This is a genomic window from Amphibacillus sediminis NBRC 103570 (genome assembly GCF_001552275.1).
Taxonomy (GTDB): Bacteria; Bacillota; Bacilli; order Bacillales; family Amphibacillaceae; genus Amphibacillus_B; species Amphibacillus_B sediminis.
Genome location: NZ_BCQW01000003.1, coordinates 1 through 57,671 on the forward strand (window position 1 = coordinate 1; position 57,671 = coordinate 57,671).

Consider the following 57,671-nt stretch of genomic DNA (forward strand, 5'->3'; position numbering starts at 1 on the left):
ACTATTTTAATATATTTATACTAATTATTCACTATTAATTTATAATTAATAGAATGCAAGCAATTAGCCCATTTTGAATAAAGTGAAACTTCGTTCAGTGGGGGTTTCGACGCATAGATGTGCTCGTGCAGACGTTGCAACACAACGTCGCGAACTTAGCAGCTTCCTCTCTCCCCCACTGATCTTTAGTTGACTCAATCGGCCGTTATTGGCTGTTGGATCTCTCACTTAGACATGACGTGTTTCCTTATTTCTTGAAGGGAGAGACTTACAAAAACCCTTCGATGGGGTGAGTAATCGCAGCTCCAGCCAGTTACACTGCGATAAAAATTTTAACTTTATTTAATAGAAATCTACCCCTTCTATAAGTGATGGGATGAATCATTTGTTTCAAACCCCGACTGAATAAATGCCTTTAGCTGAGGCGAGATTTTCAGCGGAAATGTATATAACAAAGACCGATGAAAATCTCGCACAAATCCGCCAAAGGCACATTTAATTAACGGACCAAACTATGATCCTTATCAGCCTTTATTAAAACATACTCAGTTTATAATGATTTGATAATAGCTCAAGTAGCTTTAATCCGGCAATGCTGTTCCCTTTCTCATCGAGTGCTGGTCCAAAGATCCCAATGCCGAATCGACCTGGAACCGCCCCCATAATACTGCCAGCCACTCCGCTTTTCGCTGGTATACCAATTTTAATGGCAAACTCTCCTGAAGCATTATACATACCACAAGTAACCATAAAGGTTTTACAAATTCGAGCAACGTCTTTTGGAATGACTTGTTTTGAAGTTACTGGATTTATACCATCCATCGCAAAAACCGTTCCCATCTGCGCTAGTTGAAGACAGTTCATTTCTATCGCACATTGTTTGCTATAAAGACTAATGAGTTGTTCAACGTTCTCATTCATTCGGTTATGTTGTTTTAAAAAGTAACAAAGTGCCCGATTTAAATCTGCTGTTCGGTACTCTGAATCAGCAACTTCTTGGCAATAATTGATTGATTGGTCATTCGCTAATTCACGAACAAATTCCAGTAATCGCTCAAACTTCTGCTCCATCGAGCGCCCTTTGATCATGTGGGTGACGACTAGAGCACCCGCATTAATCATAGGATTAAGGGGCTTTGCTGGAACGTTTGATTCTAATTTTGCAATTGAATTAAATGGATCTCCGGTTGGCTCCATACCGACATACTCAAATACCGTTTCTGCTCCCCAATCCATTATAGCTAAAGCTAGACTAATCACCTTGGAAGTGCTTTGCAAGGTAAACTTTTTTTTGACATCTCCTGCTGAGACACAATGACCATTCGGATATTGAATGGCAATCGATAAATCATTTGGATCTGCCTTACCTAACGCTGGAATATAATCGGCAACCTTTCCATCTTTAGCATAAGCTCTCGCTTTGGTTACGAAAGCAGCTAACTCCTTGTTTGTCTCACACAACATTATCATCACCCATTATAAGTATGAGCCACAAGAAGCAAAACATAAGTCGGAATGACAAATTTTGATAAGATCATAAAGTGAAACTTCGTTAAGTGGGGGCGACGCATAGGATGGCTCGTGCAGACGTTGTGACACGACGTCGCGAACTTAGCCAGCTTCCTCTCTCTATCCTCCATTGAACGTTAGTTGAACCAATCGGATCGTTACTAGCTGTTGGATCCCGATTAGACATGACGTGTTCCCTTATTCGTTGAAGTGAGAGGCTTATAGTTAGTTACACTGCGATAAAATTATAATTATCGTTCTCTTAAAAAAGATCAGCTTAGACGAATCGTCGAGTTAATCATTAAAATAATTCCTTTAATTAGATAATTTTGAACAATTAAGCTCCCGAGTACTTGAATACCAAATTGTGATATAAACACAAGGGGCATGACCAACAATGTGACTTAAATTCAAAAATAAGAATTATTCTTTAAACAAAAATTAAGAAACACAGTCAACCCTCATTGCTCATTTATCTTTCCAAAACTAAAAAAAGATGCCGAAACAGATCTTTTCGGCATCTCGTATTTAGCGAATCGTTTTTAATGCGCCACTCCATTTTATTAGCTGATCAAGCATCTCATTAGCATTGTTGGCATGGTATTCAGCTGGTTTGAAAACTGAGAAGTTTTCAAAGTCACTCATAAGTGAAAAGGTTACAGCTGTACGAACATCCGCAACTTGCAACTCGCCAAGAATAAGTCGGAGATTTTCGTGTGCACGTGTACCTCCTAGACTTCCATAGCCTACAAAGCTTGCTGCCTTATTGTTAAGCTCTGGATTCAAATAATCTAGGGCATTTTTCAATGCACCACCTACAGCATGGTTATATTCCGGTGTCACAAAAATGTAACCATCAAATGATGCCATTTTATCCTTCCATGCTTGAATAATCCCTTCTGTTTTGGCTTGATCGGCTTCAGCTACTGACGCTCCAAGAAGCGGTAAATTATAATCGGCCAAATCAACCAACTCATATTCAGCGTCACCTCTATTTTTAGCAAACTGATACATCCATTGAGCGACGGCTTCTCCATTACGACCTTCTCTAACACTTCCTAAAACAACAGCTAGTTTTAACATTTAAAATCCTCCCTTGATTTATATCTCAGTTTCAAGATAATTGTATTATATCTCGATTTCAAGATAAACGCAAGTCATTAATCTTTTATTTTAAAATGGTGTTCAAAAAAAGCCGAATCAAAAAGCTAGCAAGACAAGGAGCTGACGATTTGAACAATTAAATGTCTGCTATTAAATACGTAAGTGAACTATAAGATAGATGTGGAATAGACGTGCTTACCATTCGGCGATTTTTTGAACACCTATTAAATAATCAAATATCCATAATATTACCTTCATAATCAACAAACTGACAACCTTCTGAAACAGTGATGCGCTGATCGATTAATTGATAAATTCCTTTAGCTGCTTCATTTGGATCAATTGGAGCTTGTTGTCCCCCCATATCCGTGTGCATCCAGCCGGGATGAACGGACAGAACCTGGATATGGTCGTCTCTCAAATAAATGTTAAGCTTTTCAGTTAACATATTTAACGCAAGCTTAGATAGGCCATAAGGATAGTCATGAACATATGTTTTAGTGAGTCGCCCAGAGTCTGAGCTAATATTAATAATTGACGGATTCGTTCCCTTTCTTAATAATGGAAGAAAATGTTTGATCATTCGAATCGGACCAAAAGTATTAATATCAATCGCTTCAAGGCTTGCATTAATATCTAGCTCTTCGATTGTTTTATTTCGTTCATTCAAAAGTGCGGCATTATTTATCATTACATCTAAATGTTTTTCTTTCTGAGTTAATTTTTTTGCAGCTTGTTCAATCGCTGCTTCATCTCTTACATCAAATTGTAAAATGATAAGTTGATCTGAGTAAAGCTGTTGTAAGTCACTTATCTGAGCATTCATCTTTCTAACTGTTGCAAAAACAACTGCTCCCTTAGCCAAAGCTAGCTCTGTCAATGCTAACCCCAATCCACGGCCAGCCCCTGTAATTAATACGTGCTTCATTAATAAATCAACTCCAATTAGTTATATTTTGGTCATGGTAAACTTTGTGTAAAACGCTTTCATTATTAGGTATTTTATAATGCGCTGTCCCTTAAATCAACTCCACTATAGGGATAACTCAAAGACCCTAAATCTTATGCATCCTGACTTAGCACCAAATTGTATTGATCAAAGCTCGATACATTTTCGCTAGATCTGGTAGCATTGTCCAAAGACTTTAACTTTATCGCAGTATAACTGACTGGGGCTACCGATTACTCGCCCCATCGAAGGGCTTTTGTAAGTCTCCGACTTCAAATAAGGGAACACCTCATGTTTAAGTGGGAGATCCAACAGCCAGTTTGGTTCAACTAACGTTCAGTCGGGGAAAGAGGATGCTGACTAAGTCACGATGTCGTATCGCAACGTCTGCACACACATCCTATGCGTGAAAACCCCCACTGAACGAAGTTTTCACTTTATTAAGAAGGACTTGATTCCAAGAATGGAAAACAAATAGGTATTCATTGACCACTTATGCGTGGTCAATGAAGCTAATAAATGATCGTGACGCTAAAAAGATGATCTATTAAATTGATTAGAATCAGAGGTACATCAAGTAAGTGATATCCGGCTCGGCATAAATTAAGCATTAAGAAAATGCATATGAATGCTAGACATTCCAAGTCTGATAACAACATAAATCAATAACAACCTATGATCGCAGTTTTTTTGGGCTGCCAACTGTGGTCATCCATTTGATAGTGTCTAAGGATGTTGAGTAACGATGTCTTTTAAAATTTGATAAGAACGCTTTTGTTTTTTCCGATCAAATATATACGATACAGCCATTATTTCATCTACATCATAAGCTTGTTGAAATTCATACAGTTGCTGACGTATAGAAGCATGTTCCCCCACCAAAGTATAGCTGGTCATGGATTGAACAGTATATTTTTCCTGTGGCGACCAAATATCGTTGATTTGATCGATAGGAGGACTTAACGGTTGATTCGTGCCGCGTATGACATTTAAGAAAAATTGCTGCATCGATGTCATTTCTTTTTTAGCTTCGTCATCTGAGTCTGCAGCAATCACATTTAGACAGATAATGATATACGGTTCAGAAAGGTAATTAGAAGGTTGAAACTGATCACGATAAATTTCGATCGCCTCTGCCATATGCTGTGGAGCAAAATGTGAAGCAAATGCATAGGGTAACCCAAGTTTTGCAGCTAGCTTGGCTGAATCTGTTGATGATCCCAAGATATAAAGCGGAACATGTGTATCGACACCTGGAAACGCCTTAACAAAGTCTTGTTCACTACTTGGTCCAAAGTATTTTAATAAAGCTTGCACATCATCCGGAAAAGTATGGACAGAATCATGGCCTTTTGAACGACGTAAAGCACTGGCTGTAAGCATATCTGTTCCGGGTGCACGTCCAAGTCCTAGGTCCACACGCTCGGGATATAGTGTAGCCATTGTACCAAATTGCTCGGCCACAACCAATGGAGCATGGTTAGGTAACATAATCCCTCCAGAGCCAACCCGAATTGCTTCGGTATGTTCTAGTACGTGTTTAATTAAAATAACTGTCGCCGAGCTTACAAGTGTAGACGTATTATGATGTTCAGCGATCCAGTAGCGTTGGTATCCCATTGCTTCTGCTGCCTTTGCCAAATCAACTGTTGCTTCAATGGCTTGTTTCTGACTCTCACCTTCTCTAATAGGCGCCAAGTTTAAAATTGATACAGGTATATTTAATCGCACCATCACATTCACTTCCTTTGGTTTAGCATACCCCATATCTTATCATGTGATAACATAGTACTCAATTTATTTGACTGGACTGCAACACGCCCCCAACAAAAATAAGTTACAGCAGTTTTGTAGTCGTTAAATAAAGTGAAATTCCGTTTAGTAGGTGTTTCGACGCATAAGATGTGCTTCTGCAGAAGTTACGACACAACGTCGCAAACTTAGTCAGCTTCCTCTCTCCCCCACTGAATGAAATACATTTTCACTAATAGAAGTAGGGAACATCTAATGATTGAAGTTAAATGATTCTAAGCTTGATCATGCCTTCAATCTGATTTAATCTAGCTTTTAGATTATTAAGAACAGGATCATCCACATTATGATCAAGGTCAACGATTGTATATGCATGCTCTTGTCGGCCGCGATTAACCATATCTGCTATGTTTAGGCCAAAGCTTGATAAAACCGTCGTCATTTGACCGACCATATTAGGAATATTATGATGAAAAGCTGTGATTCGTTTTTTTCCAGTAAAGGGTAAACTTGTATCTGGAAAATTAACTGAGTTCTTTACATTCCCTGTTTCGAGAAAGTCTTTTAATTGTCGAGTAGCCATTATCGCACAGTTTTCTTCAGATTCCTTCGAAGAGGCACCAAGATGAGGAATTGGAATAACATTGTCCATGTTCAATACTGCCTCATTTGGAAAATCAGTAATATACTTCCCTACTTCTCTCTGTTCAAGCGCAATAGCCATATCTCGGTCATTAACAAGCTCACCGCGCGAGAAATTTAAAATATGAACATTGGACTTCATTAATTTAAATGTCTTCTCATTAAACATACCTTTAGTTTGGTCGGTTAATGGGACATGGACAGTAATAAAATCTGCTTTAGCATATAGTTCTTCAATGGCCAGCACACGTTTGACATAGCTAGATAAATTCCAAGCCATATCAACGGAAATGAACGGATCATAGCCGATTACATCCATACCAAGATCAAGCGCATCATTTGCCACCCGTGCTCCTATAGCTCCTAAGCCAATCACCCCTAATGTCTTCCCGTTTATTTCCTTACCAACAAATTGTTTCTTTCCTTGTTCTACTAATTTAGGAATGGCATTTCCTTGTCCTTTTAGCTTTCTTGTCCATGCAATGCCATCAAATAGCTGTCTTGAAGCCGCCATTAAAGTTGTTAAAACAAGTTCTTTGACCGCATTGGCGTTAGCTCCCGGGGTATTAAAAACGGCAATGCCACGATTTGTACATTCGTCAACAGGGATATTATTTACTCCAGCTCCTGCTCTAGCTATTGCCAATAAATGCTCTCCTAAAGCCACTTCATGTAGATTATAGCTTCTTAATAAGATCGCACCCGGATCTTCAATTTTATCATCAACAAGATAATCTCCATCTAATAAAGATAAACCCTTTTCTGAAATAACATTAAGTGTTTGTACTGTTTTGCTGCGATCTAAAATGCCTGTGCTCACTGAATCTCCTCCTTTTGATCAAATACGCCTTGTTGTATTACGCTCAGATTTTATCGAGCGAATTCTGAAAATCTGTGATATCTGTCGGATGCTTTAACTTGATTCAGCCGGGGTTTGTCCCCCACTGAACGGAATACAAATTTGCATTCATCTCACCACTTATAGAATTTAGGTGACTTCTGCTAAATGAAGTTAAATGCTATTTGAATTTCATCTTTAACGTATCAATATTCATTCAGTTGGTAAGTGTATATCCCTCCTAAAAAGCACAAAGAGGCAAGGATCATAGATCCTTACCTCTGCCCAGGCGAACGGCTATTTGACACGAAATGCTCCCTCACGGTTAATCCGTGTTCGCCAGTCACATCTCGTATAGTCTATTTAATTTTTCTCATCTTATCATAACAAATAAAAATGCAATAATCAATATTAAAAATGTACATTTATATCATTTCACCCGTTGAACGTTCGGATTTTGCGAATTGATTATATCTCCGAACAGCTGAATGGAAATCGATATTAAGAAAGTGCTAAGGACTGCCTTCCATCTTCGGCCAATAGAATGGACGCTAAAGAAGTCACTACGAGAAGCCATTTACACTGCAATAAAGAAAAGAGATGCTATTCGCATCTCTCTTAAACTGATTATTGTACTTCTACACTACCTGTAACTTCGCCACCAGTAAGGTCAGCAGAATCTTGGTACTCTTCACTTGCAAAGTAAAGATTTCCGTCAATTGTTCCATCTGGAATTGAGAAGCCATTTGCTTCTACGTATACATCACCAGCAAATGTACCACCTTGAATACGAGTATTTTCACTTTGAACCGTTAATTTAGGTGCAGTTAGCGTAAATTGATCAATGATGTTACGATCTTCATCTTGTGTGTAAAGCGCTAATTTACGAGCAGGCTCGCCTTTACTTTCAAATTCACCTGTTAAAACTAATTCATTATCAGTTGAGAAATCATCTTCAAAGATAATAATCCAAGCACCATCTTTAGACACACCTGATAATAAATCATCTTCACCTTGTACAATAACTTGTGTTGCTCCTGTAGTAGCATCAGCTTCAGTAGCATCAGCTTCGGTATCAGTTTCAGGTTCTTTACTTGTGTCTTTATCTTCTCCTCCACATGCAGCTAATAAGCCAATGACTAATACCATCATCAATAAAGTCATCCATTTTTTCATAGTCTTTCTCCTCCTAATCTTTCTATATGTATTGTGACTACTTTCACATACTATATTAACATATTACTAAGAAAAGTCTGTGTACAAATTGTGAAAAATTGATCATTATTATTTAAATTATTTTAGCAATTCGCTTTAACTTTGGTATACTTCTATACTATAATGTTAAGTTATTTTATTAGAGTTTACAGAATATTTAATGGTTTAAGACTGATATTAAGCGATTTTACAGCAGATTGACTAGATCTCCTGATTACAAAGTAATGGATAACCCACATTAAATTCACCTTTATGTATATTGTTTATTTGTTGTTTATTTCACAAATTAATATACATAAAAGTTTGTTATTTCATTCACATTTTTATGTACATTTAAGTTTAACTTCATAAAGTGAACCTTCGTTCAGTGGGGGCGACACATAGGATGTGCTCGTGGCAGACGTTGCACACGACATCGCGAACTTTGTCAGCTTGCTCTCTCCCCCACTGAACGTTAGTTGAACCAATCGGGCTATGACTGGCTGTTGGATCTCCTACTTAGATATGACGTATTTCTCTATTTCTTGAAGTGGGAGTCTTAAAACCAGTTACACTTCGGTAAAAAGACGAATGAAAAACCACTTATCGGTGTATCATTCGTCTTTCCTTCAGTAATATTTACATTTGTCTCGCATCGTTCATCCTAATCAGTCGGTAGCGCCATTTTCTACTTCTTCTAAACAAGGTTAGAATTTAAAATAAGTACGTGCATTTTGATATGAAATACCTTGTATAATATCCCCAAGTCGATCAATTTGCTTCGGATACTCTCCTGCTTCCACCCAATCTGCGATTAAATTGCAAACAATACGGCGAAAGTAGTCATGTCTTGGGTAAGATAAAAAACTGCGTGAATCTGTCAGCATACCAATAAAACTGCTTAACACACCGATATTTGCTAGATTTTCCATCTGATCAAGCATACCACGCTTTGTATCATTAAACCACCAAGCCGTGCCTAATTGCATTTTACCTGGAATACCATTGCCTTGAAAGCTACCAATAATGGTCGCTAGCTTTGCATTATCGTTTGGATTTAATGAATAAACAATCGTTCTTGGCAAAGCCTGTTCTTTCTCTAATTGGTCAAAGAAACTTACCAATGGTTGAGCCACTAAGTGGTCATTCATAGCATCATAACCCGTATCAGGTCCTAAAGTATTTAACATCCTAGTATTATTATTACGTAATGCATTCAGATGTAACTGCATCGCCCAGTTACGCTTAGCGTACTGTTTCGCCAAGAAGGTTAAAGTATAGGACTTATATTTGATGGCTTCAGTTTCAGATATCTGTTCCCCAGCTAATATTCGAGCAAAAATTTCTTCAACTTCAGATAAAGTCGTCGCAATAAACATAAAATGGTCAAGTGCATGATCAGAAATTCGTCCACCAATTTGATGGAAAAACTCGATGCGTTGTTCAAAAGCGCTTAATAAATCCTGATAAGAATGAATGGCTCTATGACTCACATCACTTAATTTCTCTAACCATGTTAAAAAGGTCGGTGAGTGTGGATCAAGTCCTTTATCAGGTCGAAAGCTTGGTAATACTTTAACATTAAAGGTCGTGTCGTTGGCTATTTTTTGATGATAAACTAATGAATCAGTCGGATCATCTGTTGTGCAAATAACCTCTACATTTGCACGACTAATCAAATCTCTTACATTCAACTCGCCACTTACCAGACGCTCGTTCGCTTTCTCCCAAATTATCGGAGCTGTTTCCTCATCTAATAATTCAAAAATTTCAAAGAAGAACTGAAGCTCCATATGTGTCCAATGATACAGAGGATTGCCGATAAGCTTGGGTACTGTTTTTGCCCAAGCAAGAAATTTTTCGTAATCACTGGCATCACCAGTAATGTAGTGCTCATCAATCCCAACCGTTCGCATGGCTCGCCACTTATAATGGTCTCCATAGAGCCAAACTTCAGTGATCGTTTTGTAGGATCGATTTTGATAAATTTCTTTAGGATCAAGGTGGCAATGATAATCAATAATAGGTAAATCCTGAGCAAACTCATGATAAAGTTTTTCAGCAAGCTCCGAATGTAATAAAAAATTCTCATCCATAAACGGTTTCAACGTTGATCTTCCTTTCAAATAGTAGGATAGCTAGCAAGTTCCATATATGAAAAATCTCTAAAATCAAATACGTCTTGGCGTATTTACGCCCAGAATTTATCGAATTTGCTCGATAAATTCCCTCTGAAAATCGATTATAAGGTGAAATATGTTAATAATTATGGTACATTTATAAAAAAATTATTTAGCTGTTGGCAGAGGTGAATCAAAATGAGTATCACAATTAAAGATATTGCCAAACAAGCTGGTGTTAGCTACTCAACTGTATCTAAAGCATTAAATAATAGCCCGCTTGTTAAAGACGATACCAAAACAAAGATTATTGAGGTTGCTGAGCGCTTAGGCTATCAGCCGAATTATGCTGCCCAACGCTTAGTGAAAAAAAGCACTAATATTATTGGCTTAATTTGGCCAACGATTGACCGGACCGTGCCTGCACGTCTTGTCGGATTGGTTCGAGCAGCACTTGAGCAAAAAGGATATGCCATGATTCTATCTGTTGATCCAATAGAAGAAGCTATCAATATGTTTAAGCGCTTTCAAGTCGATGGTGTGATTTTGTTTGAAGGGACAAACTATCAGCTTAATACCACTTTTGACATTCCAATGGTGTCATACGGCATCACACATCCTAACAAGACCTACCCACTTATTGACGCCAATCATCGCTTAGCTATCGAAAAAGCAGTTAAGCACTTGGTCGACCTTGGTCACCAAGACATTCAATTTATGGGTAGCTTAGCCAAAGACGATCCCTTTCAGCTCGAAAAACAACAAGGCTTTATCGATGCTATCACGAAGTACAAGTTACCAACTGAACGCTGTCATTTAATTGATACTAAAGGATTAGATTGGTTCGATGGCTATAAAGCTATTGCCTCCTGCCTAAAAAGCAACAATTTACCAACAGCTATGATTAGTGCCAGCTACGAGCTTAGTGGCGGCATTATTCGCTGTCTGGCTGAACATCACATTCAAATCCCTAAGCAGCTATCACTGATCAGTTATGATAATATACCACAAATGGCACACTTGGAAGTTCCATTAACTGCGGTTGGAATTTCAATGGATAACCTAGCGGCAAGTATTGTTGAGACACTTATGTTAAGCTTAACAACTGAATCATCTATCCCCCTTACACAAAAATTAAACCCTGAATTAGTTATTCGAAAGTCCTGTTCCAAAATAAGCCAAGGTTAAGCTTCAACTTTCGCCATGTAAAAAGTCATAGGACCCAAAGTGATGGTGACATTGACCAGCAATTAAAAGTCACTCGGTAAGCACTTCATTTATCAAGTGCGCCTCGGCGTATTTGTACCCAGATTTTATCGAGCTTCGCTCGAAAAATGTCCTCTGTTGGCATCCACTAAAGGCTTTAACTTTATATAGCCCGGGTTTGCCCCCCACTGAACGTTAATTGAACCCATCGGGCCGTGACTGGCTGTTGAATCTCCCACTTAGAAATAACGTGTTCCCTTATTTTTTAAAGTGATAGGCTTACAAAAGCCCTTCGATGGGGCGAGTAATCGCAGCCTCATCTAGTTACACTGCGATAAACAACACTTTTCCGATATCCATCAAGACCTATCCTTTTGTTCCTATCTACGAAAGTAGAAATATAAACTTAGCTCTATTCTGTCATGACTTGACTCACAGCGTCAAATTTAATCTGATTCGTTTGTTCCAGCTCAAATACATTAGCTTCCTTGATATCTGCTTCGATTCTATTAAAGTAAATAAAATGACTATTTCGACACTCGATACCCCGATCAGAAACAAAACAAATATGGTTTAAGCTGATGTCAGTTATTTGCTTTTCTGGAAGACCTTTAATTACAACAGCATGTTCTGCGCCGTGAATCCTAATAGATTCTAGATAAATGTCCCGTAATAAGGGAAGAGCGGGATCATCGCCTACATCTGTTTCTTTCTCATGTGTATAATCCATTCGAATACTAATTGCCTCTGTTTTAATTCGCTGCATTTGAATGTTATTTATCCAAATATATTCGACGATACCTCCTCTTCCGGGCATGGTTTTAATCCGAACACCTTTATCTGTTCCCGAGAAGATACAGTCTTTTATTTGAACATATCGGACATCACCAGACATTTCACTTCCAATAACGAAGCCACCGTGTCCCTGAAAAACATGACATTGTTCAATTAAAATATGCTCACTTGCTATACTTGGCGAACGATGTCTTTTTCCTGACTTAATACAGATTGCATCATCACCGACGTCAAACCGACAATGCTTAACTGTGACAAATCGGCAAGATTCGATATCTAGACCATCGCCATTTTGAGCATACCAAGGATTTCGAACAAAAAGATTTTCAATCATCACATGCTCACAAATCCATGGGTGAATGTTCCAAGCTGGTGAATTTTGTAACGTTACACCACTTATTTTTACTCGCTTGCACCGTCTTAAGCTGACAAGATTCGGCCTAAAGTATTCATGGTAAGGCTGATAGCCCGATTTATCTAACTCTGAATCAGGTAAGCCGTAGTTAAATTTTTTTGCACCACGAAAGCCACGTTCCGTTGGCCACCAAATTTGCTTATCAGGATCTAACACCCCTCCACCTGCTTCTAAAGCTGACCACATTTGCTCTGTCATTTTCCATTTTTTAACTGGCCGCCAATATTGACCAGACCCATCAATTATTCCGGCACCGGTGATCGCTATGTCTTCAAGGCATTCACCATCAATAGGAGCAATACACCTAAAGGTTTCTGCCCCCTCAAAGCTCGAAGCAATTAAAGGATACTTTTCGTAATCTGGGATAAAGCAAATAGTGGCATCCCTCTTGACATGGAGTTCTATCCTTGACTTTAATTGAATCGGTCCGGTCATCCAAACCCCTGATTCAACAATTATTCTACCACCACCATTCCGGTGACAGGTTTCAATAGCTCGTTTGAATGCCTCTGTGTTGTCGGTACGTCCATCTCCCTTACCACCAAAATCAATTAATCGATAATCTTGATTAGGTATAGTTGGTGGTTTAACAGAAAACGAAACCGGCTTTATTTCTACAGGCGCTTGCTTTAAGTATGCGTTAAGTGGCAATGCTAACTGTTTCAATTCTTTGACGACTATGTGAGCGATTTGCTTCGCACCTTGATGTGAAAAATGGGTATCGTCTTGACTCCCTTCTGGATAATTGATGTACTCATTTGGCTTCAGCCATAAGAAAAGAAGTTTTGATTCTTCTACACCATAGGACTGATATAATGTCATACTCGCTTTAGTTAGATCAATTAAAGGGATTGACTCATTCATAGCTAGCTCTCTTACCGCTTCAGCATAAACGTGATGTGTATCGATTATTTTGCCTTGCTCAGTAAATTTCCGGCGAGCTACTGGGGTAATCAATACAGGCTTAGCTCCTTTTTGCTTAGCTATTGTAATAAAAAACTTCAGATTGGCTTTAAAGCTTCCAAATGGTTCTGTATGTCTAGCCTTATCTTCTTTTTGATCATTATGACCAAATTGAATCATTAAATAATCGCCTTCTGCTAGTAATGACGCAACCTGATCAAAATTTCCATCTGTAATAAAGCTTTTTGTACTTGCTCCGGATTTAGCTGCATTTATAATAGTGATCTGCTCATTAAAATATTGCTTTAAAAGTTGGCCCCAACCCGCTCTTGGATATAAGTTCTTATCGTAAGCGGCCATTGTTGAATCACCGATTAAGTAAAGATTCATTTACCTAGACTCTCCTATTCTCTCAATCAACCAATTGCTGAAGTAAAGCGACTGCTTGATCTTGATAGCGACTGTATACTGGGATGAGAGCAATTAATTCCGTTGTTGTCGACTGTGGTAGAATCAAGCCATAGGCCTCTTCTTCGCCTGTCTCTGGATTAGTAACCATTACTAATTGCTCCCCTCCGTCGATATCTAAAGGAACCAACCCTTCTGGATCTAATACCGTATCATTGATTAGTTCCTGTTGTACGACAAGAACATCGCCATTATGGGCGGCAATTTCGGTAATGAGTCGTTCATAATGAGGAGGCAGTTGTTCAATTTCAATGGATTGTTCACTCGCTAAAGTGGTCTGTATCGTTTCAATAAGGCTGTCTTGACCTTCGTTGGCAAATACACTAATATTTAGCCCATCCTCACTTGAACAACCACTAAGTATAATAACAACCATAGCCATAATATATAAGATGCTCTTCATCCTCTTCCAGTCCTCTCACTAGTCTAATAGATGCATTTGGACACTAGCCAAGATAAAGGCACCTACACCATGGAGATCATTGACACTTGTCTCCCGATTTACATAGTAACTATACTCACCTATTGATGTACCAATACATATATCATGAACGGATAAATAGCCGCTCTTGTCACAAGTGACTTTATGTTGAATTAAGCCCTGATAGCTCTGCTTGATCAAGGTCCGATAAGCTGGTGAAATGTAACCTTTATTAATCGCCTTGGCAATTGTATAAATAAACAAACTCGAACATGACGATTCAAGCCAGTTATCTTCCTCATATGTTTTATCAACGATCTGATACCACAACCCCGTTTCACTATCTCGATATTTGATTAAACTATCGACTAACTCTTGAAGGACTTGACGTAAAGTCGCTTGCTTAACATGATCTTCTGGTAAAAGATCGATAAATAGTGTCAATACCATGGCATACCAGCCAAGTGCACGTCCCCAAATTTCAGGTGCATGCCCTTTTTCTGTTGCCCATGGAGCTGATTTGCTTTCATCATAGCCATGAAAGTAGAGTCCAGTTCGTTCATCTTTAGTATATTTTCGCATCAATTCTTCTTGGAGTAACACTAAGTCAACTAAGTCAGGATCTTTAAATAACTGACTATACTTAATCGCAAATGGTCCAGCCATGTATAGTCCGTCTAACCACATTTGATAAGGGTAATGATCCTTGTGCCAAAACCCACCTTGTTTGGTACGATTCAATGTTCTTAATAGGTTGCGTAAGCGTGTTGCGGCAATCGCATAACGTTTATCACTTGTTTGTTCATATAAAGGAAATAGTAATAAGCCTGCTTGGATCGCATCTAATTCTCCCCGCGCAAATAGGAAATTTCCTTCTTCATCAACAAGCCCGTCAACGTACTTCTTAACATAATCGAAATAATCTTGATTCCCTGTTATTTGCCAAACATCAAGCATGCTCCAGAGAAAGACACCTTGATGATAGTGCCAGCGTTCACGAGGTGGTAAATCTATTGGCTCATAATCATGCATCAAGCTTTGACAAGCTAGTTCTGCCCATTCTAATGCTGATTTTCCTTGAAAGTTCTCCATATTATGACCTCCATTTCTAATCCCAACCATTGTATTCAAACCAATCAAAGTCAGCGAAGCTATCACTGTCGTGACCATTACCGCTAATATACAATCCCATATAGGCACCAACAAAACCATCTGCTTTATCAGTGCTTAGTATCGTGCCATCTATATCTTTGACAAGATACTGCCATTGTTCAGATTCAACCGCAAAAGCAAAGGAATAAGCCTGTTTTCGCGCTTCAACCTTCAAATAAAGCTCAGCAGAATTCAGATTTACCGATGCTACGACCTGCTCTTCTCCATCTTCTCGTTTGACCAGTTTGAGCAGCTTTTGCTGATCGACCTGAGCATATTCAAACCGAAAATGATATTGATTGCTTTGCAGTAAAACGATACCTGCCGCTGTGTGTTGTTCTGGCGTAAACTTCATCTTTGTTCGTGCATCAAAATTAAAATGCTGCTGTCTTCTACCAATGAAGGCAGGATTGTCAACGTCTGATAGCATTGTTTTCTTTGCCTTTAGTCTCAAACAGCCTGGTTTTTCTGTTAATGACCAGAATTGGCCGCGTGGTGTACGAATGAAATTCCATTGTTGAGCTAACGTTTGACCTTCAAAATGATCGCAGCTCGGTTGTTTCGGCCAACGATGCTCTGGCAAATTAGGAAAAGGCATTTCCGTTTCAATTACACCTTTACTTGGATTGACAACGGGCCATCCCTCTTCCCAGCTCACTGGAACTAAAAAGGATTCTCGGCCTAGATTTCGATAGTAACCTCCATATGGTCGTGAAGCTAAGCAAACCATCCACCAATCTCCATTCTGGGTCTGAACAAGATCAGCGTGACCGACATTAACGATGGGATGATTGCGCCCTAAATGACGATGGGTAAGTATTGGATTGATTTTGGCAGATTCGTATGGACCCGTTACGGACTTACTCCGAGCAATTGTGACAGCATGGGTAAAGCCCGTTCCTCCCTCTGCAATCATAAGATAATAATAATCATTAATCTTATAAAGATGTGGGGCTTCTTGTGCATGGGCATTCTTTAATGCACCATCCCATAATCCATAAACCGGTCCCACTAATTTTTGAGATTCTAAATCCAATTCTTGAAGCCAAATTTGATTATGCTTTGGATGATCTTGCCCTTCAGGTGGTACACGATTACCTGTATAGTAAACCTTTCCATCTTGATCAAAAAATAACGAAGGGTCAATCCCAGGTGCATGATCTAACCAAATTGGATCTGACCAATCCCCAGCTGGATCCGTAGCAGTCACATAAAAATTACGACGTTCACCTGTTTGACTGACGACAAAGGTCGTAATCATATAAAAAAGCCCATTATGATAACGAATAGTAGGGGCATAAATCCCTTTTGAGCAAGGGGTAAAATCCAAGTTAAGCTGTGATGGACGATCAAGGACATGCCCTATTTGCCTCCAGTTTACTAAATCTCGACTATGAAAGATTGGAACACCAGGGAAATATTCAAAAGTTGACGTAACTAAATAATAATCTTCATCTACTCGACAAATAGAAGGATCAGGATAAAATCCCGGTAAAATTGGATTTTTAAATGTTTTCATTATACTTCCTTTCCGTTTTTCAGGAGATCAAATGCACCTTCGCGTATTTGGATTTTATTGATTGAAGCTCGATAACTTTCTGCTGAAAATCCGCAGCAACCGCTGGAGGCTATAACTTGATTCAGCCGGGTTTGTACCCTGCTGAATAGTATACAAGCAGGCATTTATCTCTCCATTTATTTTATCTAAACGTATCAACAGTTTAGTTGTTAAGGAATGCATCCATCAGTCCATGTCAAAGACAAAGTAAAGTGAAACTTCGTTCAGAGGGGTTTCGACGGATAGGATGTGCTCGTGCAGACGTTGCGTCACACGTCGCGAACTTAGCCAGCTTCCTCTCTCCCCCACTGAGCGTTAGTTACACCAATCGGGCCGTTACTGGCTGTTGGATCTCCCACTTAGACATGACGTGTTCCCATATTTCTTGAAGTGGGGGCTTACAAAAGCACTTCGATGGGGCGAGTAATCGCAGCCCCAGCCAGTTACACGGCGATAAAAAGCAGCAGATTACTCCCTTTTTAAATAGGTGTCATCTAACTGTCGATACTGTCTTCCTTCAATAGAAAGATGCTCAACCGCTTTAACGTAGACAATAGGAGCATCCTTATGGAGCTGTTGAGTTTGAACATCCTTTAATACGATATCATTACTTTGATAAAGCTGTAATGCCGGTCCAGATTTGGTATTAATTTGAACCTGATCAGCTATTAATCCCTCAATATATTGGCCGTATATCCCTTCTCCAGCCATGTATAGCTCCTCCTTAACCATATCAGGTTCACCACCCTCAACGTCTTCAGTTAAATCCAACTCAAGGGTGACATCGTGTAAGGTTAAGTTTTTGATTGGCATTTCTGGTAAGCCATAAATAAAGCCCGCAGCAGCACGTACTTTTTTAGCTAATATATGATTGAATTTTAGATCAGCAATGATTGGTGTTTTTTCTGTCACTGGCACCGGCTCTGGAGTCGTCATCAATGGATCATCTAAATTTACACCATAACGATAAAAGGCATTAACAGCAATGGGACACAGACAATCCTCCATCACGATATTGTTGGCTAACATTTGTTTAATATAGCCGCCACGTGCTCGATTTGTTTTAATTCTAATTCCTCGATCAGTTCCAATAAAAATACAATTACTGATCGCAATATTTTTAATGCCACCTGAATTCTCACTACCTAACACAACTCCACCATGACCATGAAGCATGGTACAATTTGAAATGGCAATATTCTCTGATGGAATACCAATATCTCGACCATCTTGATTAATTCCTGATTTAATCGCAATGCAGTCATCACCAACGTCAAAGTGACAATTTGTAATGGTCACATGCTGACAGGAATCAACATCCAAGCCATCACCGTTTGGTGTATTTGATGGATTAAATATCTGCAACTGATTGAGCATCACATGCTGGCAATAGACCAAATGCGTATTCCAGAAAGGCGAATTTTGTAATGTAATGCCTTCTAGTTTGATATATTGACAATTTTTCAATTGCAATAGTGGCGGACGCAGAAACTGTGAAGGCCACTCAACTAGATTCGTTTCATTAGGCTCAGTCATGTTTTGATTTAAATGAGCCATTTGATCGGTCATTGAAGATTGGTAGCCTTTGCCCTGTTTAAGCAAGTGGTAGATCTTCCACCAGCTTTGTCCTTGGCCATCAATCACGCCTTCTCCTTTAATTGAAACATATTCAAGATTTTCACCAAATAATAATGGTGAAAAAGCATAGCATTGGTAGCCAGACCATCTTGTATAAACGGGCTGATAGCGATCAAAGCTATCGTCGAATAATAACTTTGCTCCTGCAGCTAGGTTTAAGGTTAAATAGCTGCAAAGCTTAATTGGACCCGTTCTATAAATACCAGGAGGGAAATAGATGGTTCCCCCTCCTGTTTGTGCACATTGTTCTATTAAATCTTGAATCGCATGCGTATTATCAGTAGAGTCATCACCGACAACTCCGTAATCTGTGACAACGTAATCAAACACTTGTCTACCTCCCTGTTAAATTGAATAGAAGTGTGTGTTCAAAAATACCGAATCAGAAGTAAGCAAGTTAAGACGACCACGGCTCATCTGTCTATACATCTTTGTGTAGCGCAAATTTGCGTCAACAGAGAGATACCCGCCGATCATTATTTGGTCGTTTTGAACAATCTCTAACATGGATTAGCCTTTTACAGAGCCTAACAATGCTCCTTTGGCAAAATACTTTTGTAAAAATGGATAAACAAGTAAAACAGGAACGGTGGCTACTACAATCGTCGCCATTTTCACTGTTACTTCTGGAGGCGGGACATCCGTGTAGGCCGCTCCATCATAATTAAACCCACTGGCTAACACGACGATTTGTCTTAATAGTACTTGCACTGGCCATTTCGTTGAGTCACTTAAATAAAGAATGGCATGCATGTAAGTATTCCAATAGGTAACGGCATAAAATAACGAAATTGTAGCGATAGACGGCATGGAAACAGGAATGACAATTCTGAATAAAATACCGAAGTCAGAAGCACCATCAATTTTGGCTGATTCCTCTAATCCTTGTGGTAGATTCATAAAAAAGCTACGTAATATAATCATATTAAAAGCATTGATCGTGACCGGAATGATCAGTGCCCATAACGAATTTAATAAACCCGTCTGCTGAACAACTAGAAAAGTCGGTATCATACCACCATTAAATAGCATGGTGAATACAATTAAAAAATTTAGTGCTCGACGTCCTACTAGGTCACGTCGCGACAGACCGTAGGCGGTCAAAACGGAAAAAAACATACTCCATAAAGTGCCTAAGAATGTGACAAAAACAGAAATGCCTAGTGCTCGAAAAATGGTATCTGTTGAAAAAATAAACCGATAGGCATCTAAACTAAATTTAGTAGGGAATAGTAAGAACTTAGTACTAGCGATTTCAGCACTAGTAGCAAACGAACTCCCCACCACATGGATAAATGGGAGAATCGTGACGAGACCCATTAAGCCAAGTAACGTGTAATTAATTGTGTCGAATATTTTACTACCTACAGAGATACGTGCTGTAGCTTTTTTACTCATTGTGATCACCTCTTTAATGTTTAGTAAATCCCTTCTTCGTTAAATGCTTTAGCAAGCTTATTCGCAATGACAACCATGATTAAACCAACTATTCCTTTAAAGAAGCCGACAGCAGCACTGTAGCTAAACTGTCCCTGCTGTAGCCCAGCAACATAAACATAGGTATCAAAAATTTCCCCGACCGAACGATTTGAGGCATTTAGTAATAAATACACATGTTCAAACCCTAACTCTAGAACATTACCAATCTTTAAAATGAGCAAAACGATAATCACGCTCCGAATCGACGGAAGGGTAATATGCCACATCTGTCTAAATCGATTGGCACCATCAATTCTAGCCGCTTCGTATAATTGGGGATCTACAGCGGTTATAGCTGCAAGAAAAACAATGGTTCCCCAGCCCGCCTCACGCCAGATTACTTGGATAATATAGATGGGTCTAAACCACTCAGCACTCATTAGAAAGTTAATTTTTTCAAAGCCAAAGGTTTCGAGCAGGGAATTAATAATCCCACCGTCAAGTGTTAGCATGACAAAACTTATAGAAACAATAACAACCCATGACATAAAGTGTGGGATATAAATAATCGTCTGGATTCCACGCTTATATAGGGAATGTCTAACCTCATTTAACATCAGTGAAATAATAATCGGTATTGGAAAGTAAATGAAAATTTGTAAAGCAAATAAACCTAACGTATTGCGAAAAATCATCCAAAACTCAGGACTTGTGAATAGGCGTTCAAAGTGAGCAAAGCCAACCCACTCACTTCCTGTTATACCTAGATAAGGTTTATAGTCTTGGAATGAAATAATTAGTCCATACATAGGTAAGTACTTAAACACAAGAAAATAAATCACACCTGGTAATATCATCAGGTAGATTAGCTTATTTCGTTTAATTCTACGCCATGTCTCAGACCTTCTCTTTTTGCGATCAACTGCTGTCATTTTCTTTTTTGATTTTGTTCTTGGAATGGCTATACTTGCCATAGCAAAACCCCATTTCTTTACTAAGTTAAAAGCTAGCTTAATGCTAAGGTAAATGAATAATGTCTCGTCGTAAATAATCATTTTATTAGGAATGATGGTTAATCGTATCCGCTTACATCTATTTCCTTTATTCTCCTCATCAATATGTGATGATGATTATCTCCGATAGACATAGATGGTTAAAATGCCTGTCTTCATCTGAGTAGAAGACAGGCATCCACAGCGAAAAGCTAGTTTTGATACGATTCATTAAATTCTTGAATAATTTTTTCTCCGCCTTGAGACTTCCAGTTGTCAACGGCAGCATTAAAGCCATCGAGATCAATTTGACCTAAAATATATTGATAGGTTGCATCTGTGATAATTTGTTGTAATCGTGCACCATCACGTGTAAAGGTTTCAGAATATAGTGGTACCGTTGGATCTTCGATTAAATAGTTTTCATTATCGATGAATAAATCCTCTGATTTTGCCTTTGGTTCATAGTCAAAATAACCTTCATAGCGTCCATTTGTTTCAGGCTCACCAACTTCAATCGCTTGATATGGCTTAACTTCGCGGTCTGTTAAAGCGGCATCATCGACTGGTAATGCACGTCCTTCTATGACCTCATAGTGAACACCTTCAATACCCCAATAAGCATAATTCATCACTTCTGGTGTCATCATCTGATCAAAGAAGCCAAGTAATTTTTTCAAATCTTCCTCTGTTTCAACTGAGCTTTTCGGGAACATGACTAAATTTCCATACCCAGGAATCGCCCAGATGCCATACTCTCCGGTCGGCCCTTCTACATAATTGTGGACATCTAATTCAACATCAGGATTAATGGTGACGGCATCATTATATAAACTAACCACATCACCCATCGAGCCAATATAAATACCCGCTGTACCGTTTTTAAAGAATTCTTGCTGATCAACCTTACTTGTTACCGGAAAGTCTTGATTAATATATCCATTAGAATGTAATTCCTTAAAGTAATCCATTGTTTGCACATATTCATCGAACATAAATTCTGGCATAAGCTCACCGTCTACTTCTCCCCAGTTATTCGGCGTATTAAACCATGAAGCAACGGTTTTAAAAGCACCATAGATTAAATCATTTCGGTCTGTGATCCCAAATGTATCATCAGTACCTGTTTCATTTGGATCATCTTCAGTAAATGCCCGGGCCATTTCAAAGAATTCATCAACTGTTTTTGGAGCTTCTAATCCTAAATTATCGGCCCAATCCTTCCGATAAATAATTCCTTGGCGAGATAAAGGACGACCCTGATACAATGTGTACAATTTACCGTCAACCCTTGTGTTATCCTGAACATTTTCTTTCAATTTTTTTAAGTTTTCAAACTCATCTAGGTAAGGATCAAGTTCCCAGAACTGACCATCTTGAATGGCATCACGAAATTGAATAAATGTACTTTGATTCTTTAGGAAAACAGCTTCAGGCAAGGTATTGGTAGCAAAGGCTGTGTTTAAACGGTCTTCATAGTTGTTATCAGGTACCCATTGAATTTCAATTTTCGTGTTGGTTAATTTTTCAATCTCCTCTAGAACGGTCTCAGTTGGTACCTCAGGTGTATGCAAGTTTGCCATGATTGTAAACGCAAAAGGTTCATTACTATCATCGGCTGTTTCTGTTGTATCTGGGTCATCTGAATTTGATTCGTCCTTATCAGAGGAAGCGCTTTCATTTCCGCACGCCAAAAGAACGAAAGACAATAATGCTAACATTAACCCCAATAAATATTTCTTCTTTTTCAACATGTTACAAGCCCTCCAAATCAAATTTTAAAATGTACTGCACAATAAATCATATTTTAAATTCCAGAAATAGTATATAATCAATTTTACATATTATAGTTAATTCGATCTATTGTCCCTACTCACCTTTAATTTCATATCTTTTTTTTAACCATGAAACACTTGAATAATCATTTCATCGGCTTACCTATTCCTGATCATCTTATCTAATGATTATCATTCACTTAACGGATAGACTCCCATATTCATACAAAAGTGTTATAATAATGATGACGATTCACGTCATAAAACTTGAAACTGTAGGTGATGAGAATGGAATTTAAAGGCATTTGGGATCGTTTAAATCAAATAGCCTTAATCGTCAGTCGTTTTGCTTATTTAAACCTTTTATGGTTGATTTTTTCGTTAGTAGGACTTGTTGTTTTTGGTTTGATGCCAGCAACGGTTAGTATGTTTTCTATTACACGCCGCTGGTTATTGAAGGACAATGACGTTCCTATTTTTACAACGTTCTTACAAACTTATAAAAAGGAGTTTTTAAAAACAAATGGATTAATGCTCATTCTATTAAGCGGTGCAACATTACTTTATATTAATCTTAGGTATGCAGGATTTATCCGTGACACAACGATCTATCCTTTTTTTCTTGGAATTACCTTTATTGCCCTTTTTCTCTATCTGGTGTTAACACTTTATTTAGCACCTGTATATGTTCATTATCATTTAACGGTTAAGCGCTACATCGCTTATCCCATTTTATTTGGTTTAACTAATCTTCACCATACCATTGCCATGCTTGTTAGTCTGTCTGCTGTCTACTATCTTTCGATGCAATTCCCTGGCATCGTATTATTTTTCAGCTTTAGTGTAAGCGCTTTTATAATCAATTATTTTGCTAACTTTAGTTTTTCCCGAATTCAAATGATGGAACAGAAGCTTGACCAATCGGCATAAAGCATAACTTCGTTCAGTGGGGTTTCGACGCATAGGATGTGCCAGTGCAGACATTGCAAACTTAGTAGCTTCCTCTCTCCCTCACTGAACGTTAGTTGAAACCAATCATGCCGTTACTGGCTGTTGGATCTCCCACTTAGATATGACGTGTTCCCTTATTTCTTGTAGTGGGAGGCTTATAGCCTGTTACACTGCGATAAAGCGTGAGCACCTTTAAGGATATTAGGAGTAGATAAAAATGAAACGAAATCAATTTAAGCATTACTATAAGATCATGATTATGTTTTTTCTATTAAGTACTGTTCCCGTCATGATCACGGGCAGTCTTTCTTATTGGAAATCGTCTCAAGCGATTCAAACTTATTCTAATCAAGAGAAAATGCAAAATGTCTATCAAATTCAAATAAATGTTGAGCAAGTGTTAAAAAACATTGATCATTCGATTACTTATTTTGTTCGAACCTCACAAATGCAACAACATATTCGTGATACGATTTCAGCTGAAACATTTGTTAATTATCATACGATTAAGCAGGATTTGAATCATCTACAAACACTAGATACAGGGATAGAAGATATTGTCTTAGTCAGCTTAGAAAATGATTGGCTGATTAACAATAATGGGCTGGCCAATCTTGATCAAATTAGCAAACAAAACATTTTAAATCACTATATCACTTTAGAAAATAATTCGACTTGGATGCTGGAGGAGTATGATCATATCGCCCTCCCCCATAGTGTCCAACATAGTAGTAGCCATTACATAAATCTAGTTAAAAAGCTACCACTTCTATCTTCTGATAAAAAAGGATTAATTAGTGTTCTTGTGCCTAGCGATGTACTTACAACCATGATGGAGCATCGTCTTGCTTCAGAATCTTTCCTTATCTTAGATGAATCAAATCAGGTTATTTCTCATTCTAATCCAAGCTACATTGGTGATAACTTTACCATGCCAGAGCAATTCCTTGCAGAGTTTCACACTGATGAAAAAGAAGGGCAATTTGACTATATTGTTGATGAAATACCGTACAAAGTGACTTACTTAAAATCTAAATATAATGGTTGGACGTATTTATCACTCGTTAAAGTTAGTGATTTAAATAAACGCTCTAGCTCGATTGGATGGTTAACTTTTACTGTCTGTACGATTTTATTGCTATTATCATTTATTGCTTCTATATTAGGGAGTAAAAATCTATACCGTCCGATTAGAAGGATTCAAGATTTAATTAAGCAATCCTACGAACAGGAGCATGAAGATTCGATTAGAGCTGCTAATGAATTTCAATTAATCGAAACACATATTAACCAATTACTAAACAAGAATAAGCATTTAGAAACGAAAATGCAAAATCAGATTAATCAATTAAAACAACTCTTTATGATGCGCCTGTTACAAGGAAAAGTAAATGAAAATGAAATACCGATCAAGCTAAACAGTTTTAATTATCAGCAGAATTGGCAACAATTAACGGTCATGTCCTTACAAATTGATTCATTACAAAATTGCCCATTCAGCAAAAATGACACAGATCTACTCCTGTTTGCGATTAATAATGTTATTGAGGACTTAATCGATACGAACTATCGCTTAACGCCTGTTGTCATTAATCATACTCAATCAACCATTCTCGTTACATCGTTTTCAAATACTGAACAGTACATGCACTTTATTAATGATCATGCTAGCCTAATTCAATCAGAAATTAAACAGATATTCTGTTTATCTGTTAGCATTGGTATTAGTCATCCTTTTAAAGAACTGGTCGATGCCAAAAAAGCCTATCAGGAAAGTACAGAAGCATTAAAATATAGAATAAAAGTTGGTGGCGAATCGATTATTTTCTTTGATAATTTAAATCGTGACGGGCAGTTTTTTATTCAATATCCTAAAAATATCAAATACAGATTATTTGATGCTATTAAGCTTGCTAATCGTACCAAAGCTAATCAAGAGCTTGATAAACTTTTTGAGTATCTTAGTAAAGACGACCATCACCACAATTATTACCAAATTATTTTAACCCGTTTTCTCTATGATTTAATTGAATTAAAACAAATCCTTGGTATCGAGTTAGATCATTCAGATAATCAATCTTTTATAAATGAATTTTTTGAATTAAAAACACTTCACGCCATTAAGGATTGGTTTAAATTTATGTTAATTTATCCATTAATTGAGAAGGTAGATGTTCGAACCCAAACAGAGAACCGATCGTTATCCGATAAAATCATTCAGATTATTCATGATGACTATGACAAAGATATTTCACTTGATCTTATCGCATCCAAATTACATTATAATCCAAATTATTTAAGTAATATCTTTCAAAAGGAAACGAAACGATCATTTAGTGAGTATCTTCTTCTTTATCGGATTAGCAAAGCAAAAGAATGGTTGGCTGAAACGGATCTTTCAGTGAAGGAAATCTCGGCTAAATTAATGTATAATAATTCACAAAACTTTATCCGTTCATTTCGAAGATTAGAGGGAATTACACCTGGTAAGTACAGAAGTGAGCATAGATAAAGTGAAATTTCGTTCATTGGGGGGTCCAATACCCCAATGAACGTTAGTTGAACCAATCGGGCTTGTTACTGGCTGTTGGATCTCCCGCTTAGACATGACGTGTTTCCTTATTTCTTGAAGTGGGAGTCCTATAGACAGTGACTGCAAAAACGATTAAAGATTTATCTTAGCTAAATTAAATCACTTATTTTTACTGCCTGACCTGTTTGCAATGAGAGATTGCCTGCAACACCTGTCATAATCGATTGAATACCATCTATATGTGTAGCTGCACGATTGAACGGATCCTTTGCTTCCGGACCAAATAAATCGTCTAATAAGAGTTGATCTCCACCACCATGTCCTCCAGCTATTCGATCAATTTTCACTTGATAAGGTTGACCGAACATTGGCAGGACCTTTAACTCAATATCTTCTGTTTTGCCTTCATCCTTCTTTTCACCACCTGAATTAATGTAAGATTGTTCTTTGACCATTAATTCAATTCGGCCCTGGCTACCATTAAAGGCAATAACAAAACCTTCCCAGGGTAGATAAGCATTAAGCGAATAGGTTAGCACTGTTTGATTTTGATAGGTAACAATCACAGCAAGCGTGTCTTCAATATTAATCCCATCGCCAAACACACTTTGATCACGATAGTAGCCGTCCTCATGCTCAGCATCTAAATACATCGCCTTGAGGTGTGGGTTGCTGGATAGATCTAGGGCAAACGGGTCGGATTTAGCTTGTGGATACCCATGTGCACGATGATAAAATTGCTCTACCCCACGTTGTTCAGCATTTTCTTTCCCATAATAACGCAAGCCACCTGCAGCATATACTGTCTCAGGCTGTGTACCCAACCAGAAGTTAACGAGATCAAAGTGATGAGTCGCTTTATGGACAAGTAAGCCACCACTATTATTTTTATTCCGGTGCCATCGCCGAAAGTAATCAGCACCATGCTGCGTATCTAAGGCCCACTCAAAATGAACAGAAAATACTTGCCCAATTGTACCGGTGCTAATTAATTCGCGTACCTTTGTATTATGCGGAGCATAGCGATAGTTAAATGCAACCCTTACCTTTCCTCCAGTTCGCTCTACTGCTGCTTTAATCGCTTTTGCCTTTGCCACATCAACCGTAATGGGTTTTTCAGTAATAACATCACAGCCTAGCTCAAGTGCTTTGATGATATATGTATGGTGAGTTCGATCAATTGAGGTGACAATAATAATGTCTGGTTGCTCTATTTTGATCATTTCTTCAAATTGATTGGCATGATATATGGCTACTGGGGGATGATTATACTTCTCCTCTAGCAATTGATTTGCATACTGCTGTCTTGTGATATTTTGATCACAAAATGCTACGAGCTGACCATACTGTTGATATTGACTAGCTATCGCCCCATAAAAAAATTCAGCGCGTCCTCCTGTACCTACTAATGCATATTTTTTTCTCATTCGACTTCCTCCTTAGTTAACTGTTTAATGAGCCAATCACTTGAATGATGACCTGCAATTTCATGACCACCATCAAAGATATCTTTATCAAAGCATTCCGCTTTATTAATCTGGAGGTAATGCTGCTCAATCTGCTTTATTGCTCTTTTCGCAGATTCAATTGGAAACAAATGATCTTTGATTCCTGCTTCGATAAACAAAGGTCTAGGTGCAATTAACGTAGCTAATTCAGGGATTTCTCCGTAATGAAGCAACCCTGGCAAATAATTATCTAAGCAATGTCGTCTACTCATCACACTATCCTTAAAGTATGAGATAAAGCCACTAATCACAGTTGCATGAATGTGTTGATTGAGAATAGCAGTAAGCAAAGCAATTAACCCGCCACCTGAAAAACCAAACAGACCTATGTTTTGCTCAGCACCTGTTGTTTGTTCAATATAGTGTATAAGAGCCTGGCATTCCGCCACTCTTAAACCTGTAAGTGTTTTTCCTAACAATAATAACTGACTGCTTAATTCATAACAGTCATTTGCATTCGGATCCGTTTGCTGATCAGCTGACAAGCGCCGTCGCCCCATCCCAATTAACTCTGGAACATACACCTGACAGCCTTTTTCAGCTAAGGTAATCGCAATATGATGGTAAATATCCGCACGAGTTAGCTTCGTATTGTTTACTGAAATCCCGACTAATTGGCGATGTCCGTGGCCATGACCTGGAATGGCCATAACCACAGGACGATTAGGTAATGGATCTGTTGGGATCAGCTGATAAGTCGGCATAACTAAACCTTCAACCGTAGGAATATGCCATAACTTTTGGCTGTAATGTTCGTGCTCAAGTGTTTCAACGCAAGTAACTGAATCCATTTGATTAGCTAAAGGAAACTGACCAAGCAAGGTTTCCAACTGTTTGCAATCAAATGATTCAAGCTTAAATATTGCCCGTTGTTGATAGAGATGGTCTAACCATTGCTGTATCTGGCCCATGTTCAAACGCTCCTTCTATAACGTTACACCTGTTTTAAAGATGGCTAATTCCCGATAGCCATTTAATTCATTTTTAGCTTTTTTTCCGTTGGCGATCTCAATGATATAGTCAATAAATTGGTCAAGAACAGCTTGTTTTTCTTCTTCCAGAAGCACACCAGCATTAAAATCGATCCAATGTGGTTTTTTCTGATAAATCTGGCTATTTGAAGAGATTTTAATAGTTGGCACAAACGTTCCAAATGGTGTGCCTCTTCCAGTCGTAAATAAAACGATGTGACATCCTGCTGCCGCTAAAGCAGAGGAGGCTACTAAGTCATTACCTGGGGCACTTAAAAGATTTAAGCCTGTTTTCTCTAATCGTTCACCATATTTTAATACATCCCTTACCATAGCGATTCCTGCTTTTTGAGTACAACCTAATGATTTATCCTCTAATGTTGTAATTCCACCATCCTTATTACCTGGGGAAGGATTTTCATATACAGGCTGCTCATTTTTGATGAAGTAAGCTTTAAAGTCATTGATCATAGCCACCGTTTTATCAAATACTAGCTTATTCTCAGCTCGCTCCATTAATATCGTCTCAGCGCCAAACATTTCAGGTACTTCAGTTAGGACCGTCGTCCCTCCCTGTGCAACTAAATAATCGGAGAATTCACCGACAAGTGGATTAGCTGTTATACCTGATAATCCATCTGATCCTCCACATTTCAGCCCTATTTTCAGTTCAGAAAGCGGTAAGCGCTCACGTTGGTCATGTTTGGCAGCTTGATAAATTTCTTTTAATAACTTGACTCCTTCATCCACTTCATCTGAGACAAATTGAGTTACTAAAAAACGCACTCGCTCTCGATCATACTCACCTAAATTCTGTTCAAATTCCTCCACGACGTTATTTTCACAGCCTAATCCTAATACAAGTACCCCTCCAGCATTGGGATGATGGACAATATCGGAGAGAATCTGCCGTGTATTTTGATGATCGTCACCTAGCTGAGAACAGCCATACTGATGTGATAAGACTAAAGCTTGTTCAAATGGAGCAATATCGCCTAACTCTCGTTCAAATTGCTTTAAAATATGCTCAGCTACTCCGTTAACACAGCCAACGGTCGGTACAATCCATAGCTCATTTCGAATTCCAACTTGACCATTTTTCCTTTTATAACCATTGAAATATCGATCTTGTTTACGGAAACGATTCTCTGTTAATTTAGGCTCATATTGGTAATCATCAATACCTGATAAATTTGTTTTCATATTATGGGTATGAACCCGTTCTCCCTGCTTAATATCGACAACCGCGTGGCCAATCGGATAACCGTATTTGATCACATTTTGATTCAACGCAATCGGCTGGATGGCAATTTTATGACCTTGCGGAATGTCCTCAATCAATTTAATTGAAAAATCATTTAATTGTAGTACGTCACCCTGTTTCAAAGGCATAAGTGCAACAACGACATTATCCTCTAATTGTAACTGCATAAATTTACGCATGATCTTTAGCTCCTAACAACGCCATTAACGTTGGTTTAATACCATCTTGATTAAATTGAACCAATAATTGAGCCATCCTTGCCACCAAGCCTTCTATTTGGGTTAAATCTCTGCCCCACCATTCTTGCTTAGATAAAACAGCTTGCACGAGTGATAAGGCTGAGGCTTGAGAACCGTCAAAATTAGACCATAAATGATTAAATAGATCTAATATCTCTGGATCATCCTTCAATACTTGCTGATCATTTCGATAAAAATAAAGTAGTCCAGCAAATCCAAATACCAGTTTTTCTGGTAGCTGTTGCTGCTTTTGATAAAAATCCAGTAAAACAGGTAAATTTCTTGTTGCAAACTTTGAGATTGAGTTTAATGAAATACTTAAAAGCTGATGCTTAATATAAGGATTTTTAAAGCGCTCCAACACAGAATCTGTATACGCTTTCAATTCACTTTCTTCAAACGGCAATGTCGGTAATACCTCATCATAAATTAATGCGGATAAATAAGCATGAATGATTGGATCATTGATCGCTTCTTCAACTGTTTCAATCCCCATTAAATAAGCAACTGGGGTCATCGCTGTATGCGTACCATTTAAAATCTTGACCTTTCGGGTCCGATAAGGGGTTAAATCCTTCACAAACAACGTATTTAAGCCCGCTGCCTCAGCAGGAAATTGATCGGCTAAGACTTGATCTCCTTCAATGACCCAAAGGTGGTAGTGCTCTGCTACTACAATTAATTGGTCATGATATCCAAGTTCTTTCTCAATCTCCTTCACTTGATTTCTTGGATAGCCTGGTACAATTCGGTCAACCAAGCTACAGCAGAATTGATTAGCCTGCTCTATCCAGTCCTTGAAGGACTCAGGTAATTGCCATAAATCAGCATACTCCAATATACACTTTTTTAAATAATCAGCATTACGGTCGATCAATTCACACGGAATAATTTTCATTCCCTTGTTCTTATCCCCATTAAAGTGAACATAACGCTGGTAGAGAAAAGCTGCCAGTTTTCCTGGGAAGGTTTTAGGAAGTTGATTTGTTAAAACATCTTGATCATCAAAGACGATTCCTGCTTCAGTTGTATTTGAAAAAACAAATTCTAGATCTGGTGCATGGGCTAAAGCCAAATATTCTTCCCGTTGCTGAAACGGGTCAATAACACGACTAATTGATTCAATAATTTTCTTTTCTCTTATTGGTTGCCCATCTTTCACACCTTCTAATATTAAGGTATACATACCATCCTGTTGATTAATTAACTCCGCTAACCCCTGTTCAATTGGCTGAACGACCACAACACTCCCATTAAAAAGCCCAGCCTTATTTAGCTCGTCAATCTGCCAATCGACAAAAGCTCGCATAAAGTTACCTTCACCAAATTGTAACACTCGCTCTGGATAATGAATCTTTTTTACCAGTTTTTCTGATAATCGCTCCATATTCTCCCCTCCATAATGGAAAATTTTAAAAATAACAACGTTGTTATTTATTGTAGCACTTCTATATGTTTCGGTCTATAGATATGAGAAGAGATATGTAAAGATGATTACTATTTAATTTAAAGATTAATCAATCTTCCCACACACTAAGGGATTTGCTGATCATGCTAAGGGCTAACCAGTGAAGATGAAGATTATTTTTATGCTACTCGTAGGTTGAATCGTTAGCTTTTTGATGATATCAACATCCATTTTCTAATAAAGTGAACTTCGTTAAGTGGGGGCGACGTATAGGATGTGCTCGTGCAGACTCAGCTTCCTCTCTCCCCCAACTGAACGTTAGTTGAACCAATCGGGCTGTTACTGGCTGTTGGATCTCCCACTTAGACACGATGTGTTCCTTTATTTCTTGAAGTAGAGGCTTACAAAAGCCCTTCGATGGGGCGAGTAATCGCAGCCCTAGCCAGTTACACTAAACGTCAGCAAAGGCATTCAATTAAGGTAGATAACTCCAGCTTTACCAACAATTTAGTTTGCATAATAAATTTAATCAATTATATAATAAGAACAAACGTTCTATTTAAGGAGATTATTAACATGAGTGAGCAACCATTCATTTACGATTATATTATTTTACCTTTTGTACTTATTGTTTTTAAACGAGATCGTAGGGCTTTTACCGACTTTAAGTTTAACTACCTGTATGAGCGTATGTTTGATCATTTGATTGAGCTGGTACAGAAGGATCTGATCGCTAACAAGCAATTTATTTATCAAAATAAGATGGAAATCAAACTTTTAGAGCGTTCGGAATATATTTATAAATATAAAATTCGCCAGCACTGTCATGAACGAATCATTGAATTTAGCCGTCAGGAGCTAAAAGAACTGACTGAAAAATATATCCGTGATTACTTTTTTAAAAAAGGCGTCCTGCCTAGCAATCAATCACAGCGCTAAACTTTTTGAAAATGTGTATCTTTAAAACGCGTGTGATACTTAAGTCCAAAACCGCATAATCGATCAAGACCTATATGGGCAGATAAAATTAAGCCTAAAGCCAAAGCTAGATCAATTGACAATATTAGTCCAGCCAAAATGAGAGCGACCGCACTTATGTACGTATGAATCAAATTATAGAAGATCGCACCCATTTTTTGATTGATTAAATAACCTAACATAAAAAGATCTGGACTAAATAATAAGATCAGGAATAACAACCAATTGTAATCAGTTTGTCCATAAAAGTATACACTCAAAAGTAACAGAGCTAACCCCTCAAGATGTAACAACGTTTTAACCATGACATCTCCCCCTATATTTTAAAAATCAAATGCGCCTTAGCGTATTTGCGCTCAGATTTTATCAAGCTTTACTCGATAAATTTCCGCTGCACATCTCTGGCATCAACCAGAGGCTTTAACTTTATCAGCCAGAGATTTGAACCTCATTACTTAGAACTAAGAGACCTCTGCTGAATCATTTTAACATACTTTATGCAAATAATATTGTATTAAAGTCGATAAAAAAAGATCCCAAACGAACATAGGATCATTCATAATAAGTAATTGATTTAAGTCGGTATGGTATTCTCCATTTCAGCGAAAGATAAGCCTAAACCAATGATACCGATACATACAATGTAGTTAAACCATGCCCGTTTAAAGTTTTGCTCCTTATCTTTAGATGACATGCATTTCGCTAAATCTTCTTGAACTTCGATAAATGAGCCACGAAGCCCTTCTTTAAATTCACCTGTCACCAGATCATGTAAATCATCTTCATATAAATACATAAGCTCTAGCCAATTCTCTGCTGTTGCTATAGCGAGAAAACAATGGATTCCTTTGACGAATTCAATTAAAATATCCTGCTTTTGATCAAAATGGTTTGACCTCTTCCTGGCCATAATAAAATGCTCAAGCTGAGATACTTTTGCTTGTAAAGCCAAAAATAATTGCTGCTTTCGGTCATAACGATCCTCTAGCTCATGTTTACTTGTATCTAAGTTAATACGCTGATTGATTTCTACCATTTTTGCCAAATTCACTATAATCGTCCTTTCAGAATATCGCTCTATCTGTCCCTATAAAGTGAAACTTCGTTTAGTGGGGTTTCGACGCATAGGGTGTGCTCGTGCAGACATTGCGACACGACGTCGCCAACTTAGTTAGCTTCCTCGCTCCCTCACTTGAACCAATCGGGCCGTTCCCACTTAGACATGACCTGTTCCCTTATTTCTTGAAGTGGAAGTCTTACAAAAGCCCTTCGATGGGGCGAGTAATCACAGCCCCAGCCAGTTACACTGCAATAAATATAGAACGTATTCCTTTACAAGGTTTGCAAATATCGTCAATTGAGATAACGGGTTAATTTCTATATCGACATTTAGTTGACTAAAATGAAGAAGATAGATTAATCCATTAAATCGACTTCTTGGCCAATACAGTTTTTTTCCTAGCGTATATTTAAAGGACCGATTAGTCCTTATAATCCTAAAATTTGCTTTTTCTTGGCTGCAAATTCTTCTTCTGTTATCACACCTGCATCCAATAATTCCTTAAATTTTATTAATTCATCAGCCTCACTAGTTGTAGATTCTGCCGTACTAGCGGGCTCTGACTGCTGTAAAGATTCTATATATTCTTTAATTTCTAGCGCTTGTGCATAGTCCTTTTTTGAGTTAAATATAATGGTGTTCTCATCGGTTGTTGCTTCAAAGACACCACCCTTACTCTCCATCATTCCATGTTGTGAAAATTGAATATAACCCGTTGTTAGTCCAGGCTTTTTTAACTGAATAGCTGTAACATTTTTTATAGGAATTGATTTTTCACCCTTTAATCCCTGTGTTGCAAAACTTAGTAATCCTTTTCGGGTAATACGGATGATCCCATTTTCGATAACAACAATAGCCTTAGCATTTGATTTAAATAAATATTCTTTTCTCATGGTTCTACTCTCCCTTTCTCTTACTTTGCTATATTTAATATTTTAAAATATTAACGTCTTTCAAAACAACTCATTTTAGTCACTATTATTTTAACTCGCCTTGCTAGAACCAATATGGCATTGGATCAGATCAACTTATTCAGATGTTACAAGCAAAACATGACGGAATTCAACCGAACACTACACATATATCATTTAAAATTTAGAAATAGTAATTTTAGCAATTTATAAGAAAAATAAACCTGTTAATCTGTTACAATATATTGTATTAATAACTTATCTAAAAGGAGCTATGAAGATATGAAGGACCATAAAGCAGAGCATTTTACAGATAAATTAAAACAACATAAAAATGAGAATGATGTAGAAAAAATGAAGCGTTTTATTAAAAACTCTGACGAGAACACGCTTTGTTTAGGTGTCCATATGCGAACCGTATTTCAAATTGCTAAACAGTTCGTTGAGATGTCTCTGAATGAAATTGAAAAGCTTTTAGAAAGTCCATATTATGAAGTAAGAATGGGCGCTGTAAGTATAATGGATTTTCAAGCTAAGCAAAAAAATATCACAGACGATCAAAGAAAAGAATTATACGAACTCTATCTCAGAAGACACGATCGAATTAATAATTGGGATTTTGTAGATCGGGCAGCCCCTTCAGTAATTGGCATGTATCTTCTTGATCGACCGAAAGATATTCTATATGAAATGGCACACTCATCAAATATTTGGGAACGTAGAACTGCTATTGTTAGCACCTATGCTTTTATTAAAAATGGTAATATCGAAGATACATTTCGTATTGCAGAAATATTGGTCAATGATGATGAAGAACTCATTCAAAAAGCAGTTGGAAGCTGGATTCGCGAGGCTGGTAAACAAGATGAAGAAAAGTTGAAGCATTTTTTGGATAAGCAAGCAGCTACAATGCCAAGGGTTACATTAAGATATGCAATAGAAAAATTTGATAAAAAAACCAAGGACTATTATCTGTCTCTAGGGAAATAAGTTAATGGTTAAATCTATATCAAAAATGATAAAACTTGCAGATTAAGTTGAGGTTAATCAGTTAATAGGCTTATCATAGCTGGATCACCATAGCTTATTTATCGCAGTGTAACTGGCTGGGGCTGCGATTACTCGCCCCATCGAAGGGCTTTTGTAAGACTCCCATTTCAAGAAATAATGGAACACGTCATGTCTAAGTGGGAGATCTGTGGGTGAATTTTTGCGAGAATCATGATATTTAAATGGCATTTACTAGAGCCGCCTAGCAATTTAAAACTGTAGCCCCGAATTAACGGGGCTATTTTTATACTCCTACTTTTTGATTAACTGTGTATGTTTTTGGAAGAAACCCATCAATCAGTGTGAATTTTGATTCAAACCTTACATGATTCTCATCTACCATTTTAAGTCTTGAATATGCACATCCCCAACATACCATCCTGCAAGGGATGTTGATATAGTTGTCTTAGATGCTACGTCAACAACCCAGCCATTGTAATATTTATACTGACCAGTAATTACATATCGATCATAGTATCTATAAGTTATAGTGTGCCATGTCCCAGTACTCATTGTTGAGAAAGATTCTTCAGCATCATAAACTTTCTCTAAAGCTGCTTCTTTAGTAAAACCATTGTCATTAATTAATATTTCGCTCATTTCTTCATTACTAATAGGGGTTAATTTAAAAAAACTAAGCGTGAACTTGCTGATGTAGTTAAAAAGGGGTTAGCGGGCAGCGGAGAAGCATTAGACGAGGTTTGTGCGATACTCGAACTAAAAATATGAGCAGTATGGAATTAAATAACTAAAGTATTACCAACAATATGTTTGATATTGATGCCTACCGGTCAATCTTACAGCTGACCTTTAGTTCGTGTGTTCGTGGTTGAATTTAAAGAATGAAAATTAATAGATAGAAAAGTGGTAATTTACCAAACTATTTGCTAGAATGATCTATAAAAATTAAATACAGAGGAGCTATAAATATGGATTTAAATTTTAGAAAGATTAAGAATGAAGATTATCCTGTCTGTGCTGAAATTTTAATGGCAGCATACAAAGGAGCTCCTTGGAATAATACATGGACTAAAAAAGAAGCACTCCTTAGAATTGAGGCTACAATGAGTGGCTTTAATTCTAGAGGATATGTAGTCGAGAAAAATGATGAAATTATTGGAATGTGTCTGGGGAGAATTGATTATTACTTTAGTGAATGGAGTCAATTTTGTATTGATGAATTTAACGTGGCTTCTACTCACCAAGGAAGTGGAGTTGGTAAAAATTTATTAAAGTTTATTTCTAACGTAATGAAGAGTAATAAGATAAATAGAATTTTTCTTATTACTGGAGGAGAACAAGCAGCAAAATTTTATAAAAATAGCGGATTTGTAAAATCAAATGATGGAATAATGATGGCATATGATTTACAGAATGATTAAGAATTTGGGGATTAAATGACCCATGCACATTAAGCCTTACTTTAAAAAGATTGACATTAATGACTTCACGCCTCACATGCACCAAGAATTTATTAATTATTTAGTTAATCAACGTAAATCTAGGAACACCATTCTTCGTATTCGCAATGCTCTATACAACGCTATCAAAAGAGTTTTAATAAACAAGACAATAGTAAGCAACCCATGTGAAAATGTTGTCATGCCTAAGAAAGAAATAGACGAAAAAGTTAAGTTTTTAGATTCAGCAGACAACAGTTTATTTTTTTAGTTTAATATTGGAGCAATGTTGGGGCAAGTGATTATATTTTCAAACAACAAAGTTAATTGCCCCAATAAATAACCCCTAGAACCATTACTGGCTCTAGGGTTTAACCGATTAATACATTTGGATATATTGTTCTCTTTCCCAAGGGTGTACTTGTGTTCTAAACATATCCCATTCAATTTCTTTTGATTCAACAAAGTGCTCATATAAATGCTCACCTAAAGCATTAGTAATCACTTCATCTTTAGAAAGGCTCACCAATGCCTCATATAATGTTGCTGGTAAATCTTTTACACCGTTTGCTTCACGTTCTTCCTTATCCATCACATAAATATTGCGATCAACTGGCTTCGGTGCTTCAAGACCGCGCTCGATACCGTCAAGACCAGCAGCCAATAAAGCAGAGAGAGCTAAGTATGGGTTAGCTGATGGATCAACACTACGTACTTCGACACGTGTACTTAGACCACGAGATGCTGGAATACGAATTAATGGACTTCTGTTAGATCCTGACCAAGCCACATAGCAAGGAGCTTCATAACCAGGTACTAAACGCTTGTATGAATTCACAGTTGGATTTGTCACAGCAGTAAATGCTTGAGCGTGTTCAATAATACCAGCAATAAATTGATAAGCTGTTTGACTTAATTGTAATTCACCGTCTTCATCTAAGAAAGTATTTGTTTTATCTCTAAATAATGACATATTACAGTGCATACCAGAACCGTTCACACCAAATAGTGGTTTTGGCATAAATGTAGCATGAAGACCGTGCTTACGTGCAATTGTCTTAACTACAAGCTTAAATGTCTGAATATCATCTGCGTGCTTCACTGCATCAGAATATTTAAAGTCGATTTCGTGTTGTCCTGGTGCGACCTCGTGGTGAGAAGCTTCGATTTCAAAGCCCATTTCTTCAAGCTCAAGCACAATGTCACGACGACAGTTTTCTCCTAAATCTGTTGGAGCAAGATCAAAGTAACCACCTTTGTCATTTAACTCTAATGAAGGATCTCCCTTTTCATCAAGCTTAAATAGGAAAAATTCAGGCTCTGTACCTATATTGAAGGCAGTGAAGCCCATTTCCTCCATTTTTTTAAGGTTACGTTTCAAGTTAACGCGGGGACAACCAATAAACGGTTCACCTTCTGGTGTATAAATGTCACAAATAAAACGTGCCACTTTCCCTTTTTCTGATGTCCAAGGGAACACCACGAACGTATCTAGATCAGGATAAAGCTTCATGTCAGACTCTTCGATTCGAACAAAGCCTTCAATTGATGAACCATCAAACACGATATCATTGTCCAACGCTTTGTCTAATTGACTTAAAGGGATTTCAACATTTTTGATTGTACCAAGTAAGTCAGTAAATTGAAGGCGAATAAATTTGACATTTTCCTCTTTAATTTTTTGCTTAATTTCCTCTTTGGTAAATTTTGTTCCCATGTTTGTCCCTCTCCTTTAACTATTCTTTATTGACGGAAGAATCTTGATAATTCCCCCTGACGTAACGAGGTCTTTCCCAACCGGCCTGACTGCAATAATTCGTTTCTTAATAATTTACGAAGCTCTTTATCAGATAATTCTGGCTTCTGATCCGTTTCCGCTTTTGTATCGAGCTCAGTTGTAGGGAGATCTTTCAACTGTAGAACTTGCTTAATGCCTGCAAGGTTAATTCCTTTTTCGATCAATTCCTTAATTTCCAGTAATCGATCGACATCATTAAAGGAGAATAGCCGTTGATTCCCTTCTGTACGAGCAGGATGAATTAACTGATGCTCTTCATAATAACGAATTTGTCTTGCGGTCAAATTAGTCAGATCTTTGACTATACCTATGGAAAATAAGGGCTGTGAACGTCTATCTAAATTAGTCATAGCATTCTCCCCTTTCCTCTCGCTTTCCATAGTTCTATTATACACGCGGAAAAATAGTTGTCAACACATGTAAGGTTTATTTACATTTAAATTTTCAAAAAATTTCATATATTTATAGTGCTGCTTATTTCCTATAGGTATAGTTCAATTCTGATATAAATCCTTGTTCAACAAATTTCGCCACAGCTTCAGTAAGAGCAATTTTAATATGGGCATAAACTAAACCACCCTGGACAAACACCGTATACGGCGGACGAATCGGCCCATCAGCGGTGAGCTCTAGACTTGCTCCTTGAATAAATGTACCAGCTGCCATAATGACTTGACTTTGATAACCAGGCATAGGTGCTGGATATGGTGTCACATGCCCATTAATAGGGGATGCATGCTGAATAGCCTGACAAAAGGCAACCATCTGCTCGGCAGATTCAAACGTTACCGATTGAATTAAATCTGTTCGATTGGCCAAATAATGAGGGCTCGTCTGAAAGCCCGCAAGTTCTAATAAGCGTGAAGTAAACACTGCCCCCTGCAGGGCTTGACTTACGACATGAGGCGCTAAAAAAAACCCTTGGTACATTTCTTGTAAAAGTCCTAAGCTTGCACCTGTCTCTTTTCCAAGTCCAGGCGCAGTGAGTCGATTTGCAGCTAGCTCAACATATCGAGCACGACCCGCAATATAACCACCGATACGCGCAATTCCTCCACCTGGATTCTTTATTAGAGAACCTGCAATGATATCAGCTCCAACATGGGATGGTTCTTGTTCTTCTACAAATTCTCCATAGCAATTATCAACGAAAATGATTACATTCGAATTAATCTGCTTAATCATTTTAATCATAGCTTCAATCTGCTTAATCGTAAATGAAGGTCGATCAGCATACCCTTTTGAGCGTTGGATGGCAACGACCTTCGTCTTGCGATTGATAGCCTGTTTGGCACGATCCCAATCGATTTCCTTTTGCGTTGTAAGTGGAATGGCTGTATAGTCAATCCCAAAGTCAATAAGTGAGCCCGTGTTTTGGCTGTGGATCCCAATAACTTCTTCTAGCGTGTCATAAGGAGCTCCTGTTAAATAAACTAAGCCGTCCCCTGGACGAAGCAAGCCAAACAAGGCTGTGGTGATGGCATGGGTTCCTGAGATAAGCTGGGGTCGAACCAGTGCATCTTCAGCTCCAAACACATCCGCATAAACACGCTCCAAGCCCTCACGTCCAAAGTCGTCATAACCATAGCCTGTTGTCGCTTGAAAATGACTATCAGAAATTTGGTTTTGTCTAAAAGCATTAAGCACACGCAATTGATTAGCTTCAGCCGTGCGTTGTATTTCTTCTCTTCTTGCTGCAATATCTTGCTCAACTCTAGTTATAAGCTGTTCTAACATAAAATCGCACTCTCTTTCTATTTCTGATGATCTGTTACTAAAAGTGGGTGAGCACTTGGCAAATATCCCTCCAAATGATAACATTCATCGATTTCTGAAAAAACTTGCTTATCAATAATAGAATGCTGTCTATATTGCTGAAGCAACTTGCCTTGATTAGCAGGAATCATAACAGAATACGGTAACCAACTTGCTTTGATAACAGCCTCGATTTCACTTAGTAAAGCCACACGATCACTTGCCGCCAAAGCACTCATCGTTATCGAAGGTTTCTGTATGGGCATAAATTCAGCTGTCATTAAATCTGATTTATTGTAAATCGTTAAGGTCGGAACCGTATCAGCAGCTAAATCCTTTAATAAATTGAGCACCGTTTGCTGATGCTGATAGTGATCAGGGTGTGAAACATCCACGACATGCAAGATAAGATCTGCTTCAGTCACCTCTTCTAATGTAGAACGAAAAGCTGCTATTAAAGCCGTAGGCAAATCCTGCATAAAGCCTACTGTATCTGTTAAGATGACCCGCAGACCAGATGGAAGCTTCAACTGGCGTGACATTGGATCAAGTGTTGCAAAGAGCTGATCCTGTTCCAAGCTTTGACTAGCTGTCAGTCGATTAAATAAAGTTGATTTGCCGGCATTGGTATAACCCACTAAGGCGATTTGAAAAGCATAATTCGTTTTGCGCCGTGACCGATACTGTTTGCGTTGATTGACCACAGTTTCAAGCTTCCGTTTAATTTCATCAATTCGTCGATTAATGTGACGACGATCCGTTTCAAGTTTTGTTTCACCCGGTCCCCGAGTTCCGATTCCAGCTCCTAATCGTGAAAGAGCCTGCCCTTGACCACGTAATCTTGGTAATAAATATTGATACTGTGCAAGCTCGACTTGAAGCTTACCTTCATTGGTAATCGCTCGGCTAGCAAAAATATCAAGGATTAATTGACTACGATCAATGACAGGTAAACCAAAGTACTCCTGTAAATTTCGTGTTTGTGAAGCAGATAATTCATCATTAGCGATCAATAAGTCGATCTCATTTGCTTCTAATTGTTCTTCCATTTCAGCAAGCTTTCCAGCTCCTAAGTAAAGGGCAGGATGTGGATGGTCACGCTTTTGGGTTATAACTTGAGCCACACTCCCTTTTGCTGTTTCCGTTAAAGCCATTAACTCTTCTAATGAGTAACTAAATCTTAAGTCATCAATTTGTTTACGTTGGACAGCTATAATTAATACTTGTTCATTCAATCCATTCAACCCCGTTTCAATAGTAGGACCTCTTCTATTTTAGCAAAATATATCAAGTTTAGTAAGAGATAGGCGCAAATTGTTGACGATGCATGTTAAGTTTTTGTCTCAAAATCTTTCTCTGTTAGTAAAATTAACTCTTCAACCCTATAAACGTGCTGTTGGATTAGCCGGATGGATTGCTTACGTATCGCTTGCTCAATTAAATTTCGGACATAGCGCGCATTACTAAATGGAAATAAATTAGGCTTTGCTATTTCTTGTTCTATATGCTTAAGAAGAACTGGCTCAGCTTTTTTAGTGATATGATAATCACGATCCTTCACCATTTTTTTAGCAATTTCCATAAGCTCGTTAGGTTTATAGTCTTCAAAATCTAAAATAAAAGGAAATCGTGAAGCTAACCCTGGATTCATTTCTAAAAAAAACTCCATTTCATCAGGATATCCAGCTAAGATCAAAATAAACGATTGATGATGATCTTCCATATGTTTAACTAATGTGTCAATCGCTTCTTTGCCAAAATCCTTTTCACCACCACGTGCAAGTGCGTACGCCTCATCTATGAATAAAACCCCACCTTGTGCACGTTGTACCAATGAGCGTGTTTTGTGAGCAGTTTGACCAATGTATTCTCCAACTAGATCAGCACGATCCGCTTCAATAATATGCCCTTTCGTTAATACTTCCTGTTGAACAAATAATTTAGCTAGCGCGCGTGCGACAGTTGTTTTTCCTGTTCCAGGGTTTCCTTTAAAAAGCATGTGCAAGACCTGCTTTTCTGTTTTTAGCCCTACCTGCTCTCGACGTTTATTAATTTCAATATAGGCATAGATTTCATTTATTCTGTCTTTTAGTGCCTCCATCCCGATAAATTCATCCATTACCTGATTCACTGGAGCAAAAGGCTTTGTTTCAATGCGTTGCTCGGCCTTATTTACCCCTTGATCATGTAGTACAATATTGATCTGATTAGCTCGAACTGCCATTTAATCACACTCCTTCTGTTTATATATACGCACGAACGCCTATTTTTTTGAACATGTCTACGTATTAAGTTTGAAAAAGTGATCATAGGTCAAATTGGAAGTTCTCACCAGCTGTAGTCATCTATTTTTTATAGACAAGCATGACTTTTCCACAGAAAATTGAAATTAGCAGTTGGGGCTATTTAAAGTTATCTGTTTGACAAAGAAAAAAACTTGTAGAAGACATTAGTCTCCTACAAGCTGATCAAGCGTTGCAGCGTTTAGATTTATTCTTTTTCAAGTGTTACATTTTTAGCTGGGGCAAATGTTGAGATCGCATGTTTAAAGATCAATTGTTGTTTCCCTTCAGTCTCCAAAAGCACTGTAAAGTTATCAAATGCTCGAACTAATCCACGTAGTTGGAAGCCATTCGTTAAAAACACAGTTACCTGAATGTGATCTTTTCTAAGGGCGTTTAAGTATTGATCTTGAATATTAACAGATTGAGCCATGCCAATTCCTCCTCTTTTCTATCTCTAATATACTATAATTCTATCCATTTTCAAAAATTCCTGCTAAATCCGAAAAAATTTTTTCAAAGGTAAGTGCTTTGTCTAAAGGGTCAATCGTATACCAATCAACATCCATTTTATTTCTAAACCAGGTATATTGTCGTTTAGCATAACGGCGTGAATTCCTCTTTAATAATGTAACCGCTTCTTCAAGATCATATTCTCCCTTAAAATAAGGAATCAGTTCTTTATAACCGATTGCACGCATGGATTGGGCATTTTCCAAGCCACGCTGATAAAAATACCGCGCTTCTTCAATTAAGCCAGATTCGAGCATTAAATCAACACGCTGGTTGATCCGCTGATAAAGTTGTGCTCGATCCATCGTTAGACCAATTAACGTAGGCTTATAGCGTGAATGATTAGGTTGATCCGCCTGAAGCTCTGTCATCGTTTTGCCTGTCTGTTCATAAACCTCGAGAGCTCGAACAAGACGGCGGGTATTATTTGGATGTATTTTGGCTGCTTGTTCGGGATCAATACGCTGTAAGCGTGCATAAACCAGATCGACCCCGTTCTCCTTAATCTCTGCTTCAATTTTGTCATGATAATCATGATCTCGCTTGTCATTAGCAAAATGATAATCAAATAAAGCGGCTTGAATGTACAGTCCGGTCCCGCCAGCAATGATGGGCACCTTATTTTTAGCATGGATGGCTGTGATATGCTTTTGTACTAACTGTTGAAATTCGGCTACAGAAAATGGTTCGCTAGGATCTTTAATATCAATCATATAATGAGGAATCGACGCTTTTTCCGCTTCTGTGATCTTAGCTGTTGCAATATCCATTCCGCGGTAAATTTGCATCGAATCACCGCTTATGACCTCTCCATTAAACCGTTTCGCCAATTCAACACTTAAGCTTGTTTTCCCGACTGCTGTAGGCCCTACAACTGCTATTACTGGTTGTTTTGTCATAAAAAAACCCCTTACTACATAACGCGTTTAAACATCTTCTCTAGTTCATAACTGGTAAAGTGAACAATGATCGGTCGACCATGCGGGCAAGTAAACGGATCGGTAGTCCCACGAAGGTCTTCTAATAACTGAAACATTTCGTCATCATTCAGATGATGGTTAGCTTTAATTGATTGTTTACATGACATAAGAATAGCCGCTTCTTCCCTAAGCTTGTTCAAATCAATGGCTTCTTCCTCTGTAACCTGGTCGACCATATCTCGAATTACCTCTTCCTCAAATCCCTTTGGAAACCATTGAGGATGTGCCCTAACCAAATAGGTATTCTGACCAAAATGCTCAAAGAAAAGCCCAACCTCTTTTAATCGTTCGTGATATTGTTCAATAATTAAAGCCTCTTGGTTACTAAACTCAAAGGTTAAGGGGAACAGCAATTCTTGTAGTTCACTTTCCACTTGCCCAATTTTGTCACGAAAGTATTCGTATTTAATTCGCTCCTGTGCTGCATGCTGATCAATCATATATAAGCCTGTTTCATTTTCTGCTAAAATATACGTGCCGTGGTGTTGACCAATCGGATAAAGAACGGGGACACGGCTCGTTTGTTTTGTTTCTTCCTCAATCGGTTGCTCTGATGGCTCGATCACCTCATGAATACCCTCATCCCATCTTTCTGGCTGATCATATAAGGTTGAGGTCGACTTAGGAATTGAATCTTCTGGTACGTTTTCGACTAATTTGGGCTCACTTGGTTCTTGACCAGTGAGGGGTTCTTTAAATATACGATGTTCAAACTGAAAACTTTCCTGACTGCTCTTTTCAATTTTAGGTTTGGGCTCTGTCATTTCGGGAATTAATGTTTCCTTGCGAAATGCTTGGCGAACTGCTTCCTCCACTGCATTAAAAAGCTCTTTTTCCTTACTAAACCTTACTTCGAGCTTGGCTGGGTGTACATTGACATCAACTAAGATTGGGTCCATTTTCATCTGGATTATTGCAATAGGGTGACGACCAATAGGTAACAAAGTATGGTAACCATTCGTAATCGCTTTGTTCAAGGGTATGCTGCGGACAAAACGCCCATTGATAATCGTTGATATATACTGTCTTGACGCTCGTGTAACTTCTGGCTTTGCCACATAACCTGTAATGGTATAATCCAAGGTTTGATGGTTAAGTTTGATCATTTTTTTGGCAACTGAAACCCCATATATTTGAGCGATAATTTGTAACAAATCTCCCCGTCCATTCGATTGAAAAAGGGGTTTACCATTATGGTAAAGCTCAAAACGCACATTGGGATGGGACAAGGCCATTCGGTTAATAACGTCGGTAATATGGCCAAGCTCTGTATGGATTGTTTTCATATATTTTAATCGAGCTGGCGTATTAAAAAATAAATGATCGATCGTTAATTCTGTTCCTTGTCTTGCATCCCCCTTTTGCCGGTCTGTAATTTTACCACCAGAAAGTGTTAAAATTGTTCCCGCTTCCTTACCGGTAGAAGTCTTCAAAGTGAGCTGGCTAACGGCTGCTACTGATGCTAATGCCTCACCACGAAAGCCAAGTGTTTGTACATGGAACAAATCATGCTCTGAGTTAATTTTACTTGTCGCATGGCGAAGAAAAGCCCGCTCCGCGTCGTCTGGTTCCATTCCAGATCCATTATCTGTGATTTTAATCCGCCGTAATCCTGCTTCCTCTACTTCGATTTTGATGCTTGTACTACCCGCATCAAGGCTATTTTCAACAAGCTCCTTTACGACAGAAGCGGGACGTTCGACCACCTCACCAGCTGCAATTTTATTAGCAAGTGCATCGGGCATTGTCTTAATCTTCATTAGTTACCCCTCCTGACGAGCTTTTTTTTGCAAGAGATATAATTCATTCATCGCTTCCAATGGGGTTAATTCCATTATATTAAGCTTCAGTAAAGTATCGATAACAGCTGAAGGCTTTACTTCTGCAAGCTTGATCACTTTCTCCTCCGCAAAGAAACTTAATTGATTTGAATCATCTTCATCTTCTTCGATCTGTTTTGAAACTGCTGATTCCGAATTAGAAGGCTGTTTTTCTTCAAGCTGCTTTAGAATAACCTCTGCTCGAGCGATTAATTGATCGGGTAATTCAGCAAGCTTGGCGACATGAATGCCATAGCTTTCATCTGCTGCACCGTCTTGAATTTGATGTAAGAATACAACACGTCCTTCGTACTCCTCAGCGCGCACATGAATGTTTTTAAGTTTAGTTAAATCAGCTTCTAATGTAGTTAATTCATGATAGTGTGTGGAAAATAGTGTTTTAGCCCCAACCTGATCATGAACATATTCAATAATCGCTTGGGCAAGGGCCATACCATCATAAGTACTCGTACCTCGACCAATTTCATCTAATAAAATTAGACTTCGCTCGGAAGCATGCGTCAAAGCATGTTTAGCTTCCAGCATTTCTACCATAAAAGTACTTTGTCCAGCCACTAAATCATCGGCAGCCCCAATACGGGTGAAAATTTTATCAAATATCGGTAATGCTGCTTGCTCAGCTGGAACAAAACAACCAATTTGTGCCATGATCGTAATCAAGGCAAGCTGACGCATATAGGTACTTTTTCCAGACATATTTGGTCCGGTAATGAGGAGAATTTGACTTGATTGATCCATTTTGACGTCATTAGGTACATACATCTGGTCTTTCATGACTTTTTCAACAACTGGATGACGACCTTGCAAAATAGTAACAGATCCATCATTGGTAAAGGTTGGCTTAACGTAATTTTGTTGTTCGCTAATGGTTGCAAAACTCTGTAAAACATCCAATTCACTTATCTGTTCTGCTAACTGTTGTAATCTTGGGATATACCCTTTTACCTGCTCACGAAGTTGTAAAAAAAGCTCATATTCCAAATCTACGCTTTTCTCCTCCGCTGATAAGATTAAGCTTTCTTTTTCTTTTAACTCTGGAGTAATAAAGCGTTCTGCATTGGTTAGCGTTTGTTTACGTTCATACTTTCCCTCAGGCAATAGATGTAAATTAGCTTTTGTTACCTCAATATAGTAGCCAAAAACGCGATTATAACCAATCTTTAATGATTTAATCTTTGTTTCTTGTTTCTCCTTTTGTTCTAACTCCGAAATCCATTTCTTGCCATTCCGTGAAGCATCACGATATTGATCTAACTCTTGGTGATAACCATCACGAATTATACCTCCTTCTTTGATTGAGAGAGGAGGATCATCCATAAGACTTTTCTCTAATAGAATTTGTAAATCTTGAATCGGATCTATCTGTTGTCCTCGTTTAGCAAGCTCTTCTTCTTGAAATTTTGTCAATGCTTCTTTTAAGGCAGGGACTTTAGCTAAAGACAATTTAAGCTGTAATAGATCCCGTCCATTAACATTCCCAAAGGCAACGCGACCAGCAAGACGCTCGATATCGTAGATTGATTTCAATAGCTCCCGTAGTTCCTGGCGTTCAATATAGTCGATCATCAACCCTTCAACTAGCTGATAACGCCGTTCGAGTGAGTTTTGATTAAGCAATGGTCGTTCAAGCCATTTTTTTAGCTTACGGGCTCCCATAGCGGTGACCGTTTGATCAAGTACCCAAAGTAAGCTACCCTGCTTACCTTTTTTGATGATCGTTTCAGTCAATTCAAGATTACGCTTGGAATATAGGTCTAACCCCAAATATTCATTTAATTCAATCATTTGAACAGGCTTAAGGTGATCCAGTGCGCGTTGTTGTGTTGAGCGAATATAGTTGACTAACCGTCCAAAGCCTAAATAAACACGATGGTCGGCAATATGTGCAACGAGTTCATCAAAGGGCTCCGCTAATCCCGTTTCCTCCATGTAAGATAAGGTTATCTGCAAACGTTCTTTTAACGACTCTTGCTTGTCCGTACTAAGCTGATTAGAAATGACGATTTCACGAATTGGACGATTAAATAGCTCACTTAATACGCTATCCCAGCCTGTCTCAACTATCGCAACACTTGTCTCACCGGTCGATAAGTCATTATAGCTAAGCACGTAGTGGTCATGATCAAATTCGGTCACACTTGCTAGATAGTTGTTTTCTTTTTCATCAAGCATCTGACCATCCATGACAGTTCCTGGAGTAATCAATTGTACAACCTCTCGCTTAACAACGCCCTTAGCCGCTTTCGGATCCTCAACCTGCTCACAGATCGCTACTTTAAAGCCTTTTTCTACTAAATTCTTTATGTAATTAGATGCAGAATGATAGGGAACACCACACATAGGGATACGTTCTTTCCCGCCACCATCACGACTGGTTAAGGTAATCTCTAATTCTCTTGACGCCTTTAAGGCATCATCAAAAAACATTTCATAAAAATCTCCCAATCTAAAAAATAGAAAACTATCTTGATATTGGGCTTTTATTTGTAAATATTGTTCTATCATAGGGGTATACGTTGTCATAGCTCAATCTCCTAAACTCAAGAATTCATTACTCTATTATAGCATATTGCTACAAGCTTTTTTTAGTGATGGAAATCGTTTTGTTGAAGAATCGAGTCATTTTTGCAAGAAGAAAAAAAGCGTACAGCAATCATGTACGCTTTTGCAATTACTTATCTGATTTAGGTTCTAAGTTGATTAACTCTTCATCTGATAATTGGTCTAACCAATCATCGTCACTTTCTACTACACCACTTGGATCAACTCGGACAGCTACCTTAGTATCACCGATCACCTCTACTAAAAATTCACGCTCAACTTCTGTCTTAATTTTTCGATCAGACTTTTCAATTGAGCAATTTATTGAATTTGGTTGCTGCAATGCTTTAGCATAGACCTCGATCTGCGAGCCGACTGTTTGTTTGTCTTTAACAGATAGTTTTATCGGATCAGTATAGGTCACACGCTCAGTAACAACCTCTGTTTTTGTGTGATCATTGTAAGAATACCAGACATTAATGTCATAGCTCCCACTCACTTCAACAATTTCATCACCTCTCCGCTTTGCATTATAGAGATGATTAATAATCCAACAGCCTAAAATGCTAGATGGTTGATGAGTAGGACTAATGATGTGGCTGTCTTGAGTAAATTTTCGACCCTTTCCAATTACAGCTTTGGTAATAATTTCTCGATAATCTTGATCAAGAAATGACATATGCACTAACCTCCTCTTTCTTCATGTTCAGTTTATGCAACTGACCTGGGCGAAGTGACATCTTACCACTCACTTCATCCTATGCATTTGCCCAGCGTATGCTACTCTAAGACGATAAAAATTAAAGATTAGGAGGATTAGTTACAGGTCATGGCTAGAGCTTCCGATAATTTCGGCAGTATTATTTTATGCGAGACTATGAGATAGGTTAGCCAAAATACGATCACATGCGCCTTGGCGTTTTTCACTCAAAATTTATCGAGCTTCTCCGCTTGCAACTCTGTGGCATCCGGTGAGAGGCTTTAACTTTATTCAGCAGGGCTTTGAATCTGAGACAAGGAATTCGCAAAAATGATTCGTTTCAGAAAATGGATCAGTGCAAATAAACTTAAGCAATCAGCCAAGTCGTTTACTTGTCACGCTGCTACTTTACATTTTCCAATATAAAAAACGCCGACGTGAGAGATATTCCTAAAAGTTAGCATGCTAACTTTCAGGGGTCATCTCTTTCACATCGGCATTTCTTAGGCTCTATAAGCTCATCTGTATATTTTGAAGCTCTAAAGTGTTATCGTTTCAATTATTCAAGCCTCATCAAAACCTATTGATCTGAATTAATTTGAGCTTGAACATTTTGCTCAATATTCTTAATCAGTAGCTGCAAAATATCATTAACAACGACTTGAGTCGATTTAAATTCTGCTACGATTGGAATCGTATCTATTTCAGCCTGAATCGCATCTATTTGCTGATCAATTTGCTTGACTGCTTCTGTCTTACCATAGGCTTGGAGGTTAACAGCCTGCTTTTGCAATGCCTTGATATCTGCAATCTTTTGTTTAACCTTTTGGTTAGCATTTAATCGCGCCTCGAGCTCCTTAAATCGTTCAACTTCTTCTAATTGGTTTAAATTCGAGGTTAATTGATCAACCTGGGCCAAAATGTCTTCTTTCGAATAATTAGCCACTTAGTACACCTCAGATGGCTGTTCAACATATTCACCATCGAGTGACCATGTTTTAGCCTTGGTTATTTTAACCTGTACTATTTTACCAATAAGCGATTTAGGAGCTTTAAAGTTAACCAGTTTATTCCGTTCTGTATAGCCTGATAAAACATCCGGGTCTTTTTTACTTTCACCTTCAACTAGGACATTAACAACCTGTCCTTCATATTTCAACATAGCCTGTTTTGCTTGCTCATTAACAAGCTGATTTAGCCGTTGTAGTCGTTCTTTCTTCACTTCCATTGAGATGTTGTCTTCCCAACGAGCTGCTGGGGTTCCTTCACGTGGTGAATAAATAAAGGTATAAGCGGCTTCAAATCCAACTTCTTCAACTAGACTCAAAGTCTCTTCAAACTGTTCATCCGTTTCATTTGGAAAGCCTACAATAATATCGGTAGTCAAGGTAACGTTTGGCATTGCTGCGCGAATCTTGCGAACAAGCTCTAAATAGTCCTCACGGGTATAGCGTCGGGCCATTACACGAAGAACCTCGGAACTCCCAGATTGAACAGGCAAGTGAATATGATCAAGTAGATTACCACCTTGAGCTAATACCTCTATTAAACGATCATCGAAATCACGTGGGTGTGAAGTAGTGAATCGGACACGCGGGATATCAATTTTTCGAATTTCATCCAATAAATCGCCTAAACCATATTCAAAATCAAAATCCTTGCCATAAGCATTAACATTTTGGCCAAGTAACGTGATCTCTTGATAGCCTTGAGCTGCCAACTGCCGCACTTCTTGAATAATATCCTCTGGCAAACGGCTTCTTTCTTTACCTCTGGTATATGGAACAATGCAGTAAGTACAGAACTTATCACACCCGTACATAATATTTACCCATGCTTTAATATTACCTTTACGAACTTTAGGTAGATTTTCAATTATATCGCCTTCTTTTGACCAAACCTCAACGACCATTGCTTTACTAAACATCGCCTCTTGCAGTAGACTAGGTAGGCGGTGAATGTTATGTGTACCAAAGATTATATCAACAAAAGGATGCTTTTGTAATATACGGTTAACAACCGATTCTTCTTGTGACATACAGCCACAAACTCCAATAATTAAATCTGGATTCTCTGTTTTAAGTGGTTTTAAGTGACCAATTTCACCAAATACCTTATTTTCTGCATTTTCTCGAATTGCACAAGTATTAAGCAGAATCACATCGGCATCACTTGTATCATCAGCAGGCTGATATCCCATATCGGTAAGTAAACCTGCCATTATTTCGGTATCATGCTCATTCATTTGGCAGCCATAGGTACGAATCAAAAATTTCTTCCCCTTGCCAATTCCCTTCATCTCTTCCGGTATACTAAAATCATAATGAATATCTACGTCTTTTTTCAGACGTTTTTTAGCCTTTTTCAAATTTGGAGGTTGATAGGTTGTTTGGAAATATTTCCCGATCAACTCATCTGATTCCATATTCTTCAACCGCTGTAAATTGGTTTCTGGGTCTATTTGTTCATTTGTTTGTTTAACCGGATTTATTTGACTTGTTTCTTTACGTTGTTGTTCGTTCATGTCAAAAAAGACTCCTTCCTTGCTTTACATCTCTCCCCATTTTAACACGTTTATAAACGTTTTTGTGTAATTAAACTCGAAAATACTATTAAATTCGAGGGAATTTTTTTTGAAAATTGATACCACTTATTTTTTCAATAAGATCAGGTGAATAGATGTTATTTAATTGTTCAAGTAAATTGGGGTACTCTGTTACGTCTGCTAGCCCCTCGATTGTGCTAGTGAATCCTGCAAAGTCAGAACCAAACCCAAGTTGATTTTCTGCTCCAAGATCTAAAAAGTGATCAATATGTCTAACTAAATCAGGTATTCGAACAGGCGGATCTGATTTAGTGAAATAAGGTACAAAAGTTAATCCAATCCATCCATCCCGTCTAATCATTGCTGCAATCTGTTGATCATCTAAGTTACGTCGATGCTGGCAAATTGAGAAAGCATTGCTATGAGAGGCCAGCACATGCGCAGCATGTTCGATTACATCATAAAATCCTTTAATCGAAAGATGTGATACGTCCGTCCAAATCTGCTCTTCATTTAACAACCGAACCACTTCTATTCCGAAAGGAGACAAACCTCGGCCGTTTGCCTGATCAATACTATCTGCAACAGCATTACTATTGTTCCAGGTTAGTCCAACTATCCTTACCCCATAGTCAATTAGCCTTTTTAATTTATTTAGATCATAGCCGATTGGATGACAACCTTCCAAAGTCAAGATAGCACCTCGTTTATCCATGGGTAGATTATCTAAATCAGCTCGTGTCTTAATTGGAACAATATCTGGATTCGGAGCAATAATTTTTTGATAAAAAAGCTCTATCATTTTAAGCGCTACATCGAATTGGTCCTCTTGAGCCACGTGATCAGGAACAAAAATAGCAAATGCTTGAATTCGAACAGGGCTTTGGCGCCATTTTTCCAAATTAAATTGGCAGGGATCAGCAACAGCAATACCTTGTTCCTGTTGCCAAAGCTGAACTAAATAATCGCAATGTGCGTCGATTAGCATGTAATCACTCTCCTCAGTTAAATTCTGGCGAATGTGATAATCATTAAAAACAATTGATGCTGTTCTGTATATCACCAGTAAATCGTATGTAAACGGCGTACATACACAAAGTATTTAAAATAGACTGATAGACAAGATCAACATACTTTTTTATATGGTCGAAAAGAATAAAAATCCTGTTTGTAAAATACAAACAGGAATTTCTATCACCGAGGTTCAACGATCAGCTTTATGGCCGTTCGCTCTTCATCATCAATTTTTATATCTGTAAAAGCCGGAATGCAAATCAAATCGACACCACTGGGTGCAACAAACCCCCGTGCGATGGCCACAGCTTTCACCGATTGATTAAGCGCACCAGCCCCAATCGCTTGAATTTCTGCCGACCCACGTTCTCGCAAAACATTTGCTAAAGCACCTGCTACTGAATTTGGGTTTGATTTAGCTGAAACCTTTAATACGTCCACTTTTGCTACCTCCTTGATTATGTTAAGTCATTCCACTTTTACTATATTCTTATAAGATGATGATATGCTAAAAATTGATATCAATGTCAGGCAAAAAAAGGGTGATCATCGTTAATTAAAAGCCGTTCAATTCTTTCAGCCTTACCGGTTTTATTATCAATATCAATGATGACAGCACTTAATTGAGCCTTTCCTTCTCTGACCACTTCAAAACGAACAGGAAGCTGGGTCTTGAATTTCTTTATCACCGCTTGCCGATCAGTTCCAATAATGCCATCATACGGACCTGTCATCCCGACATCTGTTATATAGGCTGTGCCATGATCCAAAATGCGGTTGTCAGCTGTTTGGACATGGGTATGCGTCCCGACTAACGCACTAATTCGCCCATCTAAGTACCAAGCTAATGCCAGCTTTTCACTAGAAGCTTCTGCATGAAAATCAACAAATATAATATGAGTTCGCTTGGATACTTGTTCCAACAGCTGATCAGCTAATTGAAAAGGATCGTCAATCGCTGGCATGAAGGTTCGACCTTGTAAATTAAGAATGGCAATTTCTGTCCCATTTACATTCACATAAGCATTTCCCATTCCAGGGGTACCTGCAGGGAAGTTTGCTGGACGGATGATTTTTTTTGCACCTTCAATAAAATCAAATATTTCTTTTTTATCAAAAGTGTGATTTCCCATTGTAATGAAGTCTACGCCCCATTCTAAAAATTGTTTATAGATCTTCTCCGTTATTCCTTTTCCAGCTGCTGCATTTTCACCGTTGACAATTGTTAATTGTGGCTGGAACTTTTGCTTTAGTTTAGGCAAATAGTGCTGAAGTTGGTCTCTGCCAATGGAGCCAACAATATCACCAATAAATAAAATTCGCATTCCGTTACTCCTTCATTCTTCACTTTCAAATCTATCTCATTACACAGTGTCACATAGTTTGTTTGCTTTGTCAAAGCTGGTTACAACCACCTTGATCGATGACTTATGATGACATAGCTGAGAATAAGTGTGTTTTTCAGATCATTCTAACCCCTTCGTACTATAGAGGCCTCAACATTCAGTGTTAAGCCTATTTTCCCTTTTATACTAGCATCTTCATCATGACCGTATGACATGTGAAAAAGAGATCTGCAAAAGCAAAATGCTTTTGAGATCTCTTTTACTAATCAGCTTATTTAGCATATTCAACTGCACGAGTTTCTCGAATAACGGTTACTTTTATATGACCTGGGAAATTCAATTCTTCTTCAATTCGCTTACGGATATCACGAGCAATGCGAACTGCCTCAAGATCATCAATTTCATCAGGTTTAACCATGATTCGGACTTCACGTCCTGCCTGAATAGCAAATGATTTTTCAACTCCTGAATAAGATTCAGAAATTTCTTCAAGTTTTTCAAGCCGTTTAATGTAATTTTCTAAGGTCTCGCTTCTCGCACCTGGTCTTGCAGCAGATAAAGCATCAGCAGCTGCGACTAATACAGCAGTGATTGACGTAGGTTCTTCGTCGCCATGATGGGAGGCGATTGAGTTAACGACTACTTCTTTCTCCTTATACTTAACAGCAAGTTCCTTACCAATTTCAACGTGACTTCCTTCCACCTCATGATCAATCGCTTTTCCAATATCATGAAGCAGGCCTGCACGTTTAGCAAGCATCACATCTTGGCCAAGCTCTGCTGCAAGTAATCCTGATAAATGCGCCACTTCTATTGAATGCTTAAGTACATTCTGCCCATAGCTTGTACGGTACTTTAAGCGGCCAAGAATTTTGATTAAATCAGGATGTAGTCCGTGTACTCCAACTTCAAATGTCGTTTGTTCGCCCACCTCACGAATATACTCATCAACTTCACGTCTTGATTTGTCGACCATTTCTTCAATCCGTGCCGGGTGAATACGACCATCTTGCACTAATTTTTCTAAGGCAATACGAGCAGTCTCGCGTCGAATCGGGTCAAAACCAGATAGGATAACTGCCTCAGGCGTATCATCGATAATAAGGTCAATCCCTGTTAGTGTCTCTAGGGTTCGAATATTACGTCCTTCTCGACCAATAATACGACCTTTCATTTCATCATTCGGTAAATTCACAACTGAAACGGTTGTTTCAGCAACATGATCGGCCGCACAGCGTTGCATCGCTAATGATAAAATTTCCTTGGCTTTCTTATCTGCTTCTTCCTTAGTTCGATTTTCTGCCTCTTTAATAATAAGTGCTGTTTCATGACTAACTTCTTTTTCAACCCGCTCTAAAATAATCTGCTTCGCTTGATCCGATGTATAACCAGAAATGCGCTCCAGTTCAGCTTGTTGTTCACCCAACAGAGCTTCCACTTTGCCTTCCATTTCTTCAATTTGTTGTTGTTTTTCTGCTAACATACTCTCTTTTTTCTCTTGCATACGTTCACGCTTGTCTAAGGTTTCATCTTTCCGATCAAGATTTTCCTCTTTTTGCATTAGACGATTCTCTTGCTTCTGAAGTTCAACGCGTCGTTCGCGAAGCTCTTGCTCCACCTGCTGACGAATCTTATGATTTTCATCCTTCGCCTCTAAAAGGGCCTCTTTCTTTGCCACTTCAGCATTACGGTGCCCTTCTGCTACAATTTGCTTTGCTAACTCTTCCGCACTTGAAATCTTATTCTCTGCAATCGATTTACGTATCAGATAGCCAACAACAATACCGACGATTAGGATAGCCAAACTGGAGATGACGATAACCAAAAAGTCAATATTCATGGTTTCACCTCCTCTTGCTATTCAATTTTACTCAATTCTTTCTTAAGTCGGCATGTACGTTCTTACATATTTTAATGCGTCATTAATATAATTGTATAATTTAAAAAAATAAATTACACACCACTAATTTTAATGGTGCATATAGGTAATGTCAAGAAAACCTAAGAGACTATTTCACAAGCTAACATTTTAAATCCATATTTCACCAGACTAAAGTTGCACTATTTTTGCTAAAAAGTGGTTTTTCTGAACGATATGAATGGTCTAAAGGAGTCGAATGATAAAGTAAAACTTCGTTCAGTGGGGGTTTCGATGCATAGGATGTGCTTGTGCAGACATTACGACACGACGTCACGAACTGAACGTTAGTTTGGATCTCCCAAGTCCCTTGTTTATTGTGAACTTTGGCTATCCAACACAACAGCTTCTTAGCATCTATCTTGCCAAAAGGAGCTGTGACAAAAGCAATTTTAAGAAACGGATCACCGAACCAGCATAGTTGCTATTGTTCAGCGATCCGTTTCTTAATATAGTATAGACACTGGTCCGTCAAAATACTTCATACACTTTCCGAAGAAGCAGAGATATCTTCAGTTCACTCAATGTCTCCCTAGCTAACCAGCACGAGGGTACAACTTCGGTCTTGCAAGATAGGTTAGCGTGACATTACCCCGTGATTTGGTCACATCTTACACAAGCCATTCCACTTATGGTTAGCATTCTACAAGCTCGTGTTCCCCCGATGAAGTTTATGTCTACATATTCTGACTCTAGTCGGTACTATGTTAAATATCTAATTTTTATCATTCATTTTTTCAGTTCAAGTGCCGTCCTAATACTCGACCTTTACTTATCCTCTTCAATTAATTCGCTCATGATCTCTTCTTCTGGATTAGACTCATCTAAATTATAATGATTTCGGACTGAGCGGTTAATTTGATCAGCTAATTCAGGGTTCTCTTTAAGAAATTGCTTAGAGTTCTCTCGACCTTGTCCAAGTCGTTCTTCGTTATAAGAATACCAAGCACCACTTTTTTGGACAATGTCCAGGTCAGAGGCAATATCAAGAAGCTCACCTTCTCGTGAAATACCTTCACCATACATAATATCCACTTCTGCCTGTTTGAATGGTGGTGCAACTTTATTTTTAACCACTTTAATACGGGTTCTATTACCAACCATATCATTTCCTTGCTTTATTGTCTCAGCACGACGAACTTCTAAACGAACAGACGAATAGAATTTTAATGCTCGACCACCTGGTGTGGTTTCAGGGTTTCCAAACATAACCCCAACTTTTTCTCGAATTTGATTGATAAAAATAGCTGTGGTCTTTGATTTATTAATCGCTCCTGAAAGCTTACGTAGAGCTTGAGACATCAATCGCGCCTGT

At 38.2% G+C, this 57,671-nt stretch carries 47 protein-coding genes and 1 riboswitch (1 of these 48 running past the window's edge); of the genes, 7 read left to right on the plus strand and 40 right to left on the minus strand.

The window, feature by feature from the left end; all coding sequences use genetic code 11:
- Window positions 1-534: 534 nt before the first annotated feature.
- From glsA to uxaC, 7 genes are all read right to left on the minus strand, one after another.
- Window positions 535-1,464: a glutaminase A gene (gene glsA, locus ASE01S_RS03195; RefSeq protein ID WP_067838235.1), complete on the minus strand. Its 930-nt coding sequence runs from the start codon at window positions 1,462-1,464 to the stop codon at window positions 535-537.
- Window positions 1,465-2,037: 573 nt separating this feature from the next.
- Window positions 2,038-2,592, minus strand: a complete 555-nt coding sequence (locus tag ASE01S_RS03200; protein ID WP_067838238.1) for an NADPH-dependent FMN reductase — start codon at window positions 2,590-2,592, stop codon at window positions 2,038-2,040.
- A gap of 253 nt (window positions 2,593-2,845) precedes the next feature.
- Window positions 2,846-3,541: an SDR family oxidoreductase gene (locus ASE01S_RS03205; protein WP_067838241.1), complete on the minus strand. Its 696-nt coding sequence runs from the start codon at window positions 3,539-3,541 to the stop codon at window positions 2,846-2,848.
- A 747-nt stretch (window positions 3,542-4,288) separates the two neighbouring features.
- On the minus strand, window positions 4,289-5,296 hold the full coding sequence (locus tag ASE01S_RS03210; RefSeq protein ID WP_067838245.1) for an LLM class flavin-dependent oxidoreductase: 1,008 nt from the start codon (window positions 5,294-5,296) through the stop codon (window positions 4,289-4,291).
- A 283-nt stretch (window positions 5,297-5,579) separates the two neighbouring features.
- Entirely contained in the window at window positions 5,580-6,776 is a 1,197-nt protein-coding gene (locus tag ASE01S_RS03215) for a 3-phosphoglycerate dehydrogenase family protein (protein WP_067838247.1), read from the minus strand.
- A 294-nt stretch (window positions 6,777-7,070) separates the two neighbouring features.
- Window positions 7,071-7,151, minus strand: a riboswitch (ZMP/ZTP riboswitch).
- Window positions 7,152-7,421: 270 nt separating this feature from the next.
- The gene (locus ASE01S_RS03220; RefSeq protein ID WP_067838252.1) at window positions 7,422-7,970 is read right to left on the minus strand and encodes a hypothetical protein; all 549 of its coding nucleotides are present in this window, start codon (window positions 7,968-7,970) and stop codon (window positions 7,422-7,424) included.
- 725 nt (window positions 7,971-8,695) lie between these two features.
- Complete coding sequence (gene uxaC, locus ASE01S_RS03225) at window positions 8,696-10,096, minus strand: glucuronate isomerase (protein ID WP_067838255.1); 1,401 nt, start codon at window positions 10,094-10,096, stop codon at window positions 8,696-8,698.
- A 210-nt stretch (window positions 10,097-10,306) separates the two neighbouring features.
- Here uxaC and ASE01S_RS03230 point away from each other — a divergent pair, with 210 nt between their 5' ends.
- Window positions 10,307-11,296, plus strand: a complete 990-nt coding sequence (locus ASE01S_RS03230) for a LacI family DNA-binding transcriptional regulator (protein WP_067838258.1) — start codon at window positions 10,307-10,309, stop codon at window positions 11,294-11,296.
- Between the two features lie 430 nt (window positions 11,297-11,726).
- On the opposite strand, the gene ASE01S_RS03235 is transcribed toward ASE01S_RS03230, so the two are convergent.
- The 8 genes from ASE01S_RS03235 to ASE01S_RS03270 all read right to left on the minus strand — a co-directional run bounded on the left by ASE01S_RS03235 (window position 11,727) and on the right by ASE01S_RS03270 (window position 22,829).
- A complete protein-coding gene (locus ASE01S_RS03235; RefSeq protein WP_067838261.1) occupies window positions 11,727-13,817 on the minus strand; it encodes a glycosyl hydrolase family 28 protein in 2,091 nt (696 codons plus the stop codon).
- Between the two features lie 22 nt (window positions 13,818-13,839).
- Complete coding sequence (locus tag ASE01S_RS03240) at window positions 13,840-14,298, minus strand: hypothetical protein (protein WP_067838265.1); 459 nt, start codon at window positions 14,296-14,298, stop codon at window positions 13,840-13,842.
- Window positions 14,299-14,316: 18 nt separating this feature from the next.
- Complete coding sequence (locus ASE01S_RS03245) at window positions 14,317-15,408, minus strand: glycoside hydrolase family 88/105 protein (RefSeq protein WP_067838268.1); 1,092 nt, start codon at window positions 15,406-15,408, stop codon at window positions 14,317-14,319.
- 16 nt (window positions 15,409-15,424) lie between these two features.
- Window positions 15,425-16,987 (minus strand): glycoside hydrolase family 43 protein, encoded by a 1,563-nt coding sequence (locus ASE01S_RS03250; RefSeq protein WP_067838271.1) that lies wholly within the window; start codon window positions 16,985-16,987, stop codon window positions 15,425-15,427.
- A 507-nt stretch (window positions 16,988-17,494) separates the two neighbouring features.
- A complete protein-coding gene (locus ASE01S_RS03255; RefSeq protein WP_067838274.1) occupies window positions 17,495-18,994 on the minus strand; it encodes a glycoside hydrolase family 28 protein in 1,500 nt (499 codons plus the stop codon).
- Between the two features lie 180 nt (window positions 18,995-19,174).
- Entirely contained in the window at window positions 19,175-20,062 is an 888-nt protein-coding gene (locus ASE01S_RS03260) for a carbohydrate ABC transporter permease (protein WP_067838278.1), read from the minus strand.
- A gap of 20 nt (window positions 20,063-20,082) precedes the next feature.
- A complete protein-coding gene (locus tag ASE01S_RS03265; protein ID WP_157065140.1) occupies window positions 20,083-21,015 on the minus strand; it encodes an ABC transporter permease in 933 nt (310 codons plus the stop codon).
- A gap of 272 nt (window positions 21,016-21,287) precedes the next feature.
- On the minus strand, window positions 21,288-22,829 hold the full coding sequence (locus ASE01S_RS03270) for an extracellular solute-binding protein (protein ID WP_174520229.1): 1,542 nt from the start codon (window positions 22,827-22,829) through the stop codon (window positions 21,288-21,290).
- Between the two features lie 309 nt (window positions 22,830-23,138).
- On the opposite strand from ASE01S_RS03270, the gene ASE01S_RS03275 reads away from it, so the two are divergent.
- Both ASE01S_RS03275 and ASE01S_RS03280 read left to right on the plus strand, forming a co-directional pair.
- Window positions 23,139-23,780, plus strand: coding sequence for a YesL family protein (locus ASE01S_RS03275; RefSeq protein WP_067838285.1), 642 nt, complete (start codon window positions 23,139-23,141; stop codon window positions 23,778-23,780).
- Between the two features lie 238 nt (window positions 23,781-24,018).
- Window positions 24,019-26,313, plus strand: a complete 2,295-nt coding sequence (locus ASE01S_RS03280; RefSeq protein WP_067838288.1) for a helix-turn-helix domain-containing protein — start codon at window positions 24,019-24,021, stop codon at window positions 26,311-26,313.
- Window positions 26,314-26,483: 170 nt separating this feature from the next.
- On the opposite strand, the gene ASE01S_RS03285 is transcribed toward ASE01S_RS03280, so the two are convergent.
- The 4 genes from ASE01S_RS03285 to ASE01S_RS03300 are packed head-to-tail and all read right to left on the minus strand — an operon-like array spanning window position 26,484 to window position 31,703.
- Window positions 26,484-27,761, minus strand: coding sequence for a Gfo/Idh/MocA family oxidoreductase (locus tag ASE01S_RS03285; RefSeq protein ID WP_067838291.1), 1,278 nt, complete (start codon window positions 27,759-27,761; stop codon window positions 26,484-26,486).
- Complete coding sequence (locus ASE01S_RS03290) at window positions 27,758-28,753, minus strand: alpha/beta fold hydrolase (RefSeq protein WP_067838294.1); 996 nt, start codon at window positions 28,751-28,753, stop codon at window positions 27,758-27,760. The genes ASE01S_RS03285 and ASE01S_RS03290 overlap by 4 nt, the downstream gene beginning before the upstream one ends.
- Before the next feature lie 15 nt (window positions 28,754-28,768).
- Complete coding sequence (locus ASE01S_RS03295; RefSeq protein WP_067838297.1) at window positions 28,769-30,256, minus strand: UxaA family hydrolase; 1,488 nt, start codon at window positions 30,254-30,256, stop codon at window positions 28,769-28,771.
- The gene (locus ASE01S_RS03300) at window positions 30,249-31,703 is read right to left on the minus strand and encodes a tagaturonate reductase (protein ID WP_067838301.1); all 1,455 of its coding nucleotides are present in this window, start codon (window positions 31,701-31,703) and stop codon (window positions 30,249-30,251) included. Before ASE01S_RS03300 ends, ASE01S_RS03295 begins: the two co-directional genes overlap by 8 nt.
- A 597-nt stretch (window positions 31,704-32,300) precedes the next feature.
- Here ASE01S_RS03300 and ASE01S_RS03305 point away from each other — a divergent pair.
- The gene (locus tag ASE01S_RS03305) at window positions 32,301-32,663 is read left to right on the plus strand and encodes a YhjD family protein (protein ID WP_067838305.1); all 363 of its coding nucleotides are present in this window, start codon (window positions 32,301-32,303) and stop codon (window positions 32,661-32,663) included.
- On the opposite strand, the gene ASE01S_RS03310 is transcribed toward ASE01S_RS03305, so the two are convergent.
- From ASE01S_RS03310 to ASE01S_RS03320, 3 genes are all read right to left on the minus strand, one after another.
- Window positions 32,660-33,007 carry a DUF4260 domain-containing protein gene (locus ASE01S_RS03310; protein ID WP_067838309.1) on the minus strand — a complete coding sequence of 116 codons (348 nt, stop codon included), beginning with the start codon at window positions 33,005-33,007 and terminating at the stop codon, window positions 32,660-32,662. The two genes, ASE01S_RS03305 and ASE01S_RS03310, sit on opposite strands and share 4 nt — an antisense overlap.
- Before the next feature lie 269 nt (window positions 33,008-33,276).
- The gene (locus ASE01S_RS03315; RefSeq protein WP_067838312.1) at window positions 33,277-33,753 is read right to left on the minus strand and encodes a hypothetical protein; all 477 of its coding nucleotides are present in this window, start codon (window positions 33,751-33,753) and stop codon (window positions 33,277-33,279) included.
- 437 nt (window positions 33,754-34,190) lie between these two features.
- On the minus strand, window positions 34,191-34,655 hold the full coding sequence (locus ASE01S_RS03320; RefSeq protein WP_067838316.1) for an SHOCT domain-containing protein: 465 nt from the start codon (window positions 34,653-34,655) through the stop codon (window positions 34,191-34,193).
- 300 nt (window positions 34,656-34,955) lie between these two features.
- On the opposite strand from ASE01S_RS03320, the gene ASE01S_RS03325 reads away from it, so the two are divergent.
- Window positions 34,956-35,663, plus strand: coding sequence for a DNA alkylation repair protein (locus tag ASE01S_RS03325; RefSeq protein ID WP_067838320.1), 708 nt, complete (start codon window positions 34,956-34,958; stop codon window positions 35,661-35,663).
- Between the two features lie 396 nt (window positions 35,664-36,059).
- Here the strand turns inward: ASE01S_RS03325 and ASE01S_RS03330 are convergent, their stop codons facing one another.
- Window positions 36,060-36,323: a hypothetical protein gene (locus ASE01S_RS03330; RefSeq protein WP_067838324.1), complete on the minus strand. Its 264-nt coding sequence runs from the start codon at window positions 36,321-36,323 to the stop codon at window positions 36,060-36,062.
- Window positions 36,324-36,652: 329 nt separating this feature from the next.
- Between ASE01S_RS03330 and ASE01S_RS03335 the strand changes: the two genes are divergently transcribed.
- Both ASE01S_RS03335 and ASE01S_RS16440 read left to right on the plus strand, forming a co-directional pair.
- Entirely contained in the window at window positions 36,653-37,105 is a 453-nt protein-coding gene (locus ASE01S_RS03335; RefSeq protein WP_067838327.1) for a GNAT family N-acetyltransferase, read from the plus strand.
- A gap of 22 nt (window positions 37,106-37,127) precedes the next feature.
- A complete protein-coding gene (locus ASE01S_RS16440) occupies window positions 37,128-37,394 on the plus strand; it encodes a tyrosine-type recombinase/integrase (protein ID WP_067838331.1) in 267 nt (88 codons plus the stop codon).
- 108 nt (window positions 37,395-37,502) lie between these two features.
- Here ASE01S_RS16440 and glnA read toward each other — a convergent pair whose 3' ends face one another.
- From glnA to recA, 17 genes are all read right to left on the minus strand, one after another.
- Window positions 37,503-38,840 carry a type I glutamate--ammonia ligase gene (glnA, locus tag ASE01S_RS03345; RefSeq protein WP_067838335.1) on the minus strand — a complete coding sequence of 446 codons (1,338 nt, stop codon included), beginning with the start codon at window positions 38,838-38,840 and terminating at the stop codon, window positions 37,503-37,505.
- A gap of 26 nt (window positions 38,841-38,866) precedes the next feature.
- Complete coding sequence (locus tag ASE01S_RS03350) at window positions 38,867-39,271, minus strand: MerR family transcriptional regulator (protein WP_067838339.1); 405 nt, start codon at window positions 39,269-39,271, stop codon at window positions 38,867-38,869.
- A 124-nt stretch (window positions 39,272-39,395) separates the two neighbouring features.
- Window positions 39,396-40,658 carry a methionine gamma-lyase family protein gene (locus ASE01S_RS03355; protein ID WP_067838343.1) on the minus strand — a complete coding sequence of 421 codons (1,263 nt, stop codon included), beginning with the start codon at window positions 40,656-40,658 and terminating at the stop codon, window positions 39,396-39,398.
- A 17-nt stretch (window positions 40,659-40,675) separates the two neighbouring features.
- Window positions 40,676-41,911, minus strand: a complete 1,236-nt coding sequence (gene hflX / locus ASE01S_RS03360; RefSeq protein WP_067838346.1) for a GTPase HflX — start codon at window positions 41,909-41,911, stop codon at window positions 40,676-40,678.
- A gap of 95 nt (window positions 41,912-42,006) precedes the next feature.
- Window positions 42,007-42,900, minus strand: a complete 894-nt coding sequence (locus ASE01S_RS03365) for an AAA family ATPase (protein ID WP_067838350.1) — start codon at window positions 42,898-42,900, stop codon at window positions 42,007-42,009.
- A gap of 266 nt (window positions 42,901-43,166) precedes the next feature.
- Window positions 43,167-43,391 carry an RNA chaperone Hfq gene (hfq, locus tag ASE01S_RS03370; protein ID WP_067838355.1) on the minus strand — a complete coding sequence of 75 codons (225 nt, stop codon included), beginning with the start codon at window positions 43,389-43,391 and terminating at the stop codon, window positions 43,167-43,169.
- 40 nt (window positions 43,392-43,431) lie between these two features.
- Window positions 43,432-44,370 carry a tRNA (adenosine(37)-N6)-dimethylallyltransferase MiaA gene (gene miaA / locus ASE01S_RS03375; RefSeq protein ID WP_067838358.1) on the minus strand — a complete coding sequence of 313 codons (939 nt, stop codon included), beginning with the start codon at window positions 44,368-44,370 and terminating at the stop codon, window positions 43,432-43,434.
- A 14-nt stretch (window positions 44,371-44,384) separates the two neighbouring features.
- Entirely contained in the window at window positions 44,385-46,211 is a 1,827-nt protein-coding gene (gene mutL / locus ASE01S_RS03380; protein ID WP_067838361.1) for a DNA mismatch repair endonuclease MutL, read from the minus strand.
- Window positions 46,212-46,214: 3 nt separating this feature from the next.
- A complete protein-coding gene (mutS, locus tag ASE01S_RS03385) occupies window positions 46,215-48,815 on the minus strand; it encodes a DNA mismatch repair protein MutS (RefSeq protein ID WP_067838364.1) in 2,601 nt (866 codons plus the stop codon).
- Window positions 48,816-48,963: 148 nt separating this feature from the next.
- Window positions 48,964-49,512: an outer spore coat protein CotE gene (gene cotE / locus ASE01S_RS03390; protein ID WP_067838368.1), complete on the minus strand. Its 549-nt coding sequence runs from the start codon at window positions 49,510-49,512 to the stop codon at window positions 48,964-48,966.
- 601 nt (window positions 49,513-50,113) lie between these two features.
- Window positions 50,114-50,479 (minus strand): YlbF/YmcA family competence regulator, encoded by a 366-nt coding sequence (locus ASE01S_RS03395; RefSeq protein ID WP_067838372.1) that lies wholly within the window; start codon window positions 50,477-50,479, stop codon window positions 50,114-50,116.
- Entirely contained in the window at window positions 50,480-52,057 is a 1,578-nt protein-coding gene (gene miaB / locus ASE01S_RS03400; protein ID WP_067838375.1) for a tRNA (N6-isopentenyl adenosine(37)-C2)-methylthiotransferase MiaB, read from the minus strand. It lies immediately after the preceding gene.
- Window positions 52,058-52,145: 88 nt separating this feature from the next.
- A complete protein-coding gene (locus ASE01S_RS03405; protein WP_067838377.1) occupies window positions 52,146-53,066 on the minus strand; it encodes a dipeptidase in 921 nt (306 codons plus the stop codon).
- Window positions 53,067-53,272: 206 nt separating this feature from the next.
- Window positions 53,273-53,533: a stage V sporulation protein S gene (locus ASE01S_RS03410; protein WP_017471953.1), complete on the minus strand. Its 261-nt coding sequence runs from the start codon at window positions 53,531-53,533 to the stop codon at window positions 53,273-53,275.
- A gap of 86 nt (window positions 53,534-53,619) precedes the next feature.
- Window positions 53,620-54,417, minus strand: a complete 798-nt coding sequence (locus ASE01S_RS03415) for a TIGR00282 family metallophosphoesterase (RefSeq protein WP_067838379.1) — start codon at window positions 54,415-54,417, stop codon at window positions 53,620-53,622.
- A gap of 292 nt (window positions 54,418-54,709) precedes the next feature.
- Complete coding sequence (gene rny, locus ASE01S_RS03420; RefSeq protein ID WP_067838381.1) at window positions 54,710-56,278, minus strand: ribonuclease Y; 1,569 nt, start codon at window positions 56,276-56,278, stop codon at window positions 54,710-54,712.
- Between the two features lie 846 nt (window positions 56,279-57,124).
- Window positions 57,125-57,671, minus strand: the 3' portion of a protein-coding gene (gene recA / locus ASE01S_RS03425; protein WP_067838383.1) for a recombinase RecA. Its footprint extends 491 nt past the window's final position; 547 of the gene's 1,038 nt are visible here — the last part of the coding sequence; its start codon lies off the right edge, out of view; the stop codon is at window positions 57,125-57,127.

Excerpts from the sequence above, each read along its gene's own strand:
- ASE01S_RS03335 (WP_067838327.1), top strand. The coding sequence starts at position 36,653 with ATGGATTTAAATTTTAGAAAGATTAAGAATGAAGATTATCCTGTCTGT.
- glsA (WP_067838235.1), bottom strand. The coding sequence starts at position 1,464 with ATGTTGTGTGAGACAAACAAGGAGTTAGCTGCTTTCGTAACCAAAGCG.
- ASE01S_RS03355 (WP_067838343.1), bottom strand. The coding sequence starts at position 40,658 with ATGTTAGAACAGCTTATAACTAGAGTTGAGCAAGATATTGCAGCAAGA.
- ASE01S_RS03305 (WP_067838305.1), top strand. The coding sequence starts at position 32,301 with ATGAGTGAGCAACCATTCATTTACGATTATATTATTTTACCTTTTGTA.
- miaB (WP_067838375.1), bottom strand. The coding sequence starts at position 52,057 with ATGAACGAACAACAACGTAAAGAAACAAGTCAAATAAATCCGGTTAAA.
- hfq (WP_067838355.1), bottom strand. The coding sequence starts at position 43,391 with ATGGCTCAATCTGTTAATATTCAAGATCAATACTTAAACGCCCTTAGA.
- ASE01S_RS03300 (WP_067838301.1), bottom strand. The coding sequence starts at position 31,703 with ATGGAGCGATTATCAGAAAAACTGGTAAAAAAGATTCATTATCCAGAG.
- ASE01S_RS03250 (WP_067838271.1), bottom strand. The coding sequence starts at position 16,987 with ATGAAAACATTTAAAAATCCAATTTTACCGGGATTTTATCCTGATCCT.
- ASE01S_RS03365 (WP_067838350.1), bottom strand. The coding sequence starts at position 42,900 with ATGGCAGTTCGAGCTAATCAGATCAATATTGTACTACATGATCAAGGG.
- mutL (WP_067838361.1), bottom strand. The coding sequence starts at position 46,211 with ATGAAGATTAAGACAATGCCCGATGCACTTGCTAATAAAATTGCAGCT.
- ASE01S_RS03415 (WP_067838379.1), bottom strand. The coding sequence starts at position 54,417 with ATGCGAATTTTATTTATTGGTGATATTGTTGGCTCCATTGGCAGAGAC.
- cotE (WP_067838368.1), bottom strand. The coding sequence starts at position 49,512 with ATGTCATTTCTTGATCAAGATTATCGAGAAATTATTACCAAAGCTGTA.
- ASE01S_RS03200 (WP_067838238.1), bottom strand. The coding sequence starts at position 2,592 with ATGTTAAAACTAGCTGTTGTTTTAGGAAGTGTTAGAGAAGGTCGTAAT.
- ASE01S_RS03235 (WP_067838261.1), bottom strand. The coding sequence starts at position 13,817 with ATGAATCTTTACTTAATCGGTGATTCAACAATGGCCGCTTACGATAAG.
- ASE01S_RS03350 (WP_067838339.1), bottom strand. The coding sequence starts at position 39,271 with ATGACTAATTTAGATAGACGTTCACAGCCCTTATTTTCCATAGGTATA.
- ASE01S_RS03230 (WP_067838258.1), top strand. The coding sequence starts at position 10,307 with ATGAGTATCACAATTAAAGATATTGCCAAACAAGCTGGTGTTAGCTAC.
- ASE01S_RS03265 (WP_157065140.1), bottom strand. The coding sequence starts at position 21,015 with ATGACAGCAGTTGATCGCAAAAAGAGAAGGTCTGAGACATGGCGTAGA.
- rny (WP_067838381.1), bottom strand. The coding sequence starts at position 56,278 with ATGAATATTGACTTTTTGGTTATCGTCATCTCCAGTTTGGCTATCCTA.
- ASE01S_RS03245 (WP_067838268.1), bottom strand. The coding sequence starts at position 15,408 with ATGGAGAACTTTCAAGGAAAATCAGCATTAGAATGGGCAGAACTAGCT.
- ASE01S_RS03270 (WP_174520229.1), bottom strand. The coding sequence starts at position 22,829 with ATGTTGAAAAAGAAGAAATATTTATTGGGGTTAATGTTAGCATTATTG.
- ASE01S_RS03280 (WP_067838288.1), top strand. The coding sequence starts at position 24,019 with ATGAAACGAAATCAATTTAAGCATTACTATAAGATCATGATTATGTTT.
- ASE01S_RS03205 (WP_067838241.1), bottom strand. The coding sequence starts at position 3,541 with ATGAAGCACGTATTAATTACAGGGGCTGGCCGTGGATTGGGGTTAGCA.
- ASE01S_RS03220 (WP_067838252.1), bottom strand. The coding sequence starts at position 7,970 with ATGAAAAAATGGATGACTTTATTGATGATGGTATTAGTCATTGGCTTA.
- ASE01S_RS03260 (WP_067838278.1), bottom strand. The coding sequence starts at position 20,062 with ATGAGTAAAAAAGCTACAGCACGTATCTCTGTAGGTAGTAAAATATTC.
- ASE01S_RS03290 (WP_067838294.1), bottom strand. The coding sequence starts at position 28,753 with ATGGGCCAGATACAGCAATGGTTAGACCATCTCTATCAACAACGGGCA.
- ASE01S_RS03275 (WP_067838285.1), top strand. The coding sequence starts at position 23,139 with ATGGAATTTAAAGGCATTTGGGATCGTTTAAATCAAATAGCCTTAATC.
- ASE01S_RS03330 (WP_067838324.1), bottom strand. The coding sequence starts at position 36,323 with ATGAGCGAAATATTAATTAATGACAATGGTTTTACTAAAGAAGCAGCT.
- ASE01S_RS03325 (WP_067838320.1), top strand. The coding sequence starts at position 34,956 with ATGAAGGACCATAAAGCAGAGCATTTTACAGATAAATTAAAACAACAT.
- ASE01S_RS03295 (WP_067838297.1), bottom strand. The coding sequence starts at position 30,256 with ATGCGTAAATTTATGCAGTTACAATTAGAGGATAATGTCGTTGTTGCA.
- ASE01S_RS03310 (WP_067838309.1), bottom strand. The coding sequence starts at position 33,007 with ATGGTTAAAACGTTGTTACATCTTGAGGGGTTAGCTCTGTTACTTTTG.
- ASE01S_RS03285 (WP_067838291.1), bottom strand. The coding sequence starts at position 27,761 with ATGAGAAAAAAATATGCATTAGTAGGTACAGGAGGACGCGCTGAATTT.
- ASE01S_RS16440 (WP_067838331.1), top strand. The coding sequence starts at position 37,128 with ATGCACATTAAGCCTTACTTTAAAAAGATTGACATTAATGACTTCACG.
- glnA (WP_067838335.1), bottom strand. The coding sequence starts at position 38,840 with ATGGGAACAAAATTTACCAAAGAGGAAATTAAGCAAAAAATTAAAGAG.
- ASE01S_RS03210 (WP_067838245.1), bottom strand. The coding sequence starts at position 5,296 with ATGGTGCGATTAAATATACCTGTATCAATTTTAAACTTGGCGCCTATT.
- ASE01S_RS03320 (WP_067838316.1), bottom strand. The coding sequence starts at position 34,655 with ATGAGAAAAGAATATTTATTTAAATCAAATGCTAAGGCTATTGTTGTT.
- mutS (WP_067838364.1), bottom strand. The coding sequence starts at position 48,815 with ATGACAACGTATACCCCTATGATAGAACAATATTTACAAATAAAAGCC.
- ASE01S_RS03405 (WP_067838377.1), bottom strand. The coding sequence starts at position 53,066 with ATGCTAATCGACGCACATTGCGATTATTTAGTTCAGCTTTGGCAACAG.
- ASE01S_RS03240 (WP_067838265.1), bottom strand. The coding sequence starts at position 14,298 with ATGAAGAGCATCTTATATATTATGGCTATGGTTGTTATTATACTTAGT.
- miaA (WP_067838358.1), bottom strand. The coding sequence starts at position 44,370 with ATGACAAAACAACCAGTAATAGCAGTTGTAGGGCCTACAGCAGTCGGG.